General features: G+C 69.8%; 45 protein-coding genes and 1 pseudogene (1 of these 46 running past the window's edge). 25 read left to right on the forward strand and 21 right to left on the reverse strand.

All coding sequences use genetic code 11. The features are described 5' to 3' along the window. Nucleotides 1–115: 115 nt before the first annotated feature. From ABGB01_RS38500 to ABGB01_RS38530, 7 genes are all read right to left on the reverse strand, one after another. Nucleotides 116–3643, reverse strand: coding sequence for an AAA family ATPase (locus tag ABGB01_RS38500; protein ID WP_347778598.1), 3528 nt, complete (start codon nucleotides 3641–3643; stop codon nucleotides 116–118). A gap of 236 nt (nucleotides 3644–3879) precedes the next feature. Beyond that, nucleotides 3880–4629, reverse strand: coding sequence for a crotonase/enoyl-CoA hydratase family protein (locus tag ABGB01_RS38505; protein ID WP_347778600.1), 750 nt, complete (start codon nucleotides 4627–4629; stop codon nucleotides 3880–3882). A 228-nt stretch (nucleotides 4630–4857) separates the two neighbouring features. Continuing rightward, nucleotides 4858–5976, reverse strand: coding sequence for a hypothetical protein (locus ABGB01_RS38510; RefSeq protein WP_347778602.1), 1119 nt, complete (start codon nucleotides 5974–5976; stop codon nucleotides 4858–4860). 132 nt (nucleotides 5977–6108) lie between these two features. Next, entirely contained in the window at nucleotides 6109–6498 is a 390-nt protein-coding gene (locus ABGB01_RS38515) for a hypothetical protein (protein WP_347778603.1), read from the reverse strand. Between the two features lie 101 nt (nucleotides 6499–6599). Further along, nucleotides 6600–7046: a hypothetical protein gene (locus tag ABGB01_RS38520; RefSeq protein WP_347778605.1), complete on the reverse strand. Its 447-nt coding sequence runs from the start codon at nucleotides 7044–7046 to the stop codon at nucleotides 6600–6602. Nucleotides 7047–7153: 107 nt separating this feature from the next. Then, nucleotides 7154–9586 carry an FG-GAP-like repeat-containing protein gene (locus ABGB01_RS38525; RefSeq protein WP_347778606.1) on the reverse strand — a complete coding sequence of 811 codons (2433 nt, stop codon included), beginning with the start codon at nucleotides 9584–9586 and terminating at the stop codon, nucleotides 7154–7156. A gap of 367 nt (nucleotides 9587–9953) precedes the next feature. After that, complete coding sequence (locus ABGB01_RS38530; protein WP_347778607.1) at nucleotides 9954–13859, reverse strand: ALF repeat-containing protein; 3906 nt, start codon at nucleotides 13857–13859, stop codon at nucleotides 9954–9956. Between the two features lie 596 nt (nucleotides 13860–14455). Between ABGB01_RS38530 and ABGB01_RS38535 the strand changes: the two genes are divergently transcribed. Next, nucleotides 14456–15031: an LmbU family transcriptional regulator gene (locus ABGB01_RS38535; RefSeq protein WP_347778609.1), complete on the forward strand. Its 576-nt coding sequence runs from the start codon at nucleotides 14456–14458 to the stop codon at nucleotides 15029–15031. Between the two features lie 71 nt (nucleotides 15032–15102). On the opposite strand, the gene ABGB01_RS38540 is transcribed toward ABGB01_RS38535, so the two are convergent. Continuing rightward, entirely contained in the window at nucleotides 15103–15738 is a 636-nt protein-coding gene (locus tag ABGB01_RS38540; RefSeq protein ID WP_347778611.1) for a TetR/AcrR family transcriptional regulator C-terminal domain-containing protein, read from the reverse strand. A gap of 69 nt (nucleotides 15739–15807) precedes the next feature. On the opposite strand from ABGB01_RS38540, the gene ABGB01_RS38545 reads away from it, so the two are divergent. The 4 genes from ABGB01_RS38545 (at nucleotide 15808) to ABGB01_RS38560 (ending at nucleotide 20664) form a co-directional block, all read left to right on the forward strand. Continuing rightward, the gene (locus ABGB01_RS38545; RefSeq protein WP_347778613.1) at nucleotides 15808–16767 is read left to right on the forward strand and encodes a hypothetical protein; all 960 of its coding nucleotides are present in this window, start codon (nucleotides 15808–15810) and stop codon (nucleotides 16765–16767) included. 35 nt (nucleotides 16768–16802) lie between these two features. After that, entirely contained in the window at nucleotides 16803–17993 is a 1191-nt protein-coding gene (locus ABGB01_RS38550; protein ID WP_347778615.1) for an FAD-dependent monooxygenase, read from the forward strand. Nucleotides 17994–18449: 456 nt separating this feature from the next. Continuing rightward, nucleotides 18450–18899: a MerR family transcriptional regulator gene (locus ABGB01_RS38555; protein WP_347778617.1), complete on the forward strand. Its 450-nt coding sequence runs from the start codon at nucleotides 18450–18452 to the stop codon at nucleotides 18897–18899. Nucleotides 18900–19065: 166 nt separating this feature from the next. Next, nucleotides 19066–20664, forward strand: a complete 1599-nt coding sequence (locus ABGB01_RS38560) for an ATP-binding protein (RefSeq protein WP_347778618.1) — start codon at nucleotides 19066–19068, stop codon at nucleotides 20662–20664. A 27-nt stretch (nucleotides 20665–20691) separates the two neighbouring features. Here ABGB01_RS38560 and ABGB01_RS38565 read toward each other — a convergent pair whose 3' ends face one another. Beyond that, a complete protein-coding gene (locus ABGB01_RS38565; protein WP_347778619.1) occupies nucleotides 20692–21063 on the reverse strand; it encodes a DUF5997 family protein in 372 nt (123 codons plus the stop codon). A 55-nt stretch (nucleotides 21064–21118) separates the two neighbouring features. Between ABGB01_RS38565 and ABGB01_RS38570 the strand changes: the two genes are divergently transcribed. Continuing rightward, complete coding sequence (locus tag ABGB01_RS38570; protein WP_347778620.1) at nucleotides 21119–21883, forward strand: LysR family substrate-binding domain-containing protein; 765 nt, start codon at nucleotides 21119–21121, stop codon at nucleotides 21881–21883. A gap of 531 nt (nucleotides 21884–22414) precedes the next feature. Here the strand turns inward: ABGB01_RS38570 and ABGB01_RS38575 are convergent. Beyond that, nucleotides 22415–23155: a hypothetical protein gene (locus ABGB01_RS38575; protein WP_347778622.1), complete on the reverse strand. Its 741-nt coding sequence runs from the start codon at nucleotides 23153–23155 to the stop codon at nucleotides 22415–22417. A gap of 311 nt (nucleotides 23156–23466) precedes the next feature. On the opposite strand from ABGB01_RS38575, the gene ABGB01_RS38580 reads away from it, so the two are divergent. Next, on the forward strand, nucleotides 23467–25065 hold the full coding sequence (locus tag ABGB01_RS38580; RefSeq protein WP_347778623.1) for an ATP-binding protein: 1599 nt from the start codon (nucleotides 23467–23469) through the stop codon (nucleotides 25063–25065). Nucleotides 25066–25086: 21 nt separating this feature from the next. On the opposite strand, the gene ABGB01_RS38585 is transcribed toward ABGB01_RS38580, so the two are convergent. Next, on the reverse strand, nucleotides 25087–26754 hold the full coding sequence (locus ABGB01_RS38585; protein WP_347778624.1) for an acyl-CoA dehydrogenase family protein: 1668 nt from the start codon (nucleotides 26752–26754) through the stop codon (nucleotides 25087–25089). Between the two features lie 30 nt (nucleotides 26755–26784). On the opposite strand from ABGB01_RS38585, the gene ABGB01_RS38590 reads away from it, so the two are divergent. Further along, a complete protein-coding gene (locus ABGB01_RS38590; RefSeq protein WP_347778626.1) occupies nucleotides 26785–27504 on the forward strand; it encodes a PaaX family transcriptional regulator C-terminal domain-containing protein in 720 nt (239 codons plus the stop codon). Between the two features lie 82 nt (nucleotides 27505–27586). Here ABGB01_RS38590 and ABGB01_RS38595 read toward each other — a convergent pair whose 3' ends face one another. Then, the gene (locus ABGB01_RS38595; protein WP_347778628.1) at nucleotides 27587–28075 is read right to left on the reverse strand and encodes a protein-tyrosine phosphatase family protein; all 489 of its coding nucleotides are present in this window, start codon (nucleotides 28073–28075) and stop codon (nucleotides 27587–27589) included. A gap of 271 nt (nucleotides 28076–28346) precedes the next feature. Between ABGB01_RS38595 and ABGB01_RS38600 the strand changes: the two genes are divergently transcribed. Beyond that, nucleotides 28347–30713: a M20/M25/M40 family metallo-hydrolase gene (locus ABGB01_RS38600; protein WP_347778630.1), complete on the forward strand. Its 2367-nt coding sequence runs from the start codon at nucleotides 28347–28349 to the stop codon at nucleotides 30711–30713. Nucleotides 30714–30734: 21 nt separating this feature from the next. On the opposite strand, the gene ABGB01_RS38605 is transcribed toward ABGB01_RS38600, so the two are convergent. Beyond that, nucleotides 30735–31748 carry a hypothetical protein gene (locus ABGB01_RS38605; RefSeq protein ID WP_347778632.1) on the reverse strand — a complete coding sequence of 338 codons (1014 nt, stop codon included), beginning with the start codon at nucleotides 31746–31748 and terminating at the stop codon, nucleotides 30735–30737. A gap of 78 nt (nucleotides 31749–31826) precedes the next feature. Further along, the gene (locus ABGB01_RS38610; RefSeq protein WP_347778634.1) at nucleotides 31827–33224 is read right to left on the reverse strand and encodes a glutamate--cysteine ligase; all 1398 of its coding nucleotides are present in this window, start codon (nucleotides 33222–33224) and stop codon (nucleotides 31827–31829) included. A gap of 123 nt (nucleotides 33225–33347) precedes the next feature. Between ABGB01_RS38610 and ABGB01_RS38615 the strand changes: the two genes are divergently transcribed. The 5 genes from ABGB01_RS38615 (at nucleotide 33348) to ABGB01_RS38635 (ending at nucleotide 39162) form a co-directional block, all read left to right on the forward strand. After that, nucleotides 33348–34394 carry a zinc-dependent alcohol dehydrogenase family protein gene (locus ABGB01_RS38615; RefSeq protein WP_347778636.1) on the forward strand — a complete coding sequence of 349 codons (1047 nt, stop codon included), beginning with the start codon at nucleotides 33348–33350 and terminating at the stop codon, nucleotides 34392–34394. A 28-nt stretch (nucleotides 34395–34422) separates the two neighbouring features. Beyond that, nucleotides 34423–35391, forward strand: a complete 969-nt coding sequence (locus ABGB01_RS38620; protein WP_347778637.1) for an aldo/keto reductase — start codon at nucleotides 34423–34425, stop codon at nucleotides 35389–35391. Between the two features lie 38 nt (nucleotides 35392–35429). Continuing rightward, a complete protein-coding gene (gene polX, locus ABGB01_RS38625; protein WP_347778639.1) occupies nucleotides 35430–37109 on the forward strand; it encodes a DNA polymerase/3'-5' exonuclease PolX in 1680 nt (559 codons plus the stop codon). Between the two features lie 115 nt (nucleotides 37110–37224). Beyond that, complete coding sequence (locus tag ABGB01_RS38630) at nucleotides 37225–37944, forward strand: hypothetical protein (RefSeq protein ID WP_347778641.1); 720 nt, start codon at nucleotides 37225–37227, stop codon at nucleotides 37942–37944. Between the two features lie 171 nt (nucleotides 37945–38115). Further along, nucleotides 38116–39162, forward strand: coding sequence for a sulfite oxidase (locus tag ABGB01_RS38635; protein WP_347778642.1), 1047 nt, complete (start codon nucleotides 38116–38118; stop codon nucleotides 39160–39162). Between the two features lie 280 nt (nucleotides 39163–39442). Here ABGB01_RS38635 and ABGB01_RS38640 read toward each other — a convergent pair whose 3' ends face one another. After that, on the reverse strand, nucleotides 39443–39862 hold the full coding sequence (locus ABGB01_RS38640; protein WP_347778643.1) for an alpha/beta hydrolase: 420 nt from the start codon (nucleotides 39860–39862) through the stop codon (nucleotides 39443–39445). A gap of 166 nt (nucleotides 39863–40028) precedes the next feature. Between ABGB01_RS38640 and ABGB01_RS38645 the strand changes: the two genes are divergently transcribed. Genes ABGB01_RS38645 through ABGB01_RS38655 form a run of 3 tightly spaced genes read left to right on the forward strand, consistent with a single transcriptional unit; the run spans nucleotide 40029 to nucleotide 43362 of the window. Continuing rightward, a complete protein-coding gene (locus ABGB01_RS38645; RefSeq protein WP_347778645.1) occupies nucleotides 40029–40577 on the forward strand; it encodes a helix-turn-helix domain-containing protein in 549 nt (182 codons plus the stop codon). Continuing rightward, nucleotides 40574–42142 carry an MFS transporter gene (locus tag ABGB01_RS38650; RefSeq protein ID WP_347778647.1) on the forward strand — a complete coding sequence of 523 codons (1569 nt, stop codon included), beginning with the start codon at nucleotides 40574–40576 and terminating at the stop codon, nucleotides 42140–42142. The genes ABGB01_RS38645 and ABGB01_RS38650 overlap by 4 nt, the downstream gene beginning before the upstream one ends. A gap of 56 nt (nucleotides 42143–42198) precedes the next feature. Continuing rightward, entirely contained in the window at nucleotides 42199–43362 is a 1164-nt protein-coding gene (locus ABGB01_RS38655; protein ID WP_347778649.1) for an FAD-dependent oxidoreductase, read from the forward strand. A 45-nt stretch (nucleotides 43363–43407) separates the two neighbouring features. On the opposite strand, the gene ABGB01_RS38660 is transcribed toward ABGB01_RS38655, so the two are convergent. Next, entirely contained in the window at nucleotides 43408–43851 is a 444-nt protein-coding gene (locus ABGB01_RS38660) for a helix-turn-helix domain-containing protein (protein ID WP_347778650.1), read from the reverse strand. 142 nt (nucleotides 43852–43993) lie between these two features. On the opposite strand from ABGB01_RS38660, the pseudogene ABGB01_RS38665 reads away from it, so the two are divergent. Continuing rightward, nucleotides 43994–44332: pseudogene (locus ABGB01_RS38665) on the forward strand (STAS domain-containing protein); the annotation flags it as partial. Nucleotides 44333–44430: 98 nt separating this feature from the next. On the opposite strand, the gene ABGB01_RS38670 reads toward ABGB01_RS38665, so the two are convergent. Next, nucleotides 44431–45360: an aldo/keto reductase gene (locus ABGB01_RS38670; RefSeq protein ID WP_347778651.1), complete on the reverse strand. Its 930-nt coding sequence runs from the start codon at nucleotides 45358–45360 to the stop codon at nucleotides 44431–44433. Nucleotides 45361–45417: 57 nt separating this feature from the next. Then, on the reverse strand, nucleotides 45418–46344 hold the full coding sequence (locus ABGB01_RS38675) for a polyprenyl synthetase family protein (RefSeq protein WP_347778653.1): 927 nt from the start codon (nucleotides 46342–46344) through the stop codon (nucleotides 45418–45420). Nucleotides 46345–46558: 214 nt separating this feature from the next. On the opposite strand from ABGB01_RS38675, the gene ABGB01_RS38680 reads away from it, so the two are divergent. The 7 genes from ABGB01_RS38680 (at nucleotide 46559) to ABGB01_RS38710 (ending at nucleotide 54199) form a co-directional block, all read left to right on the forward strand. After that, nucleotides 46559–47890 (forward strand): cytochrome P450, encoded by a 1332-nt coding sequence (locus tag ABGB01_RS38680; protein ID WP_347778655.1) that lies wholly within the window; start codon nucleotides 46559–46561, stop codon nucleotides 47888–47890. After that, a complete protein-coding gene (locus ABGB01_RS38685) occupies nucleotides 47890–48735 on the forward strand; it encodes a hypothetical protein (RefSeq protein ID WP_347778657.1) in 846 nt (281 codons plus the stop codon). Before ABGB01_RS38680 ends, ABGB01_RS38685 begins: the two co-directional genes overlap by 1 nt. Then, entirely contained in the window at nucleotides 48732–50258 is a 1527-nt protein-coding gene (locus ABGB01_RS38690; RefSeq protein WP_347778659.1) for a prenyltransferase/squalene oxidase repeat-containing protein, read from the forward strand. The genes ABGB01_RS38685 and ABGB01_RS38690 overlap by 4 nt, the downstream gene beginning before the upstream one ends. Before the next feature lie 186 nt (nucleotides 50259–50444). Continuing rightward, a complete protein-coding gene (locus tag ABGB01_RS38695) occupies nucleotides 50445–52805 on the forward strand; it encodes a nitrate- and nitrite sensing domain-containing protein (protein WP_347778661.1) in 2361 nt (786 codons plus the stop codon). Further along, complete coding sequence (locus ABGB01_RS38700; protein WP_347778663.1) at nucleotides 52802–53221, forward strand: roadblock/LC7 domain-containing protein; 420 nt, start codon at nucleotides 52802–52804, stop codon at nucleotides 53219–53221. The genes ABGB01_RS38695 and ABGB01_RS38700 overlap by 4 nt, the downstream gene beginning before the upstream one ends. Before the next feature lie 68 nt (nucleotides 53222–53289). Beyond that, entirely contained in the window at nucleotides 53290–53631 is a 342-nt protein-coding gene (locus tag ABGB01_RS38705; RefSeq protein WP_132516231.1) for a DUF742 domain-containing protein, read from the forward strand. Continuing rightward, entirely contained in the window at nucleotides 53612–54199 is a 588-nt protein-coding gene (locus ABGB01_RS38710; RefSeq protein ID WP_347778664.1) for an ATP/GTP-binding protein, read from the forward strand. Before ABGB01_RS38705 ends, ABGB01_RS38710 begins: the two co-directional genes overlap by 20 nt. Nucleotides 54200–54239: 40 nt before the next feature. Here ABGB01_RS38710 and ABGB01_RS38715 read toward each other — a convergent pair whose 3' ends face one another. The 3 genes in view from ABGB01_RS38715 to ABGB01_RS38725 are tightly spaced (at most 10 nt apart) and all read right to left on the reverse strand, a layout consistent with a single transcriptional unit that may run on beyond the window. Continuing rightward, on the reverse strand, nucleotides 54240–54953 hold the full coding sequence (locus ABGB01_RS38715) for a DUF6882 domain-containing protein (protein ID WP_347778666.1): 714 nt from the start codon (nucleotides 54951–54953) through the stop codon (nucleotides 54240–54242). A gap of 10 nt (nucleotides 54954–54963) precedes the next feature. Next, the gene (locus ABGB01_RS38720; protein ID WP_347778668.1) at nucleotides 54964–56850 is read right to left on the reverse strand and encodes a hypothetical protein; all 1887 of its coding nucleotides are present in this window, start codon (nucleotides 56848–56850) and stop codon (nucleotides 54964–54966) included. After that, on the reverse strand, nucleotides 56847–57671 hold the 3' end of the coding sequence (locus tag ABGB01_RS38725; RefSeq protein ID WP_347778670.1) for a glycoside hydrolase family 38 C-terminal domain-containing protein. Its footprint extends 1773 nt past the window's final position; the window shows 825 of its 2598 coding nt (coding positions 1774–2598); the start codon falls outside the window, past its right edge — the gene reads right to left on this strand; its stop codon occupies nucleotides 56847–56849. Before ABGB01_RS38725 ends, ABGB01_RS38720 begins: the two co-directional genes overlap by 4 nt.

Consider the following 57671-nt stretch of genomic DNA (forward strand, 5'->3'; position numbering starts at 1 on the left):
AGCCTGCGGACCTTGACCGGATGCGTCACCGGGCCTCCCGACTTCCGATCGAACGTGATCAGCACCATCCAACCGGCCGGACCGCCTTACGCGCCAACCCGGTGATCGTTTCCGGTCAAAGCACTAGGTGCTCCCAGTAGATCGTCCTGCCGCCTGGTGTACGGATGGTGAAATCTGGCCGGAGAGTCTTGCCGTTGATCTCCAGCGGAAGCTCATAACGCCAGTGCCCACGGACCAGGTTGTCCAGGATGTTAGCGATGATCACCTCGTTCTTGCTGCGGACCAGCGTTCCGTTCCCGGTGATGTGGATCAGCCTGGCATCCAGCTTCCCCGCCGGAGTCCCGTCAGGGAAGAAGACCTCACGTGGCATGGGTAGGCCGAAGAGGTCGGTCAGCCGGCGCGCGGTTTCCGAGCCGGTCGAGATGGTCAGCTCAAGAAGCTCATCGATCGAGCCTTCATGTAGAAGGATCACCTGGTCCTGCTGACGGGTGAGCGCGGTGTAAAGCATCTCTCGCGACAGCTTCCGAGCCGAGCTGGGCAGCAGGACGAAGACCTTGCGGAATTCTGACCCCTGGGACTTGTGGATGGTGATCGCCCATGCGAGCTCCAGCGCCGGATCGTCCTCGGCCAGCGCCGCGTACTTGTAAGTTGTGCCGACCTGCGAGGAGAACTCGATGAGGGTGTCTCTCGGGTTGCTGCCCTTCTTGCCGAGCCGTCCGACCACGACGCCGATCTCGCCGTTGGCCACGTAGCCCAGGCCAGCTGACCAGGGGACCTTCGGCAGCCTTCCGTTCTGGGTGTTGAGTACTTTGTCACCGAGGACGATCTGCTCGGCGCCGAGAGGCGGCGGCGTGGTGCGCTGCCACTTGGGTGCCGTCGCCCGTCGCATCTCCCGCTGCCGGAAAGTGCGCTTCAAGTGGCGGTTGATTTCGACGGTTCCCCACCCGTGTCCGCGCGTCGGCGAAAGCACCTGCCACTTCTCGCACTGATCCGCAGCGCCGTCCTTTCCTTCAGGGAAGTTGATGTACGCCCCATCAACGTGGCCGCCGTAGGAGACTTCGAAGTGCCTAGCCGCGTCAGGACCGCACACGCCCAGTTCATCGGCCAAGGCCTGCTCGATGACCTCCAGCGGCCGGGACCCACGCCAGGGCAGCGCAGCCAGCGCATCCGAGCGCTCCCCGGAGCGAAGCTTCTCCCAGACCTCATCAAAACCCGGCGGCACCTCATCCCCAGAAAACCAGGCGGCCAGCATCAGATCATCACGAATATGCCCCTTCTGGCGACGTAGTTCGATGAGTTCGGCGTGTCCGCGCACGACCCGAGGGAAGTGCGGCTCGTTCGCCTCCGATTTGAGCCAGTGGATGAGATCGACGAAGGGCCGCCCCGCGCCAATCGGCGGGAGCTGACGCGGGTCTCCTACCAGGATGAGCCGGTCGGGTGGCGTAAGAGCGTCCAGGATCGCGCCCAGTTGCTCCTCGGTGAGCATTGACGCCTCGTCAATGATGACGGTCCCAGTAAAGGGCGCCTTGGGCGCCTGGGAAAGCGCGTAGGTCTGGGTGTCGGAATTATAGCGTCCATGTCCTATCAAGAATTGAGCAATGGTCTGCGCGGGATAATCCACTTTGTTCTGCAGCTGGACTCGCGCCTTCCCCGTGGGAGCGAGAAGCAGAACACCTCTGTTCGCAACCTCCTCCCGGCGGACCAGTGCCTTGATCAGAGTGGTCTTACCGGTTCCCGCGCGCCCGTTGAGAACGCTCAAGGGGGCAGCGTACAGTTCGGCCAGCGCCGCCTTCTTCTCGGCGCGTGCCCGCTTCTCGGTCTCGGCATCGTCATCGTCCGCAGGCACATCGCTAGGAAGCACCTCGTCCAGTCTGGTCCCGAGGTCTTCCGGTACAGCATGGTATGGCCGAGCATGCTGGCTTTTGATCACGCTTCGGATGAGGTAGGCCATCGTCTCCAGGCGCGCCAGCTTGTAAGAAGGGCTCCCATCCTCAAGCTTGGTACCTGTTACTGGCGGCCAGTAAGGCTGCTCGGGATCGTAGTCCAGTTGTGTCGGATGGAGGCGACACGCAAGGAGGAGTTCTTCAGAGATCGGGCACGCAACGGACAGCTTCCGCGCCTCGATCCTGGCGATGACGCTCTCCATCGTGACCACGGTGTCGCCGTCGGCTGCGGCCTCCTCAAGGACAGTGACCAGCAGTGCCAGGACACGCCTCGGGTCACCGCCATCCTCCATCGCGCTCGGCTCAGGCATCGGGAACGAGTGCCGGATCGCGGCGCTGGGGAAGCAGCCGCGGTCTATCACCTCGAAGCTCACTGCTACGAGCTGATCGGCTGTCCAGATGTGCGCCAAGTACGGATTATCCAGCAACTCGTCGTGCTCAAGGTCGGTGATCTTCTTTTGGAAGAGCATCTCGGCCTGCTCGGTGGTGAGCTGGAATCTCGACAGCAGGCGCAGAACCTGGAGCTGTTCCGCAGTGAACTGCTGCCAAATCTTGCGATGCGTCTCGGGGATGAGCCGGTCGAGCTCATCGGGGTAACGCCCACGGTGGGTGATGGCTTCGGTCAGCGTCTCCCACGGATCAGCGTCCGCCGCCGTCTGCCTGGCGACCGCCCGGGCCAGCACCTTACTGTGCGGAAACTTCAGCGCGCCCAGCACGGCGCCCAATCCAGGTGCCGGACCACGCATGGTCCACAGTTCGCCGATGCGATCGTCAAGCCATGCCAGCGACGCCTCTGGCACGTCGATCCCCAACTCATGGCAGTGGCGAGCAGCTGTGAAGAGCCTTTCCAAGGTGGCGATCGCGGTGTCATGGGCGACGTGCTCGGTGACGTAGGCGAATTCGCGTCCTTTGGTCTCCGGCGCCCAGGCCAGCGCCTCGCCCACATCTTCGCCACGAGCGTCGAGCTCGGCGAGCTCAGCCACCGGAAGGAGGATTCCTCCGGTGCCATCCGGCCGGAGCGAATGGGTGAGAGAGGTTTCCCACATGTGGGTCGGGAACGCGGTGTGACCCTCAGTCCGCCACAACCCGGGAAGCTGCTTGCCAGTGATCTGGGCGGCGCCGACCAGAAGCGGTCCTTCGACGCGGCTGCCATCGAACGGTGAGTGCTTGGCGTAGAAGAAGACCAGGGACTCGTGTGGAGTGACGTCCTCGAAGAAGCGCGTTATCAGCGCTCGCTGGTTCTGGGCGTGCATCACCCACTCGCCCTTGAAGAGGAGCTTGTCGACTTGGTCTTCGAGTTGCTCGTCAAAGTCAACGTCGAACTCGCTGAGGACGTCGTTGACTCCGTCTCGGTTCAACCAGAAGTAAGGGATCGTATGAACACCGTAAGCCGGGACTGTGAGGGGCGTGGCCTCTATGCCCTTCAGCGCCTTATGCCATGCGTACGGGTGCTTCATGTTGAACGTGTAGGGGTGCGCACTGAGGAACGTTCCACGCTCCTGCACACAGGCGATGCGGTGGGCCTCTACCTCATCTAGTGACCTTCCGGCATGTTTCGCTTCGTATCTGTCGTCGCGATGGCGGCCGACGTTCTTGAGCAGGATACAGGACGCGTTTCCCAGCGGATCATGACAGACCCTCCCCGACCAGCCCGAATCATGCCAGGGGACGCGGACTGACAAGTGCACGCTGCCGTTCACCACGAGACTCCTTTGTGCTGGAACATCTACGCATCCCGATCGAGCCACTGCCAAGCGATGGCCAGACCCAGTATGGCTTTGTACGCCGACATATCGGACCGGTATGCAAATGTTCCGGCTCATTTCCCTGAGGCAGGTGCTGCCGGACAGCACGTCGCCGAGCACGCTTTCGGGACAGGCACAGCTCAGCCGACTGCAGATTGACAGAAACGTACAAGTCGACGGCGCGCCGGCGTTCAGGCTTCGTCGAAGGCTCCGTGCCGTCCCGCGCCGGCGGCGAAACGTGCGGCCCCCGCCACCGCGTCCGGCAACGAGACCAGCCCGTGCCGCACCTCGTTCCGCATCGCCTCCTCCTCCCCCAGCCCCTCCTGCTCCAGAGCCGACAACCGGTCACCGCGCAAGCACGCCTGCGGGAACCCGGCGATCTCACGCGCCAGCTCCTCCGCGTGCCGCCGCGCGGTGCCCTCCGGCACGAGCCGGTTGGCCAGCCCCCACGCGTACGCCTCCCGCGCACCCACCGGCCTCCCGGTGAGGATCATGTCCATCGCCCGCGACGCCCCGATGAGCCGCGGCAACCGCACCGTGCCACCGTCGACCAACGGCACACCCCACCGGCGGCAGAACACCCCGAACACCGCCCCCTCCTCCACCACCCGCAGGTCGCACCAGAGAGCCAGCTCAAGCCCGCCCGCCACCGCATGCCCGGCGACGGCCGCGATGACCGGCTTGCTCAGCCGCATCCGCGTCGGCCCCATCGGGCCGTCACCGTCCTCGCCGACCCGGTTGTCCAGCGCCTTGAGATCCGCCCCGGCACAGAACGTGCCACCCTCCCCCCACAACACCGCCACCGCCGCGTCCGAACGCTCGAAGTCACGGAACGCGCCGGCCAGCGCGCCGGCCGTCTTCCGATCGACCGCGTTACGGGCTTCCGGCCTGCTGAGCACCACGGTGGTGACCGGTCCCGCACGCTCCACGCGCACCGTCATACCAGCCTCCTTCGCCGAACCCGCCGAGCGTACGCCCACCCCCTGCCCCGGACCAGCCCCGCCCGGTCGCCGCGGCCAAGCACCGCCCTGCCAGTTGAGGCGAACGGGCTCCAGCAAGGTGGTCCTGGCTCCTTCGAACGTCATGTTCAAACGTCCTGACCGCTGTCCCGACCGCCCCGGCCTTCGGGCACCATCGTCGCCTTGCCGGCCGCTGAGCACGGCACCACCTCAGGGTATGGAAGCGAGGTTGACGATCACGTAGTTGTCGCCGCGGTTGAATAGCACCACATTGCTACCTGCGGACATCCTGTAGCGAACGCGAGTATCGACGTCGCTGATTTCAGCGGAGAGCCCGGTCCGGACATCGTGCACCAGGGCGCGATCGGGGAGGTGGGCAAAGAGGAACCGATCACGTTGCAGCGGCTGTGGGTGGACCCCCGTCATGTCCATGTCACGTTGCGCCTTTCCGTCTCGCCCCAGAACGCGCATCGCAGCCGAGCCGCCGGGGTGAGTGACGCACAGGGAGATGCCACACGCGATGGCCGTACCGGCATCCGATGCGAGTCGGTCGCGTCGCTCCCCGGTTTCGACGTTCATGACAGATTGGAAAGGCACGCGGCGAGGATCGTGACTTCCCGGCGACCCTATCCAGGGCCAGCTCAGGATGTGCTGCCTCTGAGTGCCCTTCACTTGCTGCGGCGCTTTTCCGGCTCCTTCCACCGTGAAGACTCCGTCGTTTCCGACTGACCAGAAGAGGCCTTTCGAGGTGACCGCGATTCCAGTCACCCGTCCAGCCGGCGAGGCGGGAGGCAGGACAACCGAAGTGATCAACTGGGCTTTGCCGCCATCCCTCGATACGGTCCAGAAGTCGGCCGTCTTCGTCTGTTCTCCACGTGCCGTCCACCAGGCGATCTGACCGTCGCCGACGGCGAAGCCGTCCGGAAACAGGGTTGTGCCGTCGGGGATAGGAATGTCGGCGAGTTTCGTCGTCTTTGCACTGTTCAAGTTATAGGAGTATAAGGCGTCAGCTTTTTCATGGCTTGCTTCTGATGTCAGCAGGAGATGAGTTGAGTCGAGCGCTAATCGCGGCCGGACTTTGCTGCCATCGGCTAACCGGCGAGGCACTTCATACACTGCCTCCGGCCAGATCTTCTCGATGGGTTCCGGGGCGAATTGCCCTGCTGAGGCAACAGACGCCGTTCCCTGATCGGCAGTCCGGCTGTCGGCTGCGGACAGCATGTAGGCAGGGACAACGGCGATCGCCGCGACGACTACGCCAGAGGCAAGCATGACGAGCGGTGTGAGGCGTGTCCGCTTGGCGCGACGAGACTCGTATGTGTCAGCCATCTGGTCCTTCCAGGGAGCGGTGATACGGGTGGCTTGGTCGAACCGCTGGTTGATCTGCGTAGGAGAGGCGAAAGGAATGGAGGCCCGACCGGCCTGGCGTCTGCCGCAGATGCGGCGATGCCCGATGGCTGCTTATCGCCCTGTCGATCTCCAACTGTCGCAGTTGAACACTCTAACGGTTCCGTTCGACAGCTTGTCGCGATTACAGGCCTGGATCTGTTCGATGATGGTGCCAGGCCAGAAAATCTGTTCTGTGAAGGCAGCACTGGTGTTGTCCCAGTAGTCGCTGTAGACGTCGGCTCGCCCGCGCCCCCGAACGCCGTAGCCATCTGGCGCCGCATCGTACACGGAGATATACCAGCCTGGGGAGCTGGTGTCCGGGTAGGTATCCCAGTAGTAAGTGGCTCCACTTCCGTCAGCTGTCCACGATAGGGCGACCACAGCGGCAGATGCCGGTGACGGGAATGCGGCCAGCATCAGTGAAATCACCAAGAAGAGGGCCAACCAGCGACGTTTTCTCATTGCGGTTCCTTGTCGAGAGCATGCGACGCAGCTGAGAACAGGCGAGAACTGATCAGCTGAGCAAGCTTACTCAAGGATGATGATCTTTGTAGTGCGAGAGATCAAGGGCAAAATTGGTAATCGTCAATCTCACTCTGCGGCAATGAGACGAAATGCAGGTCCACCTTCGTGGAGCCAGAGCTTGAGGAGTTCTCGCATGGTGAGACGGTGATGGGAGCGGCGCGGCTGCGTAACTCCGGCCGTTTCGCGCCGATCCAGTTGCCCAGCTCCCGCAGCGCGTTCAGCCGCGAGGTGTCCAGATCGAGATCCTGCAACGTACGCCGGATCCTCGGCTCGTGCCTGCCGAGCGTGGTCTCCGCCTGGCCGAGGTCACGCTCGAAGTCGTGCAGCAACTCCGGATCGATCCCCGCATACCCCCAGTCGCGCGGCTGGGCGACCGCGGGCGGGGTCAGGGAAGGAGGTGCCGGGGTCTCGTCCGCCCTCGCCGGAGGCTTAACCTGTGGCTGCTCAGGCGACGGCTGCGGGATCGGCGACGGCGGGGTCGTCATCACGGGTCTCCGGCACGGTCGCCCATCGAGTCCGGCCACGTGCTCGGGCAGGTCGAAGGCGAGATCAGTGCCTTCGACCTGCTGGCGGGTGGCGGGCCGATCATGCGTCAGCCGATGGCGATGATCGTCCAGCCGACCCCGATCTGGTAGCGGCCGTCGTAGCGACCTCTGGGATAGACCCAGAGGTTGCCCTTGGTGTCGATGGCGACCAGGTCGGCCTCGCCGTCACCGCTCAGGTCCATGGCTGTGACCTTGTACTTGCTCCAGCCGGTGCCGGATCGGGTGCGGTTGGCAAGAGTGACACCGCTCTGGCTGGTGTTGGCATAGAGCCAGAGCTCGCCTGATCTGTCGATGGCCATGATGTCGGCGCGGTCGTCGCTGTTGAAGTCGGCGGGGAAGATGCGGTAGCTGGTCCAGCCGCTGGAGCCGATCCGCTTCCTGGTTCCCCCGTCGGGGTAGTACCACAGCTCACCGGTGCTGTTCTTGATGCTGAACAGGTCGGCGTGCGGGGTGCTGTCGGCGTTGCCGGCGGCGAGGACGTACTTGTCCCAGCCGGTGCCGATCTTCTTCCTGCCGCTACTGGACGGACGCCCGTTCTGGTTGGGGTACATCCACAGGACGCCGTCGGAGCCGTACATGACGACGTCGGCCAGGCCGTCGGCATCCCAGTCGGTGACGACCCAGGTCAGGGAACCCCACCCGGTGCCGATCTTGACCCGGTTGCTGACGCTGACCGTGTTCAGTCCCGAGCCGCCCTGGTTCGGATACATCCACAGGTCGCCGTTTCTGTCGGTGATGACGACGTCGTTACGGCCGTCGCCGTCGATGTCGTGATCGTTCGGCTCGGGCGTCAGCGAGAGGCCATTCCACGTCTGGACGGTGGAGAGCATGCCGTCGAAGTAACCGTTGAACCTTGTGGAGCCGATCTTGTGCGCGCCTACACGCAGCGCGCCGGTGGCTTTCCACTTCTTGGTGTGGCGGACGCTGGCGACATTCCGTCCGTTGACCCAGAGGATCACAGTGCCGGTGGAGGCCTTGTATGTCACGGTGACCTGTGACCAGACACCTGCCGGAGCGCTGCCCGTGGGTGCGGAGACGGTGTCCCAGACGGGAGCGGCCACGTCGGATCGGCTCATGGCGAAGTGCCAGGATCCGGCTTCGACCCAGAGCTTGAAGCCGGCGGTGTTGACGCCGTCTTGGGACAGCACCGTGCCAGTGTCGGGGACGACTGAGGCGACCGAGGCGTCGGGGGCGGGTTTGGCCCTGACGCTGAGGCTGAAGTCGGCGTCCGTGGCGACGGCGGGGCCGTCGGCCGCGAGGGATCCGGTGCCGCCGTCGAGTTCGACGGCCGGGCTGAAGGAGTCGCCGGTCTTCCACTTCACGCCGGCGGTGGCGGTCAGCGGGAGGCCGGTTCCGGTGAAGGCGCTGTCGGCGCCGACGGTGACGGCGCTGCCCGACGTGGCGGTGGCGGGCAGGTCGGCCAGGGTCCAGGTGTGGTCCGCCGTGCTGGTGGTGATGGCGTTGACCCAGGTCGCGAGATCGTCGGTGCGGACGGCGGTGAGGGCGCTGCCGCTCCCGTCGGTGCCGGGGCATCCGGCCTGGCCCGCCTGACTGAGCACGGCGGCGAGCTTGCCGCCGTCGAGGACGGGCGCGCCGGCCATCCCGCTGCACACGAGCGGGCCGGCTTCGGCGGTCAGCGCCGTGGCGGTGGCGGCGGTGAAGGTGACCTGCGCGCTGTCCTGCTGGTCGGTGGTCCAGTCGGTGGCCGTCATGCCGGCGCGGCTGTAGCCGACGGCGGACAGCTCGACACCTGTGGGAGCGGCGGTGGCCAGCGGGATCGGGGTGGTCCCTTCGGCCTGGGCGGCCAGCCGGGCGAGGACCACGTCGCGGCCTGGACGGGGGCTCAGCCAGTCGACCTTGGTGGCGGCCTTTCCGGGGAACACGACATGGGTCTCGCCGGCCGGCGGGCCTTCGGCCAGCTGGGGCTGGTTCGGGTCGGTGGCCAGGCAGCTTGCGGCGCTGAGCGCCCAGCCTGGCGCGACCAGCGTCGCGGTGCACTCGCGGCCGGCGGCGGCGAGCTTGCCGACCGCCGCCTCCGCACCGCTGACCGGCGCGGGTCCGGTGCCGGCACGCAGTTGCAGCAGCATGGTCGGCGACGCCTCCGGGTCCGCGCCCAGGCCCACCTGCGTGCTGCCGTCCGGATCCACGTCGACGGTGAGCTCTTCGCCGTCGTCGGTGCGCAATTCCGCGGTCACCTCGTGACCGGTGCCTTCACGCTGGCCGTCGCCGCGGATCTCGTACACGCCGGGGACTTCGAGGTTCAGCACGCCGGAGGAGGCGGTCACCTTGAAGCAGACCCGGCCGATCCCGTCCGCGCCGATGGCTTCGTCAGTGGTCCAGATCTTCAGCAGGCCGATGTCGCCCTCTGCCTGCGTGGCGCAGTCGGCCAGCACGATGTGCCCATCTCCGGAGATCAGCCTGACGTTCTGAGCCTCCAGGATCTCCGCCGCCCCGGGGTAAGGGTGGACGCCGTTGCCCACCAGCGATGGGAGCGGGATCGCGGATGCGCCGGCCGGCGCGGGTCCCCCAGCTACTGACAAAAGCGCTGCCATCGCTGTGGCGAGGCCGAGCGTCGCCCAGCGTGGTGGCGAGTTCATCATCACAAACCTCCGGTGTTTCCTGTCGCGGATCGTGGAGCGAGGTCCGACGCACGGACCGCGTTCACCGTCCGCGAAGCACGTAAAGAACTGTGGCGAGCGCCACTTTCAGGCGGACGACTGTAGATCACGTGAGCAGCAGCTGACGCGGGTGATCAATACGGCTGGGGCAGGAGAACCCCAAGATGTCGACACCCTTTTCCCGTATCGATCGCCGGCACCAAATCCCGCGGCTGCCAGAGCGCCTGGTTCATCCGACCAGGACACCGGCGCGCTCTCTTGCCGGACTGGCGATCGGAGCGCACTCGGACTTCTTGGTGATCACCCGCTCCTCCACCATCTTGATCACGTCGATTACGATGATCTTGGTGACGTTGGAGTTCTTCAGGAGCGTTTCGCATTCGTGTCTCAGCCAGACGCTCAGCTCGCGCACGTCTCTACCGAGAACCACTCTGACCTCGCCGGAGGCACGCCGGGCATAGGCAAGGGAGACTTGGTCCCACGCGTCTTCGATCGCTTCGGCGATCACGCCTTCCTTCCTCTTCCAATCCGGCTCCCGAATTCCTTGGCGCGCCATGAGGCCTTCAAGCGTGGTGCCACCCATTCTCGGCGCAAGGCCCTGGGCCACCTCCCCGGCACTCACGTACTCGCCAGAATCATTCTTGGTGCGGCCAGACCAGAAGAAGGCCGTGCTCCTGGCAGTGGAGTAGTCGCCGGCAAGCATCGTCCGAATGTCCGCGAGGACGACACGTTGCTGCTGAAGACGCAGGGCCTTTTGAATGTCCGAGGCCGCGTGTGCACCTGTTCTGGCAGTTGTGTAGGCGTTCTTGATGAGCCGGAAGCCGGCGCTGAGCAGCTTGCCGATCCCGGCGATCACCAGCGATTCGAGCGCAATCGTGCCGATGTTGAGCAGCGTCTTGGCCAGCGATTGGTCACCGTTGATGAGGCGATAGACTTCGAGGCTCACCTCGCCGATGGTGAGTGCGCCGCCGCAGATCCCCGTCACGGCGCAGCCGGCATAGACGGTCGTCCCGTACCAGGCGAAACTGGGGGCCAGCGCTCCGGTGACCATCTCGTAGACGAAGATGAGGCTCTGCATCCCTTCGAACGAAGGGTCCAAGGTGGAGTTGATGCAGTTCTGGTAGAGCTGGCTGTCCTGCGGATAAAGGTCACAGAAGCCGGAGTTGATGTATGCCAGCGTGGGCAGCTCCTCCGGGTTCACGTACATTTCCGCGCAGTTTTGAGCCCACTCGGGATTGTCGAGTACCAGGTCCCACTCGGGGGCGTCCTCGTCGGTGTAGTCGTTGAGGCATTTCGTCATTTCCACGCCAAAGGCGAACTTATAGTCCTCGTAAGCCTCGTTCGCTGCTTCGGCGGCAGCCTCCGCATCCTCGCCGGCGTTGACGGCTGCCTGGTAGGCGGCACGTGCGGCACGGTTGGCCCTATTGGCCGCGGCGACGGCGTTCTGATGGGAGGCGATTGCCCAACTGGCCGATCGGATGGCGCTGCGCGCCGAGGCTGTGGCGCGGGTGGCCGCCTCGCGGGCGGTCTTGACCGAGGCCGCGGCCTTTTCCGCCGAGGCCACAGCTTGGCCGGCGTAGTTGTCGGCCTGCTGGGCGTACCCGGCGGCCCGCTTCGCCGATTCCAGCGCCTGCTTCGCGTAGGACGCGGCCTGCGTGGCGTCGTTGCGGGCGCGTGCGGCCACGCTCTGCGCTTCCAGCGCATACTCCACGGCCGTCTCGGCGACCTCGCTGACTCTCTTGAGCAGGCCCCCGACCACGGCGAGGTGGATCGCGCTCTCGTGGTCCCGCTCGGCCGCGGTGTAGTGGCCGGTGGTGAGAAATTTCCGCAGACCCGGAGGGGGTCCCTCCAGGGCGATCTGCGCCGCCGCCTTCACCTCCGGCCCGCTGTCCGGGCTGGCCAGGATCTGGTTGACCCGCACCCGGTCGCCGATGGCCGCCGCGGTGTACTGGCCGGTGTCGAGGAAGTCCCGCAGTGCCTGCGGCGTGTCGGTGTCGAGGGCCTGCTGTGCCCGCTCCGCCAGTACGACGTCACCGTCCGCTTCGGCCGCGGACAGGATCTGGTTGACCTTCAGCCGGTCTGCGGCGTAGCGGCCAGGGTAGTCCTGCGTGCGCAGGAAGGTCGCGACCGTCTGGTCGTCGCCGTCCAGCGCCTTTTCGGCCGCCGCCGCGAGCGCGGGGGTCTCGCTCACCGCCAGCTTCGTGACCGCGACGCGGTTGTCCTGAGCCGCGGCGTCGGCGATGCCGGTGCGTACGAACTCCAGCGCGAAATCGTCAGAGCCGCCCAGCGCGGTCAGCGCCGCCTGCTTGGTCCAGGCGCCCTGGCCGCCGGCCAGGTTGAGCGCGGCCTTGCGGGCCGCCGTCACCGCGGCGGCACGCTCGGTGCCCGGGTCCAGCGCCACGACGATGAGCCTGTTGGTCTCGGCATCGCGTTTGGCGGCCTGGTCGACGTCCCAGTCCACGACGCGTTGCTGCGCCTCGTACTCGGCGTTCGCGGCGCGGGCGGTCTCCAGCCCTTCATCCCGGGCCACCGCCAGGCGCTCTTCGTCGGCGGTGCGCGCCGCCTCGTACACCTCGGCCGCCTGGTTCGCGGTGGCCACCGCCTCCTGCGCGGCCACGATGGCGGCGTTGGCATGCTCGGTGGCCCGATTCGCCGCGTCCGCCGCCTCACCGGCGTGCTCCGCGGCGTCCAAGGCCGCGGCTGCCGCGGCCTCGGCGTTGGCTGCTGCCCGGTTGGCGGCGTCTCGCGCCTTGTACGCGGCCTGGATGGCCACCGCGAGATATTTCTCGGCCGTCCGTGCCGCCCGGACGGCCCGCTCGGCATTGGCCCGCGCCTTCGCCGCCGCGGCGACCGCCTCCTCGGCCGCGGCGCCGGCCGCGTTGGCATACCGGACCGCCTCGTCATTGGCGATCGCGGCCTCAAGAGCGTGCTCGGCCGCGGCCGTGGCGGAGTCGATGGCCTTCTGGCCGTTCTCTATCGCCCTGCCTGCCGCTTCCGCCCGGGAGGCGAAGTCTCTCGTCTCCTTGGCGATCGCGCTGGCTTGCTGCGCCGCCTGTCGTGCGACATCCGCCCTGTCGGCGTCCACGGACGCCTCGGCAGCCGCCCGATACGCCGCGGCGGCCTTCTGATTGGCCCTCGACGCCATCTGCGCAGCCAGCGCCGCCGCCTTGGCGGCGGCTCGCGCGGCCCGGTTCGCCGCCGCCGCAGCCTGAACGGCCACCTGCGCCGCCGCGGCGGCCTTCTGCGCCGCGGCGGCCGCCCGCTTGGCCTGCGTCTTCGCTTCAGCCATGTTGTCGCGCGCAGCCGCGGTCGCCGCGGCGGCCTCCGCCGCGGACCGGCGCGCCGCGGCTGCGGCGTCCCTGGCACGGTCGGCCTGGCTGGTGGCGTTGGCGGTCTCCTGCGCCGCCACCTCGCCGGCCGCCTCCACCTGGCCGAGTAGGTCTTGCAGCGTCGCGGTCTCCTCGTCACGCGCCGACGCCACCGCCCAGCCGTAGACGAGGAACGCCTCCAGCGCTTCTGGCGTATCCGCGTCCAGCGCCTTCTGGGCAGCGGCGCGGACGTGCGGGCCACCGGTCTTGACGGTCTGGTTGACCCGTAACCGCTGGTCGGTGTTCCACTGCGTCTGCCAGCCGTTGTCCAGGAACTCCCGCATCGCCTCCGCGTCACCGGAGTCCAGTACGGTTTGCGCCGCCTTCTCGACCTCGGGCCCGCCCGCGCTCATCAGCTGGTTCACCGACACCCGCGCGTCGATGTCCGCCGGGCCCTGCCATCCGCTCGCCAGGAACGTGCTGATGGCGCTCTCATCACCTGCCGCGTCGGCGTCCAGGGCGGCCTGAGCCTTCGCCCGCAGAGCGGGACCGCCGTTGCTGATGATGCTCGCGAGGCTGTCCCGCTCGTCGAGACGCTGGGCCTTGCCCCATCCTTCGGCCAGGAACTCGCTGACCTGCTCGTCCGAGCCCAGCAGCGCCGCCTCAGCCGCCGCCCGGACCTGCGGCCCGCCCTCTTGCCAGGCCGCCACCACGTGGGAGCGGTCAAAGGTGACCGCCCCCTCGGCATACGCCGGCATCGCCCGCAGCAGGTTGCCCAGCAGAGCCAGGACCACCAATACCGCGATCATCGCCTGGCGACGAACCACACCAGGACGCCCTGGTCCATTCAAGACCGGCGTCCACGCACGCGCATTATGCCGCACCGCGGCCTCCGTCACCGCTCGGAATTTCGCTCAACGAAATCGCTGAAGAGACGAAACCGACCACCGTCTATTCAGCACCGCGGAGTATCACACGATGCCCGAATGCCAGGCAAGCTCAAACATTCACATAGTGAGTGGCGCCAAGGCGGGAATGGCCATGAAGGTGAAGCCGGCGAGTTCGTCGATAACCCCGCGCATCGAGCGGGCCAGTTCTCCGCAATCCGAACGCGGTCCACGGGCTCATCACCATGCGTGAACGCCGGTTATCGGTGAGTTGCGGAAGGCGGCGCCGGAGGATCGCGAAGTCGCCCATGGCGCGGTACCGAGGCGCGTTAACGGTATCGGCGGCCACAACGTCTGGACAAGGTAAACGCGGGCCGACATACCGCCAACATACCGGGCTTCTCTAGGCTCGTTTCGCGCCTGTCTCGACTGACCAGGGCGTTTCCGTTCTCGCTTCATCATCTTGCGGCTGGAGAACAATGCTCAACACGGATTCACTTCCCTCGCGCGATCACGGTCGATCGAGAAGGGAATCGTTGGCGAACAGGCTTGGGCTTGAGCCTTCCATCCGGGCCGGAAGAATCGGCCTGTCACTCCCCGCGGGCCTGCCGTTCGACGCGTGGGAAAGAATCGGTGACCAGTTGAGGGTGATCGGCGACTCCTCCGCGTGGTGGCTGGGAGATTGGCTGGTCTACGGGGAGGAGAGCTTTCCTGACCGGTACCGGCTGGCCATCTCCCAGACCAATCTGGCCTACAAGACGCTGCGCAACTACGCATGGGTTGCTCGGAATGTTCCGATGTCCCGTCGACGGGACACGCTGAGCCTGCAACACCATGCTCAGGTCGCCGCCCTTTCCGGGGACGAACAGGAGCGGTGGCTGGCGCGGGCGGAGGAGGAAGGCTGGCCGCAGAGCAGACTACGCAAGGAGATCCAGGCGAGCCGGGTCCGCACTCCCGATCCCCAACCCATCAAAGTCGCCGTCACCGTCCACATTTCCTTCGAGCGGGAACAGAGGTGGAAGGCGGCCGCCGAGGTCGCGTCCGTGCCCTTACCCGAGTGGATCGCGCACACTCTGGACCAGGCGGCAGGCCATGTCGACGACGAATGGTGATCCCGCGTCCTCGGCGGTGAGGACCTCTCGCATCACGACATCGCCGAAATTCGGCGAACCTGGCCGGGCCGTCAGCGCAACCGGGCCGCGAGCCCGTCGAGAACGACGCCGAGCTGCCGTTCGAACCTCCGGTCACCGTCGTCGCGGAGGTGCCCGGCGGCCTTGACCAGATCGGCGCCTTCGCCCAGCCACGCGTCGCGCTCGGCGAGTGAGTAGCGGTCCGGATCGTCGCCGGCGGGCCGGTTGCGCTCCTGCTCCTCGATCACGAAGCCGACCACGAACGCGGTGATCAGGTCGACGGCGTCGTCCGCCTCGGCCAGCGAGAACCCGGCCGCGGCCAAGCGCCCGAGCCAGGGCTCCTTCTCCTTCACCACCTCGGGCTCGGAGAAGCGGGTGCCGCTGAAGATGCGCGCTCCGTCCCGGTGCTTCAGGTATTCCGAGCGCAGGACGCGCGCGTAGGCGGCCATGGCGTCACGCCAGCCGGCGCCCGGATCGATCTCCGAAAGGGCATGGATCACGCGGCGCATGACGAACGTGCTCATCTCGTCGAGCAGTTCCTGCTTGTTGCGGACGTGCCAGTACAGCGCGGGGGCTCCCACGCCGAGCCGGGACGCGAGCGCACGGACGGTGAGAGCGTCCATGCCCTTGTCGTTGAGCAACTCGAGTGCCGCCGCCACGATCCGCTCTCGCGTGATGCCCTTCGCCACGGTTGACAGCTTAACAAAGTTCAGGCACGGTGGGTGACGCCAGAATTGAACTTAGTTCAGGAGCGTGTCATGCGTGCCGCAGTCGTGAACACCCCAGAATCGACACCCGTCTGCGCGGACTTCCCCGACCCCGAACCACAGCCGGGCCGGGCGCCACTGAGACTCGTGGGCGCGGGTCTGCACCACGTCGTCCGCGGGATGGCCTCCGGCCGCCACTACCGCAGCGGCAAGGCGTTCCCCCTGGTTCCGGGCGTGGACGCCGTGGCCAGGACCGAGGACGGGCAGCTGGTCTACACGGGCCTCGCCCGGGCGCCGTGGGGAACGATGGCCGAATCGATGGTCACCCCGTTCGAGGTGGACGTGCCCGCCGGGGCCGATCCGCTCGCGGTCGCCGCCGGCATGAACCCCGCCTCGGCGGGCTGGATGCCGCTGGTCGCCCACCGCAAGGAGGCGGGCGAGCTCGGCACCGTGCTGGTGCTCGGGGCGACCGGCATGTCGGGCGGCCTGGCCGCGCGGGCGGCGCTGGCTCTCGGCGCGAAGCAGGTCATCGCAACCGGACGCGATCGCGGGGCGCTGGAACGGCTGCGCGACTTCGGTGCCGTCACCGTCCCGCTCGCGGACCCGGCACCCGAGGCCGGAACGAGCGCCCTCGCCACCGCCGTCGCCGAGGAGCAGCCCGGACTCATCCTCGACTTCGTGTGGGGCCCCGTGGCCGAGGCCGCCTTCGCCGCACTGGGAAGCACCCGCCCTGACGACGGCATCGAGGCGACCTCCTACGTGCAGATCGGCTCGCTCGCGGGAACCGAGGCGGCGCTGCCCGCGGCACTCCTGCGCAGCCGGCGGATCCGGATCACCGGCAGCGGACTGGGCTCGGTCTCCAAGGCCGAAATGATCACCGAGTTCCCCGAGATGATCGCCCGGTTCGCCGACGGAACCTTCGACGCGCCGTACACCACCTACCCGCTCAGCCGCGTCGGCGAGGCCTGGGCGCACCAAGGGCGCACCCGCGCCGTCGTCGTCCCCGGCTGACCACGCCGCACCCACCGGAGAAAGGACACGACATCATGCCGAAACGCGCATTGGTCGTCGGGCTCGGGATCGCGGGCATGTCCGCGGCGATCGGGCTACGGCAGGCCGGATGGCAGCCGGTCATCGTCGAACGGGCCCCGGAACGCCGCAGAGGCGGCTACTTCGTCGGCCTCATGCCGGAGGGCAGGCAGGCCGCCGCCGACCTCGGCATCCGCGACCACCTGCACACCCGCAACCCGCCCGGCGGCGGGAAGGCGTGGTCGCTGACCCGGCGGGGGAACCTTGAGCCGGGCCTGGGATTCCTGCACCAGCCGGGCAATCCCGCGGCGGTGGTCCGCGGGGACATCGAAGCCGCGCTCTGGGAGGGCATCCACGGGGACGGGACGAGCGAGCCCATCGCCGTGCGGTTCGCCACGAAACCCGTCGAGATCGACGACACCGGTACCGGCGCGCGCGTGCTGCTCGAAGACACCGGTACCGGCGCGTGGCACCGCGAAAGCTTCGACCTGGTCGTCGGCGCCGACGGCATGCGATCGAGCGTGCGCCGCATGGTCTTCGGCCCGCACGAGGACCACATGACCGGGTGGAACGCGATCATCTGCGCGTTCCAGCTCAAGGAACAGGTGCCGTCGTTCAAGGAGGCGGACAGCATCATCAGCGCCCGCGCGGGCCGTGGGGCGTGGGTGTTCGGGTTCGCCGACCGGCCCCCGACCGCCCTGCTGACCTACCGGACCGAGGACGTCGAAGGAGAATTCGCCGGATCCACGATCGAGCGGCTGCGCGCCGCGTTCTCCGACATGGACGACCCTGTGGTGCGGCACGCCCTGAACTCCCTGGAAGAGACGCCGGATTTCCTGTTCGACTCGGTGCACCAGGTGAAGATGCCGCGGTGGAGCAGAGGAAAGGTGGTGCTCGTGGGCGATGCGGCGTGGTGCCTGAACCTCTACTCGGGGATGGGCGCCACGTTCGCCCTTCGAGGTGGCGCCGAGCTCGGCCGGGAGTTGCGGGAGAGGCCCGGCGACCTCGACGCCGCGCTGACCGCCTGGGAGTCGCGGCTGCGCCCGTCCGTCGTCAGGCATCAGCACCTCGCCCGGGTGAAGAAGCAGTTGTTCGTGCCGTCGAACCGTCCCGCCGAAGCCGTCCGCTCGGTGGTCGTGCGCCTGGCGTGCGCCTTGCGGGAGCGCCAACTGGCGAAGCCCCGGGCTGCGGAGGAAAGGGCAGCGTGACGGTGACCGGGATCGGTTATACGGGCGGCCGGGTCGGGACGCCGGACAGCGGAGGCGGGGCATCGCCGTGCGGTCCGCTTCCGTCCTTCACGACGTGATGGCTTCAAGAACTTCGCGTAGCGAAGTGACACCGTCAGAGGCAAGGAAGTGGCCGGCTCCGGGAGCGCCGGTAGCTGGTCGACGAACCCGGCGACCAGCACCAGGGTGCCAAGGTGCCAGCCATCTGGAAGTGAACAAAGATGGCGGAGCACGGTCAGACAACCAAGGCTGTGCGCGACGATTGCCGAGTTCGCGTGGGGGATTCCCACGTCGGCGCGTACGGCTTCCGCCCACTGCGCGGGGTCTGGGCTTTGTGAGTTCGCAAGCGCCGGGATCGTGGTCGGGATGCCGTTCGCTTGGAGTTGCTCAGCGAGCCAGCCGAACCAGTGATCCTCGGGGGATGCGCCGTAACCGTGGATGATCGAGGCACGCCGCTGTGTTGTTCCAGGTGTCATGCCACAGGACGGTACGGGTTCACGTCAGCGTGAAGGTCAAGCCGGTGCGGAGGAGTCGACAGCGCTGATCAGCGAACTGGCCGAGCTGACCGGCGCGAGCGCGCGAGCGCTACGCCACTACGAGGACCGGGGGCTCCTGGTCCCGGCACGCAACGGCAGCGGGTACCGGGACTACTCCGAAGCCGATGTCCGGCGCGTGGCCCAGATCAGGATGATGATCTCCGCTGGTTTGAGCACCTCGGCCATCCAGCGGTACCTCGATTGCGCTCGCACCGGCGATCACGGCACATACCTTGAGATGTGCCCAGAGCTGCGGGCCGAGCTGGATGCCCTGGCCAGACGCCTCGATGCCAGACAAGCCGAACTTCGCGAGACGCGGCGACGATTGAGTGCACTCGCATCAGCCGGCTGAGACTCGTCAGCAACGCCATGGCCGGCAACAGCGAGCAGGACACGCGTGGCGTGTTCTCACGCCACCTCGGCCGAGGTCAGGGTAGGCGGCGCCCGCCCGGTCAGCGACCTCGGCGGCTTCGACGCGAAATCGCTGCCGACACAGCAAGTAGTGACAGTATGTATCTATGCGCGCACCCCGAGCGAGATACTTCAACACCACCGGCCCCTGCGACCGGCAGCGCCACTACATGGTGCCTCCCGCGGAACGGCTCCCGCAGGCGCGAGTGCTCATCGAGATGGACCGCTACTTCGTGCTGCACGCGCCCCGGCAGACCGGCAAGACCACCACGCTGGACACCCTGGCGTCCGAGCTGACCGCCGAGGGCGACACCGCGGCCCTGCTGCTCTCCTGCGAGCGCGCCAAGGCGGCCGGCGACGACGTCGCCTGGGCGGAGTCGCTGCTGCTGGATTCCCTCCGTCAAGCCGCTGAGCGGACGGGATGGCCGGAGCAACTGCTGCCGCCGGAGCCTTGGCCGCAGGTCACGCCGGGCAGCCGGTTCGGTTCGGCGCTGAGCGAGTGGTGCCGCCGCTGCCCGCGCCGGGTGGTGCTGTTCCTCGATGAGATCGACGCCCTGCAGGGCAACAGCCTGGTCAGCATCCTCAGCCAACTCCGCCACGGCCACAACACGCGGCCGAAGGGCCATCCGTTCCCCGCCTCCGTGGCGCTGTGCGGGCTGCGTGACCTGCGCGACTACAAGATCGCCTCGGGCGGCGAGGCCGGCCGCTCCAACCCGGCCAGCCCGTTCAACATCGTCGCCAAATCGCTGCGCCTGAGCGACTTCACCACCGACCAGATCACCGAGCTCTACGACCAGCACACCCAGGCCACCGGCCAGGAGTTCACCAAGGACGCGATCGACCGGGTCTTCGAACTCACCCAGGGACAACCATGGCTGGTCAACGCCCTAGCCGATGAAATGATCTCTGAGATGGGGGTGACCGGCGCCATCACCACAGGCCAGGTGGAAAACGCCAAGGAGCGGCTGATCAGAGCACGAGCCACCCACCTGGACGCCCTGGTCGCCCGGCTGCACGAGCCCCGGGTCAAGCGGGTGATCGAACCGATCGTGGCGGGAACGTGGCCGGGCACGGACACGTCCTTCGACGATGACGTCTCCTACGTTCACGATCTCGGCCTCATCCGGGGCACCAGAGACCTCGAGATCGCCAACCCGATCTACCGGGAGGTCCTGCTACGGGTCCTGGGCGATCGCACGGAACGGTTCGTCAAGGCCGACCCGCGCAGCTTCGTCCTGCCGGACGGCCGGTTCGACCTGCCGCGCCTGCTGCGGGAGTTCGTCGTGTTCTGGCGCGAGCACGGCGAGGTCCTCATCCGGCAGGAGGGCTACCACGAAGCCGCCTGCCAGATCATCCTCATGGCCTTCCTCCACCGCCTGGTCAACGGCGGCGGCCACCTCGACCGCGAATACGCGGCCGGCACCAAACGCCTCGACGTCCTGATCCGCTGGCCCTACCCGGGTCCGGACGGCGAACGACGGATGCAACGGGAGGCCATGGAGCTGAAGGTCTGGCGCGCCGGCAAGGACGACCCGCTGCCCGACGGCCTCGCCCAGCTCGACGGGTATCTCGACCGGCTCAGCCTCACCACCGGCGTACTGGTGATCTTCGACCGGCGCCCCGAGGCTTCTCCGTGGCAGGAACGAGGCACGTTCGAGCAGGCCATCACACCATCCGGCCGCCACGTCACCGTTCTACGCGCGTGACCGGTTCGCCAGGATCCGAGAGGCTGACTAGCTCTGTTTGAGGCGCTGCGCTTCCTTGCGGACCTCGGCCTGGATGGAGCGCTCGTGCTCCAGCCACGCCGGGTTCTCCCTCTTGATCGCGTCGATCTCGGCGGTGGTGAGCGGCTCGGTGATCCCGGCTCTGGCCAGGCCGGAGATGGAGACCCCGAGCTTCGCGGCGACGACCTGCTTGGGGTGCGGGCCGTTGCGGCGCAGATCGGCGAGCCAGGCGGGCGGGGCCGCTTGCATCGCGTTCAGCTCGCTCCTGGAGACGACGCCTTCCTGGAACTCGGCGGGTGTGGCCGAGAGGAGGATGCCCAGCTTCTTGGCCGCGGTCGCGGGCTTCATCGTCTGGGTCGTCTTGGGTTTGGGCGACGTCATGGACTCCAGGGTAGTCAGTAAACGGTGGTCTTCCTGACGTCGCTACTCTGACGGAGTGACTGACGAGGAGACCGGCGACGTTTTCCGGCTGGCGTACGCGCCCGGGGTGACGCCCGCGAAATGGGCCGGCGTCTGGGCCGAGAGGATGCCCGGCGTGCCGCTCAGCCTGGTCTCGGTTCCCGCCGCGGACGTGGTGGAGCTGCTGCGCGGCGGAGGCGCCGACGCCGGGTTCGTCCGGCTGCCGATCGAGCGGGACGGGCTCAGCGTGATCCCCCTCTACGTGGAGACCACGGTGGTCGTGGTGCCGAAGGACCACGCGGTGACCGCGGCCGACGAGGTGACCGTCGCCGATCTGGCGGACGATGAGGTGTTCCACCCGCTGGACGACGTTCTCGAGTGGACGGCCCGTCCGGGACTGCCCGCGTTCGAACGCCCGCCTACGACGGCCGACGCGATCCGGCTCGTCGCCGCCGGGACGGGGCTGGTCCTGGTCCCCCAGTCGCTGGCGCGGCTGCACCACCGTAAGGACCTCACCTACCGGCCGGTGACGGACGCGCCGCAGTCGCAGGTGGCGCTGGCCTGGCCCACGGACCGGACGACCGATCTGGTGGAGGACTTCATCGGCATCGTACGCGGCCGCACGGCGAACAGCTCGCGCGGCCGTGCCCCCGCGACACCATCGGAGAAGTCAGCCCAGAAGTCGTCGCAGCGACAGGCTCGCAAACCCCAGGACGGATCCGGCCGCAGGTCGGCACCGTCCGGTCACGGAAGGAGCAGCAAAGGCAGCAAGGGCGGCAATAAGGGCCGCCGGGGCCGCTGACCTGGGGCGCCGAACCGCTGCGACAGACGGATCGACGTCACCGAACGCGCGGGGCCGTCCTGCGGTCGACCGCGTCCACCCGTCGGGCGTCGCAGACCGCACCCCGCCGCCTCCCAGGCGCGGGCCGCGATGAACGCGTGCCGCCACGCCAGGCCCAAGCGCGGTTGCGGTCTACATCCACACGGTTTCGTGGATGTTCTGCGTTTCTCGATCAGTGCGGCGAACGAAGCCCAGGTCGACGGCGGCGCATAACTCGTACGTCGTGTCGCGGCACTCACAGGTGTGCGAGATCACCCGGATACATCCCGACCGAGCAGCGGTTGATGCACGAGCACGAGCCGGGACGCGACACCGTCAGAAAAGCCATCGCCATCCTGCGGGAGGAACCTTGTCATCGCGATCCGGGGTCGCGGAGCCAACGACGGGCACAGGGCGCTGCTGGTGCGCCGACACCGCGACGCCGGACAGCACCGAGTACAGCACCATCCGGCGTCCTACCCTTCATTGTGGTTGCGGGTCCACGCACTTGGGTCAGTCAGTCACCTTCGCCATGCGGTTGGCGAGTTCGTCCATGGAGCGGATGTCCCGCCATCCCCTCGGCATAGAATCAAGGCTGATCAGCCCGCCTTCCATGGTCCGGCTGACTTCAGGGTCTGCGGAGATGGCCTCGAAGATGAGTCCCTGGGGATGGGGTGTCAAAGTGGAGACTTCCTTGGGCTTCCCGCTGGAATTCGTGGCGGGCTCGGTGAAGTTGAGGGCTATGGGCGTGGTCTTGTATGTGAAGACAGCCACCCGGGTTCCTTGGGAAATGTTCTTGTCGAAGTCCTCGATCGATTTGATGGGAGTGATGCCATCCGCAGCGTTCACCGGTCCGCGGCTCAGTTCGACGTAGATACGACCGTTTGAGACGAGGTCCTTTCTGCCGGCACCCTTGAATGCCTTGTCGACCTTCACCACCATGTTGACGCGGGGGTAGGGGGTGGCACCGTTCCCGATTTCGACTTGATAGGTCTTGCCTTCCTCGAAGCCTTCCACCACGCCGGTGGCGGTCACGGCGATGCGGTCGGCAGAGGCTAAGGCTTCCGGAGTGTCGAACGGTTTGAATTTGAACGAGGTGGAGCGCAGAATCGACGTATTCAGTTGGGCGGGACTAGAAGCTGATACAGCTGCGTTTACTGTCGAGGTCGCTGCGGTTCCACAGCCGGTGAGCGCGAGTAAGCCCGCTGTCGCCATTGCCGTGAGCCCGGGTTTGATCTGCGATGTCAGTCGCACGACATGCTCCTAGGCGTAGTAGGCGTTGAAGTCAGCGATGTGGTGGGGGCTGTAAGTGGTTATAGCCTCGCATTCACCTACGTTTCCCTGACCCTCGACGGTCTACGCTCGACCGCGGCCCACGAGTTGCCCGTTCCCCCGATGTCGATCTCCCAGGCGCGGGCCGCGATGAACGAGTGCCGCAGGCCCACACCTCCAGCAGAGTAGGGACGCCCGTTCCTTGAGCTTGAGCGGGCGTGATCCGGACAGGCGCCAACGGTCTCGACGCGAGACCTCGCCATCGGAACTGCGCGAGATGACAGAATGTGACCATGCGGCCACCCCGAGCGAGATACTTCAACACCACCGGCCCGTGCGGCCCTCAGCACCACTACATGCTGTCCCCCACGCAGCGGCTCCCGCAGGCGCGGGAGCTGATCGAGATGGACCGCTACTTCGTGCTGCACGCGCCCCGGCAGACCGGCAAGACGACCACACTGGGCGCCCTGGCGTCCGAGTTGACCGCCGAGGGCGACACCGCGGCCCTGCTGTTCTCCTGCGAGCGCGCCAAGTCGGCCGGCGACGACGTCGCCTGGGCGGAGTCGCTGCTGCTGGATTCCCTCCGCGAGGCCGCCAAGCGGACGGGATGGCCGGAGAACCTGCTGCCGCCGGATCCCCGGCCGCAGGTCACACCGGGCGCCCGGTTCGGCTCGGCGCTGAGCGAGTGGTGCCGCCGCTGCCCGCGCCGGGTGGTGCTGTTCCTCGACGAGATCGACGCCCTGCAGGGCAACAGCCTGGTCAGCATCCTCAGCCAGCTCCGCCACGGCCACAACGCCCGGCATGAGGGCCACCCGTTCCCCGCCTCCGTGGCGCTGTGCGGGCTGCGTGACCTGCGCGACTACAAGGTCGCCTCAGGTGGCGACCCCGAAAGGAGCAATCCGGCCAGCCCGTTCAACATCGTCGCCGAGTCTCTGCGCCTGAGCGACTTCACCACCGACCAGATCGCCGAGCTGTACGGCCAGCACACCCGGGCCACCGGCCAGGAGTTCACCAAGGACGCGGTGGACCGGGTCTTCGAGCTCACCCAGGGACAACCATGGCTGGTCAACGCCCTCGCCTTCGACATCATTCTCCAGAGAGGGACGACCGGTGCCGTCACCGCCGAGGAGGTGGAAGAGGCCAAGGAGCGGCTGATCCGCAAGCGGGCCACGCACCTGGACGCCCTGGTGGCCCGGCTGCACGAGCCACGGATCAAGCGGGTGATGGAGCCCATGGTGGCCGGGGTCCTGCCCGACATCGACTTCACCTTCTCCGACGATTTGTCCTACGTCCGCGATCTGGGCCTGATCAAGCAGAATCCTCCGCTGGAGATGGCGAACCCGATCTACCGGGAGGTCGTCCTGCGGGTGCTGGGAGCCCCGTCGGAGCAGTACGTGATGGCCGATCCACGTAGCTTCGTGCAGCCGGACGGCCGTTTCGACCTGCCGCGCCTGCTCCAGGAGTTCGTCGTGTTCTGGCGCGAGCACGGCGAAGTCCTCATCCGGCAGGAGGGCTACCACGAAGCCGCCTGCCAGATCATCCTCATGGCCTTCCTCCACCGCCTGGTCAACGGCGGAGGTCATCTCGACCGCGAGTACGCCGCCGGCACCAAACGCCTGGACGTGCTGGTCCGCTGGCCCTACACCGGTCCGGAAGGCGAGCGGCTGATGCAGCGGGAGGCGATGGAGCTGAAGGTCTGGCGGGCGGGCAAGGACGACCCCCTGCCCGACGGCCTCGCACAACTCGACCGGTATCTGGACCGCCTCAGCCTCACCACCGGCGTACTGGTCATCTTCGACCGCCGCCCCGAAGCCCCGCCCTGGAAGGAACGAGGCGGCTTCGAACAGGCGACCACACCCTCCGGCCGCCACATCACCGTACTGCGCGCGTGACGAAGGCCGGTGGCGGGATGGTCAGCCGGTGAAGGCCCCCGACAGGAGGTCGTCGAACCGCTGCGGGTCCCCGGCGGGGCGGTCGAGTCCGCGCAGGGGGCCGTGATCCACGAGGTGCGCCTCGGCGTACGAGCGGGCCACGAGCGCCTTGCGGCCGTCGTCGAGCCCCCAGCGAGCCTGGTCCTCCAGCAGCGCGGCGGCGTAGACGTCGGCCATGAACTGCGCCAGCGGGTAGAGCCGTTCCTCCGCCACCTCGCGGTCCAGCGCGTGCCACGTCTCGATGGCCTTGGCCAGGTCGTCGATGCGGGCGCCGACCAGGCCGGAGGTCGCCAGGGAGCGCAGCCGGTCGAGGAAGGGCAGGTGCGCCTGCTCCTTGAGCATGGCCCGCCGCACGTCGAGGCAGAGGATGTTGTCTCCGCCCTCCCAGATCGGGTTGACCTGCGCGTCGCGCAGCAACCTGGCGACCGGCCACTGCTCGATGTAGCCGTTGCCGCCGTGCACCTCGATCGCGTCGCCGGCGGCGGTGACGCCGAGCCGGGCCGCGCGCAGCTTGGTCAGGGCGGGCGCGAGGCGCAGCCGGGGGCTGACGTGCGCGTCGAACACCAACGCCTGCGCCGCCTCGACCTCGACGACCAGCTCGGCCAGCTTGCGGCGCATCAGCGGCTGCTCGATGAGCGGCCGCCCGAACGCCTCGCGCGCCCTGGCGTAGCAGATCGACTCGACCAGCGCCCGCCTGGCCACGCCGAGGCCCATCATGGCCACGCCGAGCCTGGAGGCGTTGGTGAGCTTCATCATGGTGCCGAGCCCGGAGCCCGCGCCCGGACCCGTTCCGGCCAGCAGGAACGCCTCCGCCGCGGCGAACTCGACCTCGGCCGAGGCGACGGATCTGGTGCCGAGCTTGTCCTTGAGCCGCCGGATCCGCACACCGTTACGCGTGCCGTCGCGCCGCTCCCACACCACCAGGAAGGGCGCCACGTCACCCTCGGGGAGCCGGGCGAGCACGACGAACGCGGAGCCGTTGGCGTTGGAGGCGAACCACTTGAGCCCGGACAGGCTCCACGCGTCACCAGTGGGGACGGCGGCGGTTTCCAGGGCGGCCAGGTCGGAGCCGCCGGTCCGTTCGGTGAACATCTGAGCGGCCTCACCGGAGTAGAAGCCGTTGGCGAAGATCTCCCGCACCTTCTCGCGTACGTCCTCGGGCGCGTGCTTCTCGGCCAGGGAGACCACCATGTCGCCGCCCGTACCGAGTGCGCAGCCCATCCCGATGTCGGCCTGGTCGAGCAGGTACGTCCACGCGGCGGCCAGCGCGGACGGGTCGGCCCCGTGCGCCCGCGCCTCCTCGGCGAACGACGGCGCGGTGAAGTTGTTCTCCATGAGCGCCTGCCTGGCGGTCAGGAACGACGGCGGCATGACGACCTCGCTGACGTCCCTGCCCCACTTGTCGTACTTCTCCAGCCGGGGTGGGTTGCGGTCGGTCTCCTCGGCGCATTCGGCGACGAGCCCGCCCATCAGCGCCCCGAGCCGGTCGAGGTGCGGCTCCGCCCAGGCGTATCCGTCGCCCAGGTGCCGCCGCATGAGCAGGCGGAGGGTGGGGTCGCAGGCCCACCAGTTGCGCCCGGCGGCGCCCTGGTAGCGCTCGGTGGCGTAGCGGTCGCTGCCGTCGAGCGGCTCGCTGAGATAGCGCCTCATGTCCGGAGTGTTACATATACTCGACACGCGATGGAAGAGCGTAACATCCTGAGTGCCAGGTCGGCCGTGCTGAGCGCGCTGCTGGGCAGCCACCCGCCCCGCCTGCCGGCCCGTCACCTGGTGCGCATCGGCGGGCTGTTCGGCATCGCCGAGGGCACCGTGCGGGTGGCCCTGTCGCGTATGGTCGCGGCCGGTGACCTGGTTCAGGAGGACGGCTCCTACACGTTGTCGGAGCGGCTGGTCGAGCGCCAGGCCAGACAGGATGAGAGCCGCGATCCGCACACCAGGCCGTGGGACGGCACGTGGGAGGTGGCCGTCGTCACCGCCGAGCGGCGCGCGCCCGCCGACCGGGCCGCCCTGCGGCACACGATGACCGCGCTGCGCCTGGCCGAGCTGCGCGAGGGCGCCTGGCTACGGCCGGCCAACCTGGTGCGCGGCGCGTGGCCGGAGATCGTCACCGCGCAGTGCACGCTGATCGACGGCCGCCCGCGCGACGACCCCACTCCCCTGCTGTGGGACCTGGACGGCTGGGCGGCCGAGGCCCGCCGGCTGCAGCGCGCGCTGGACCACGCGGATGGCCTGGCCGAAGGGTTCGTCGTGTCGGCCGCGGTGCTGCGCCACCTGCTGGCAGATCCGCTGCTGCCGGACGAGTTGCTGCCGCCCGGCTGGCCGGGCGCGGAGCTGCGGGTCCGCTACGACGCCTTCGACCGCCGCTACCGCGAGGTGCTCAACCGGCATCTCAGCGACTGACCCGCTCGAGGGGCACCGACGCGGTCGGATCGCTCCACCCTCCTCTCACCGTCGGCGGTGATCCGCGGTGCGCCCAAAGAGGTCATCGGCTGTCGCGGACCGGCGGGAAGCGCAGTACCCAGCGGCGCTGCCACGGGGTTTCGACGGCCCGGTGGTGGTGGTGCTCGCGCGTCCAGGCGACGGCGTCGGAGGGGTCCAGCCCGGCCAGGACTGCGAGGCAGGCGATGACCGTACCGGTGCGCCCGATGCCGCCCCCGCAGGCGACCTCCACCGCGGCGCCCGTCCGCGCTCGTTCGTGCAGCGCGCGGATCTGCCGTACGGCCAGATCGCGGTCGCGCGGCAGCAGAAAGTCGGGCCACAGGACCCACGCGTGCGGCCACCGCAGCCCGTCCTCATGGCGCCGGCGGAGCCGATCGGAACCGAGGTAGAGGCCGAAATCGGGCACCGGCCCCTCCGGCAGCGGATTGCGCAGGCCGCGGCCGCGGATCCAGGAGCCGTCCGGAAGGCGGAGGGCGCCTACCAGCGACGGCCCGCCCGGCCTGCCGGGCGGGCCGTCTGTCGGGCTGTTCATAGGATCTTCCACCTGGGTTCTCCTCATATCTCTCGCTGGGGCGGCGACCTCCGGCCACCGCCGTGCACGACGGTTCGACGACCACCGCGCCGACCGCTCCGTGCGCGGCGCGCTCTCAGCCGGCCGACGTGCCATGCATCAGAGGCTACGGATGATGCGGGAAGGCCCAGAATGAGGAACATCGCCGTTATACAGCTGTGGAAAACCCCAGGTGCGCAGGGGCAGGCGCCTCATTCCGCGAGGCGAGTGACCCGGCCTAGCCTTCCTGGCCATGATCAGTAAGTTGTTCGACGTCCCGCGGCGGCTGCCGGCCGGGATGGCGGCCCTGCTCACCCTGATGGTGGTGATCATGGTGTCCGCCATGGCCGACAGCACCATGCAGCCCCTGCCGGCCACCGCCCCGGGCGAGCGGTTCAGTGCCGAGCGAGCGCTGGTTCACCTCAGGAACTTCGCCGCTGAACCTCGCCCCATCGGCAGCCCGGCGAGCGGCCGCGCCCGGGACTACCTGGCCGGGCAACTGCGCGCGGCAGGGCTGCAGGTCGAGATCCAGCGTTCGGTCGGCGCCCGGACCGCCGCGGGGCTGGCGACGTTCGGCCAGGCCGACAACATCGTGGGCCGGCTCCCGGGAACGGGCTCGACCGGCACCGTGCTCATCACCGCGCACTACGACTCCGCGGCCATGGGACCGGGCGCTTCCGACGACGGCGCCGCGGTGGCCGCGATGGTCGAGACCGTCCGGGCGCTGCGCGACGGTCCCCGGCTGCGCAACGACATCGTGCTGCTCATGTCGGACGGCGAGGAGGACGGCGTGCTCGGCGCCGACGCCTTCGTCCGCGGCCACCCCCTGGGCAAGGCCGGCGGCGTGCTGCTGAACTGGGAGGCCCGCGGTGTCAGCGGCCCCTCGCTGATGTTCGAGACCTCGGCGAACAACGCCCGCCTGGTGGAGACCTTCGTCGACGCGGTCCCCGCGCCGCGCGGTCACTCCGCCATGGTGGAGCTGTATCGGCTGCTGCCCAACAACACCGACTTCACCCCGCTGACCAAGGCCGGTTTCACCGGTATGAACTTCGCCTACATCCAGCGTTCCTCGCTCTATCACACCGCGGGCGACTCCATCGCCAACCTCAACCGGGGCAGCCTGCAACATCACGGCACCAACATGCTGGCGCTGGCGCGCGCCCTCGGCGACGCGGACCTGCGGACGCTGGACTCCGACCACGACGTCACCTACTTCCGCGTGCTCGGCACCATGATCACGTATCCGGGTCAGCTCGTCTGGCCGCTGGCGGCGCTGGCCTTCGCCGCGGTGGCGGGCCTGGCGCTGCTGGCCCGCGTCAGGCGGCTGCTGAGCGTGCCCCGGCTGATCGCGGCCGCGGTCTCGGCCGTGGTGCCGCTGGTGCTGTCGGCCGCCTTGGCGCAGGGACTGTGGGAACTGCTGGTGGCCTGGCGGCCCGCGTACGACCTGATGGGCGGGCTGTTGCACCGTCCGGGGCCGTACCAGGCGGCGATCGCGGTCCTGTGCGCGCTGGCGGTCCTCGGCTGGTACCTGGTGCTGCGGCGCAGGCTCGGTCCGGCGGCGCTGGCGGTCGGGGCGCTGTTCTGGCTCGCCGGGCTGGGTGTGCTGTGCGCGCAGGCCGCTCCCGGGGCGTCTTTCCTGTTCGCCCTGCCGGCGCTGGCGGGCGCGCTCGGCTGGCTGGGCGCAGTACTGCTCCGCACGCCCGCCTGGGCGCGGACCGTCGCGGCGATGCCGGGCCCGATCATGGCGGCGATGGTGCTGCCGTCCCTGGCCGGGAACGTCTTCGACGGGATGGGGCTGGCACTCGGCGGGGCGAGCGCGCTGGTACTGGCGGTGTTCGGGCTGATCCTGGTGCCGATCGCGGAACTGTTCCTGCCCGATCCCGCCGCCCGGCCGAAACGGGCCGCCGTGCTCCTCGTGCCCCTGACGGCCCTGCTCCTCACAGCCGGGCTGGTCGCCGCCGGGCTCGTGGTGGACGATTTCGACGCCGACCGGCCCCGGCGCACGCATCTGGCGTACGTCATGGACGCCGGCACCCGCACCGCCCACTGGGTCAGCGCCGACGCGGATCCGGCGCAGTGGACCAGGCGGTACGTGTCCGGCCACGACACCTCGAAACTGCCCCCCGGATACGCGCGAGGCACGCTGCGGACCGGGCGCGCACCGGCGATCGCCGCCGCAGGCCCGCGAGCCGCCGTCCTGGCCCACAGCGAGGACACGGTCAAACTGCACGTGACAGCGGGGAAGGGCGCGCGCTCGGTGACGCTGAGGCTCGATCGGCCGATCACCCACGCCACCGCGTCAGCCGGCCGGTACGGGTCGGCGAGCGTGCCCGTCACCGGTACGCGAGCCGGAACCTGGCCCTCGGAGATCCGCTTCCGCGGCATCCCCGCCCGGGGAGTCCAGATCACCGTGCGCACCCCGGAAGCGGACGGGATCCGCCTCACCGTCATCGGTGAGACCGACGGGCTGGCCGCGGTGCCGGGCTTCGTCCCCAGGCCTCCTCATCTGGTCGCGGCCACCAGGGAGGACGGCGATCTCACCGCGGTCACCCGCGGCTACACCCTGACCAGAGACCCCGGCTCCGGAACGGCCCGGCGCCGCCCGGCGGATGAGCTCTGACAAGGGAGCTCGAGCCGCATGTCAGAGGCCGACCCCGAAGATCACCCGTTTGCCCGGATACTCGGTGACGCTCCACAGCTTGCCGTCCTGCACGGTCAGGTCCTCGGGCCCGATCGGGAACGGCCTGGTCCGCGTCGTGTCGCCGGCGTGGACGTGCAGCTTGCCGTTCGCGGTCGAGCCGGCCGACTGGCTCAGGTACCACGTGCCGCCGGACGACAGCGCCCCCTGGATCTTGGGGTGGCCCATCACGAAGGCGTCCTGTGGCTCGCCGCCTGCCAGGTCCAGGGTCCAGCGCGCGACCCAGCCGCCCGGGTCGTCCCCCCGGAATTCGCCCGTGATCAGCAGCGGGGTGGCGCCGCTGCGGTCGACCGACACGAACGAGAACCGCGGCCCCGCCGTGGCGACCTGCCACAGGTCGGTCTGGGGGATCACGTAGCGGTAGCCGAAGGCGTGGAACTTGCCGTCGTGCCGTCCCGCCCGCTCGGGGTCGCCCAGGTCGTTCTGGGCGGTGCGCAGGTCGAGGAGGTTGCGCAGGTCGAAGACCCGCAGGCCCCTGACGGTGTCGGCCACGTAGAGCAGGTCACCGTGGCAGGCGATGCCGCCCGCGTGGATGTCGATCGGCGCGTACGAGCCGTCGGGGTCGGCCGTGACCAGCAGCGCGTGCCGGTACTTCAACGTCTGCGGGCTCAGGAAGCTCACCCTGATGCCCCGCTCGCCGGCCTCCGGCCGGAAGTACCAGCTCACGATGAACACCGGCACGCCGACGGTGCCGGAGTCCGCCCCACCGGTCAGGCCCTGCGGGTACCAGTCGGCGGTGCCCTGGTCGCCGTCGTCGAAGGCGTACCACTCGGCGGGTTTCGGCTGCATCGACCCCAGCGCGCCCGCCGCGCCCTTGGCCGCGGCGGTCCTGTTGGCCTCGGCCAGCACTGCCTCCACAGCGGTGCTGCCGATCTCTCCCGCCAGCTTGGCCGCCCCTTCGGGCAGGTCGCCGGTCGCCCGCGACAAGGCATAAGGGGCCTTATCGGTGGAAACCATCCCCTTTGCCGCCATATCTCCCTCACTTTCCCGTCCCTTGACTGGGTTTGACGGAGCAGGCAGGGCATAAGGTTGCGCTCAATCCCACAAATGCACGGGCAATCCCGAAAGTGCCAGCTCGCGGTAGCTGCGCACGAGCCGCTCCCGGTCGCCGCCGAAGCGCGCGAGCGCCTCGCGCTGCCACACCGAGCCCGTACGCCGCAGCCGGGTCCGCTGCGCGATGACGCCCAGCGCCCGGTCGGCGTCGTGCGCCGCCACCCCGGCCGCGAGCAGCCCCTCCCGCGCCTCGGGCAGCAGCGAGAGCACCAGGTCTCCCGCCTCGAACTCGGCGTCGCTGCCCGGCCACGACAGCTTGGCGTCCAGCCCGTGCATGGCCGCGCGGTAGAAGTTCTGGTACGCCTGCGCGAAGCGGTAGCCGGTCAGGTCGCGCTCCGCCTGCGACAACGTCAAGCCCAGGAGGAAGGCCGTGTTCGCGGCCATGTCCGCGCAGGACGGCCCCGCGGGCAGCGCGCGCATCTCGATCCGCAGGTGGCCGCTGTCGGCCGGGTCGTAGACGGGCCGGTTCCACTGCCAGATCGTGCCCTGGTGCAGCCGCAGCTCGGGCACCTCGTGCGGGCGCGGATCCTCGGTAAGATCGGGCACGATCGGCTCGTAGTCGCGTACGTACCGCTCGAACAGCTCGTGCGCGCCTTCGTGCACCCAGTCCGAGCCGAACGTGACCCGCCCGTCCCTGCGCCCGAGCCGCGCCACGTCCCGGTCGTCGGCGGCCTCCTCCATCAGCGCGATGCGGGTCTCCTCCCACAGCTCACGCCCCAGGAAGAACGGCGAGTTGCCGCAGACGGCCAGCACCGGGCCGATGGCGAGCTGGGCGGCGTTGAACAGCCGGGCGAACCGCTCGGGCGGCGTACGGATGTGCACCTGCCACGAGGTGTTGGCGGCCTCGAGGATCACGTCCTCCACCGACAGCTCCAGGTCTTCGATCTTGACCAGGAACGGTTCGAGCCGCAGCCGGCGAAAGCCCCTGCTCATGGCGCGATAGCGGTTCTGGTCGCTCATCGCGCCCACCGTGAAGTCGTCGGCGCTGAGGGTGGGCAGGATGCCGATGGGCAGGGCGCCGCCGCCCTCGACGGCGGCGTCCACCTTGCTGATCGTCTCCTGGACCTCGGCGCTCAGCGTCTCGAACGGCGTGCCCGCCAGCGGCGTGGGGGTGAGGTTCACCTCGAGGTTGAAGCGGCCGAGCTCCAGCACGACACGCTCGTCGCCGAGCGCCTCCCGCACCTGGCTGTTGCGCGGCAGCGGCCTGCCCCGCTCGTCGATGAGGAACAATTCGAGCTCCGCCCCGATCGTGGCGGGGCCCTGACCGAAGCCGGGGGTGGCCAGCAGGTCACGGAGCACGCCCACCTGCTCCTGGAGGCGTTCACCGAAACGGACGTACTCCGCTTCGGTGAAGCGCTCCTTATCCAAGTCTCGTCCCATCACCCCTAACTGTCCCCGTCGCCATGGTTGACACCTCACCATGGGAGGAAGCCGTCGTCCCGCTGGCGGAGCCGGCGCACCGGGCCTTGCGCGAGCTGCGGGAGTTGACCCTAAGCTCGTGAGATGAGAGCGGTTGCCTTTGACCTCTTCGGTGGCGAGCTCGACGTTCGCGAGCTGCCCGATCCGTCGCCCGCCCCGCACGGGGCGGTGATCAGGGTCGAGGCGACGGGGTTGTGCCGCTCCGACTGGCACGGCTGGCAGGGCCACGACCCTGACATCACCTCCCTTCCCCACGTGCCGGGCCACGAGCTGGCGGGCGTGGTGGAGGCGGTCGGCTCCGACGTGCGCGGCTGGCTGCCCGGAGCGCGGGTGACCCTGCCGTTCGTCTGCGCCTGCGGCTCGTGCCCGTCCTGTGTCACCGGCGACCAGCAGGTGTGCGAGCGGCAGACGCAGCCGGGCTTCACCCACTGGGGTTCGTACGCCGAGTTCGTGGCCGTCGACCACGCCGACGTCAACCTCGTCGCGGTGCCCGAGGACATGGCCTACGTCACCGCCGCGGGGCTGGGCTGCCGCTTCGCCACCGCCTTCCGCGCCGTGTCGCAGGTCGGGGAGGTGCGTCCTGGCGAGTGGGTGGCGGTGCACGGCTGCGGCGGCGTGGGGTTGTCGGCCGTCATGATCGCGACGGCGGCCGGGGCGCGCGTGGTGGCCGTGGACATCAGCACCGACGCGCTGCACCTGGCCGAGCAGGCGGGTGCGACGCACTTCGTCAACGGCTCGGCCGGCGACGCGGCGGCCCAGGTCAGGGAGCTGACGAGAGGCGGCGCCCACCTGTCCGTCGACGCGCTGGGCAGCCCTCAGACATGCCTCGCATCCGTCGAGAGCCTGCGCAGGCGGGGCAGGCACGTCCAGGTGGGGCTGCTGCCCGGAGGGCCGACGCCGGTGCCGATGGACCGCGTGATCGGCCACGAGCTGCGGCTGCTGGGCAGCCACGGCATGGCCGCGCACGCCTACCCGCCGATGCTGGAGATGATCAGGGCCGGCATCCTCCATCCCGACCAGCTGATCACCCGCACGATCGGGCTGGCCGACGCCGGCAAGGCACTGGCCTCCATCGGCTCGGTGCCGGGCGTCACGATGATCGTCCCCAGGGCTCCGCACGGAGCGTCCTGAGCGCCGGCCGGAGTCATAGGGTTGGGCCATGGACTACAGACGACTTGGCACCACGGGCCTGAAGGTGTCGCGGATCTGCCTCGGCATGATGAGCTACGGCGATCCGGCCCGGCAGAAGTGGGCGCTGCCGCAGTCCGAGGCCGAGCCGATGATTCGCAGGGCCGCCGACGCCGGGGTCAACTTCTTCGACACCGCCGACGTCTACAGCCGGGGTGAGAGCGAGGTCGTGACCGGCAACGCGCTGCGCGCGATCTTCCCTCGGCGCGAGGACTACGTGCTGGCCACCAAGGTCTATTCCCCCATGGGCAAGGGGGCCAACGACCGCGGCCTGTCGCGCAAGCACATCCACGCCGCCATTGACGCCTCGCTCTCCCGGCTCGGCACCGACCACGTCGACCTCTACCAGATCCACCGGTGGGACGACGAGACACCGATCGAGGAGACCATGGAGGCGCTGCACGACGTGGTCAAGGCGGGCAAGGCCCGCTACATCGGCGCCTCGTCCATGTGGGCCTGGCAGTTCGCCAAGGCGCAGCACGTGGCCGGCACCCACGGCTGGACGAGGTTCGTCTCGATGCAGCCGCACTACAACCTCCTCTACCGCGAGGAGGAGCGCGAGATGGTGCCGCTCTGCGCCGACCAGGGCGTGGGCGTGATCCCGTGGAGCCCGCTGGCGCGCGGCGTGCTCGCCAGGGCGGGCTCCGACGCCACGACGGCCAGGACGGGCTCCGACGCGCGCATCGACTACCTGTACGACCCGGAGAACGACAAGCTCGTGATCGACCGGGTGGTGCAGGTGGCGGGCGACCGCGGCCTGCCGCCCGCCCAGGTGGCCCTGGCCTGGCTGCTGCACCAGCCTGCCGTGACCGCCCCGATCGTGGGCGCCACGAAGGACCGGCACGTCGACGACGCGGTGGCCGCCGTGTCGGTGACGTTGTCGGCCGACGAGCTCGACTTCCTCGCGGCCCCGTACCGGCCGCGTGAGGTGCGCTTCTGAGAGGCGAGATTGTCGGCCCCGGACCCTAGGGTGGTTCCATGCGGGCGAATGAGGATGCGGCGGCGGCGCTGCAGGAATACGCGGAGCTGTTCGCGCTCTGCGGCGGCGACGCCTTCCGGGTGCGGAGCTACCAGAAGGCGGCCAAGGCGATCGCGGGGTTCCCCGAGGACATCTCGGTCGCCGACGTGCGCGCCGTTCCCGGGGTGGGCGAGGCGATCGCGAAGAAGATGGAGGAGTTCCTGCGGCGCGGGAGCTTCCGGCAGCTCGACGACCTGCGCGGCCGGGTGCCCGAGGGCGTGCGCAGGCTGACCCGGGTGCCGACGCTGGGGCCGAAGACGGCCATCATGCTGTTCGAGGACTTCGGCATCGACTCGCCCGCGGCGCTGAGCGAGGCGATCACCGCCGGGCGGCTCGACGGGGTCAAGGGGCTGGGTCCCAAGACGCTGGCCAATCTGCGCAAGGGCGTCGAGCAGCTCGAGCAGTCGGGCCGCCGGGTGCACATCGGGGTCGCCATGTCGCTGGCCGAGCAGGTGATGGCCTCGCTGGAGGCCGAGCGCATCGCCTACGCGGGCTCGCTGCGGCGGATGAAGGACACGATCGGCGACATCGACATCCTCGCCGTCGCGCCCGAGTCCGTGATGGCCGCCTTCCGCGCCCAGCCCTACGTCGCCGAGGTGATCGCGGCGGGCGACAAGAAGACCTCGGTCCGCACCACGTCCGGGGTCCAGGTCGACCTGCGGGTGGTGCCGGCCGGATCGTGGGGCGCGGCGATGCAATACTTCACCGGCTCCAAGGAGCACAACGTCGCCATCAGGGAGATGGCGGTGAAGAAGGGCTGGAAGCTGTCCGAATACGGGCTGTTCGAGGGCGACCGGGTGATCGCCGCCGCGTCCGAGGAGGACATCTACGACGCGCTCGGCATGCAGTTCGTGCCACCGCCGCTGCGGGAGGACGGCGGCGAGGTCAAGGCGGCGCTCCGCGGGGAGCTGCCCACCCTGATCCAGCTCACCGACCTCAAGGGCGACCTGCACACCCACACCGACCTGACCGACGGCATCGCCTCGCTGGACGACATGGTGGCGGCCGGCCGCGCCCGCGGCTACTCCTACTACGCGGTCACCGACCACGCTCCCGACCTGGCAATGCAGCGGATGACCCTGGACAAGGCGCTGGAGCAGCGGGGCCAGGTGGCCGAGTTGCAGCGCCGGCGTCCCGGCATGCGGCTGCTGCACGGCACCGAGCTCAACATCGCGCCCGACGGGTCGGTCGACTGGCCGGCGGAGATCCTGCGCGAGTTCGACGTGTGCGTCGCCTCGGTGCACTCCCACTTCGGGATGCCGCGCGACGAGATGACACGCCGCTTCATCACCGCCTGCGAGAATCCGTACGTCGACATCATCGGCCACCCGACGACCAGGAAGATCGGCAAGCGCCCGCCCGTCGACGCCGACTGGGACGCCGTCTTCCGCGCGGCCGCCCGCACCGGCACCGCCATGGAGATCGACTCCTACCCCGACCGGTCCGACCTGCCGGCCGACCTGGTGCGGCTGGCCAGGCACCATGGGGTCAAGTTCTCGATCGACAGCGACTCGCACGCGATCCCGCACCTCGCCAACCAGCGGTTCGGGGTGGGGATCGCGCAGCGGGCGTGGCTGACCACCGACGACGTCATCAACACCTGGCCCCTCGACCGTCTCCTGTCCTTCCTGGGGCGCTGACCTCCTCCGCGGCCGGTCTCCTACCAGGGGTTGACCGACTCCAGGGCGATGTGCGGCGGCCGGTCATACGGAAGAGTGTCCTCGCCGGCCCGGCCACCCCGAGGAGGAGGACACGATGGGTTCCCCGGAAAAGAAGGCGCGCAAGCTGGGGGCGCGCGTTCTCGCCGCTGTCGCCGCGCTGCTGGTCGCGGCCGTCGCCGGTGTCGCGCTCGCCTATCCCTCCATGGCCGCGACGACGTGCCCGGGTTGTTACGGCCTGACCGAGGTGGAGGAGGGCATCTACACGGAGCCCGATCTTGAGGACGCCGAGCGCTCCCGGGTGAGGCAGGTGGCCGAGCAGGCACGCCGGCGGGTCGCCGCCTTCTACGGCGCTCCGGTGAGCGCCCCCGACCTGCTCGTCTGCCTGACCGAAGACTGCTACGCGCGCATCGGCGGGGGCAAGGAGCGCGGTGTGGCGGTGCTCAACCGGTCGGTGATGCTCTCGCCCCGCGGGGTGAACACGGTGATCGCCTCCCATGAGATGGCCCACGTCGAGTTGCACGCCCGGCTCTCCTCCGGGGCCGAGATGCCGCAGTGGTTCGACGAGGGCCTGGCCGTGGTGGTCTCCGGGGACGCCCGCTACCTGGCTCCCGCGTCCGCTGGGGATCGCTGCCTGATCGAGCCCACCGGCCCTCTGCCCGTCACGCTGGAGGAGTGGCTGGCCGCCGCGAGCCGCGACGCCGGCACGTACGCGAAGTCCGCCTGCCAGGTGAGCCGCTGGTTGCGCGACCACGGGGGCCGGGCCGCGTTAGCGACCCTGATCGAGCGCAACGCCGGGGAGCCGTTCCCGGGCTAACGCGACCAAGCATGTGCTCCCGCAGGTGGGGGCAGGGGTAACGGGTGATACACGAGTTGAGAACGTTCCCTGACCGGTCGGACACGGATTGCCGCGACAAGCCCCGTCGGGGCATGAGAGGAGATTAAATGGTTTCCAGGTAGGAAATACCTAGTGCTGGAGGTGACGTCCATGAAGCAGGCCACGGCGACGATCGTCAAGCCGCTGCCCGACCATCTGTTCAGAGTGCACGGTGAGAGCGCCGAGATGCGATGGGGGGCCATGTCCGGGGTGGGCTACCACACCCCCAACGACCGGTTCTTCGTGCGCAACCACACCTCCACGCCGCTCATCGACGCGGCGACCTGGCGCCTGCGCGTCCATGGCGCGGGGGTTCGATGTCCGCGCGAGTTCGGCTACGACGAGCTGCGGGGCATGCGGTCGCGGACGTTCGACGTGGCGATCGAGTGCGCGGGCAACGGCCGGCGGTTCTACGGCACGCAGCAGCACGACGCCGCTCCGGGCACCCAGTGGGGGCTGGGCGCGATCGGGGTCGCGCGCTGGCGGGGCGTGCTGCTGAAAGACCTGCTCAAGGAGGTGGGCGTGCGTCCCGGGGCGGTGGACGTGCTGCCCACCGGCCTCGACGCCCCCTTCGAGCACTACGGCCACGTGCGCCGCCCGCTGCCGGTCGGCAAAGCCATGGACGACGTCCTCGTCGCCTACGAGATGAACGGCGTGCCGCTGCCCGCCGACCATGGATTCCCGGTGCGGCTGGTGGTGCCGGGATGGGTGGGCGTGGCGTCCATCAAATGGCTCGGCGATATAGAGGTTTCGACGAGCGAGCTTCAGACGCCATGGAACACGGTCTTCTATGCCGATGTCACGACAAATCCGGCTAAAAGCGCTTTTGAGCTCGCCTGGAATGCCCGCCTGCCCGTCGGCGGGCCGCACATCCTGCACGGACGGTCATGGTCGGGCCAAGGCCGCATCGTCCAGGTGGAGGTCAGCTTCGACGGCGGAGCGAGCTGGCACGAGGCCCAGCACCACGGCCGGCACCTGGTCAGCTCCTGGCTGCCGTGGCACATCGCGTGGGCTCCCCGGCGCACGGGAGCTCACGTGCTCATGGCGCGCGCCACCGACGCGAGCGGCGCCACCCAGCCCCTCGTCACGCCCCACCATCCTTCCGGCTATCACTTCGACGCCGTCGTGCGCCATCCCCTTGACGTGGTCACCGGATAGAGGGGCTGCATTCACAGCGCTGAATCACCCTGAACGGCCAGCTATGCCCGATATACAGGATTACTGGCTCACGCGATCGCATGGAATATCGTCGTTTCCCAGAAATCGGGAAACAGCCGCAAGCCACGCCTCCGGCTGGTCTATGTGCGCCATGTGGCCCGCCTCGTCCAGGACAATCGCATCCGTACACGGCGTACGTGTCACCAAAAAGGCGGGAAACGTCATGTCATATCGTCCATGCAACAAGAACAGCGGGATTCCGGAAAGACGGTCGACCGCGTCAGGATGACGAGCGGAAGGAAGGCGGCCCTCCCGCCAGGCCCGCAGGTATGTGGCGGTGAACATCACCTGCTCCAGCCGTCTGCGGTAGTCGGGTAACGACTGCTCCCGCCAGACGTTGAGCGGTGCGGTCCGGACCGGCCAGGCGCTGGGCGATGAGGCCGCCGTAGGAGAAACCGAGCACGTCCACAGCCGACGACCCGATCAGCTCGATGAGATCGGCCACCATCGCATCAGGGGTGAGCGGATCAGCGGCAGGAGAACGACCGCACCCGCGGAGATCGGGAAAGAGCAGGCGCCGCCCGCCCGCCAGCTCGCGCAGCGGCTCGACCAGGTAGCTGTGGTCCCAGTCAGGCCCGCCATGAATGGCCAGGAGCGTGCGATCGGCAGGGCCGTCACATTCTCGAACATGCAGGCGCATACGGGCATGCTAGTCCCCGCTTGGACAGCCGAGCGGTCCGATCAAGGAGGCTCTTCCACCGCTCGCGGGCGACACGAGCGACCCAATTGAGGCGGTGATGTATCTTTTGAGACATGAACGTCTCATACGATGGCGGTGCGCGATGGCGATGAGCCGGGAGCAGATCATGAGTGCGGCGATCCAGCACCTCAACGAGAACCCGCTCGCCTCCATGGCGCAGCTCGCCGAGGCGGCCGGGATCAGCAGGGCCACGCTGCACCGGCAGTTCAGCAGCCGGGAGGAGCTGATGCTCGCCCTCGGCCATCGCGCGCACGAGCAGTGGGAACAGGTTCAGGAGCGCAGCGGCCTGGTCGACGCGACCGCCTCCGGGGATCGCGAGGTGATCGGCAAGGCGCTGGACGCCATGCTGGGCGGGCTGATCGAGGTGGCCGACGCCTACGGGTTCGGCCTGACCGACTACGCCATGCTGGTCGATCCCGCGCTGAAGCGCCGCTCCGACGAGCTGGAGGAGCGCGAGATCGCCTTCTACGCCGCGGCGCAGCGCGCGGGGCTGCTCCGCGCCGACCTGCCCGCCCGGTGGATCAGCAGCACGGTGTACGGCCTGCTGGTGGCCGTGCGCGAGAGCCTGCGCCGCGGCGACGTCGCACGCCGGGACGTGCCCCGGCTGCTGCTCACCACGTTCCAGGACGGCGCGGCCCGGCGGGAGGGGTCATGACGGCGACCGCGCCGCCGGTCTCCGCCAGGAGGCGCTGGCTGGGCCTGGCCGTGCTCTCGGCCAGCGTGCTGCTCGTGGTCATGGACATGACCGTGCTCAACGTCGCGCTCCCGGCCATGTCCGCGGACCTGCGGCCGGGCTCGATCGAGCTGCTGTGGATGGTGGACGCGTACGCGCTGGTGCTGTCGGGGCTGCTGGTCACGGTGAGCGCGCTCGGCGACCGGTGGGGGCGTAAGCGCATGTTGCTGGCCGGGTTCGCGGTGTTCGGGCTGGCCTCGCTCGCGGTGCTGGCCGCCGGCAGCCCGCTGCAGGTGATCGCCGTACGGGCGCTGCTCGGGGTGGGCGGTGCGATGATCATGCCGTCGACGCTGTCGATGATCCGCAACATGTTCACCGACCCCGCGGAACGCGCCAGGGCGCTCGGCGTCTGGGCGGCGATGGCCGCGGTCGGGGCGGCGCTGGGGCCGATCCTGGCCGGGTTGTTGCTGGAGCACTTCAGCTGGCATTCGGCGTTCCTGGTGAACGTGCCCATCATGGCGGCCGCGATCGCGGCCGGGCTGTTCCTGCTGCCGGAGTCCAGGAACCCGGCGCCCGGCCGGTGGGACGCCCTCGCCACGGTGTTGTCGATGGCGGGCATGGTGGCTCTGGTGTTCGCCGTGAAGGACTTCGGCAAGTACGGTGCGGGCTCCCCCGCCGCCCTGGCGGCGACCGTGGTGGCGGCGGTGACGCTGAGCTGGTTCGTGGCGCGGTGCCTGCGCAGGCCGGATCCGCTGCTGGAGATCAGGTTGTTCCGCAGCGGCCCGTTCTCGGCCGGAGTGGTGACGGCGCTGACCACGTCGATCGCGATGGCGGCGGTGTTGCTGCTGCTGGCGCAGTGGATGCAGCTCGTCCAGGGCTATTCCCCGCTGGAGACGGGCGTGCGCCTGCTGCCCGCCGCGCTGGCCGCGATCGTCGCCTCGCCGCTGGCTCCCGGGGTGGCGGCCCTGGTCGGCGCGCGGGCGGTGCTGGCGGGCGGTCTGGGCCTCACCGGGCTGGGGTTCCTGCTGCTGTTCGCCGCCCCCGGGCCGCTGACCTACTGGCCGGTCGCGGGGGCCCTGGTGCTCATCGGCGTCGGCAACGGCGCCCTCGCGACCGCGTCCTCGGTCATCATGTCGGGCACGCCGGCGGCCAAGGCGGGCAGCGCGGCGGCCATCGAGGAGACCAGCTACGAGGTCGGCGGGGCGCTCGGCGTGGCCGTCCTGGGCAGCGTCGCGGCCGCGGCCTACCGGAGCGAGCTGGCGTACGAGGGGCCCGGCGGGGAGGGCGTACGCGAGTCGCTGGGTGCGGCACTCGACGTGGCCGAGGGCCTCGGGGCGGCGGGCGGGCCGCTGGCGGAGCGGGCGCGGGCGTCGTTCACCGAGTCGCTCGTGCTGGCCGGCGGGGCGGGAGCGGTTCTGCTGCTGGCCGGCACGGTCGCGGTGTGGCTGCTCACGCCGAGCCGCCTGCGCCCTGTGGACTCCTCCGACGCTCACGATCTCGCGCTCCGCGCGGAAGAGGGGCGGCGCGACAGCACGCCGAGCGGGTGATGTCACGTCGGCGGCGCCTCGTCCCTTCTTAAGGGGTGAGAAGGAAGGAGAACGTGGTGACGAAGAAGATCGTGGTGGTCGGCGGCGGGCTGGCCGGTCTGGTGGCGGCCATCGTCTGCGCGGAGGCGGGTGCGGAGGTGACGCTGCACGAGGCGCACCAGCGGCTCGGCGGGCGGGGGCGGGCGACCGGCGGGCCCCATCTGGCGCACGAGGGTCCTCATGTCTTCTACGCCGACGGCCCGCACTGGACGTGGTTGCGGGAGAGGGGCCTGGTCGGAGGGCTGGGCCGGCCGGCGGTGCGTGATGCCAGGTTGGGCTTCGTACGCGACGGCCGGCTGCGGCGGCTGCCGCCGGCCGGTTTCGTGCGGATGATGGCGACAGGTCCCCGCACGGCGCCGGTGGACGTGGACTTCCACACGTGGGCCTCCGCCCGGTACGGCGAGGACACGGCCAGGGCGGCCGCCAACGCGATCAGCGTGGTGACGTACGACGCCGACACGGGACGTTTGTCGGCCGCGTTCGTGTGGGATCTGCTGCGCCGGGTGTTCGCCCTCCGCGCACCGACGGTCCGCTGGGTGGTCGGCGGCTGGCAGGCGGTGATCGACCGGCTCGCCGCCCGCGCCCGCGAACTCGGCGTACACGTCGAGCTCGGCTCCCGCGTGCACGACCTGCCGGGCGAGCCCACCATCGTGGCGACCGAACTGTCCTCGGCCCGGAGACTGCTCGGCGACGACGGCCTGCACTGGCAGAGCGGCGACGTCGTGCTGCTCGACCTCGCCGTACGCTCGGCGCGCGGCGACCGCTTCATCTGCTTCGACCTGGACGGCGGCGGCTTCCACGAGAGCTATTCCCTGCAGGATCCCACGGCCGCTCCCATAGGGGAGACCCTGTTCCAGATGGACATGCCGGTCCGGCACGACGAGACCAGGGCCGAGGCGGCCCTGCGGGTGCGGGCGCTGGCCGACCTGGCGGTGCCCGGCTGGCGCGAGCGCGTCACCTGGCAGCGCTCCGGCGCGGCCAGGCACCGTACGGGCGCGCTCGACCTGCCGGGTCAGACCTGGCGCGACCGTCCGGCGATCGACCGGGGCCACGGCGTGTTCCTGGCGGGCGACATGGTGGCCGCGCCCGGCATGCGCGGCGAGATCTCCATCAACAGCGCGATCATGGCCGCCGAGGGCGCCCTGCGCGCGCTGCACGCCACCGGCCGCGCCGCCCGATGAGCCACGACCCCTTCGGGTGGGCTGCCGGGGCCGGCGGGCTGAGGGTCAGGGCCGGTGCGGCTCTGGGCCGGCGACCTGGTCGGCCACCTCGCCGATGCGCGCCAGGCGGACGAGGGCGGGACGGGAGAGCACCTCCCCGATGTCGTGCAGCGCGATGATCAGCTCCTCGACCCCGTCCAGGGGCGTGTTCCGCTCCCTGTTCAGCAGGATGCCGCGGTATTCCTCGGGCGAGACCGCCCCGCCCGGCAGCTCGATCCGGTCGTCTTCGGCGCGGAACAGCGCCGGGACCGAGGTGTCGAGAGCCAGCGCGAGGGCGGTCAGCTCGGCGGCCGTGAACGCTCGCTGCCCGCGCTCGGCCTGGTGGACGGCCTGCCGGCTCCACGGCCTGTCCAAATAGCGGCCCAGCGCCTCACCCAGCTCGGTCAGCGACATCCGTCGCTCCGCCCGCAGGTGTGCGATCTGCAACCCGATGGCCTCCTCGACGCGCATCCCATCCCCCACTCCTGTCATCGTGCACGATGACGCCGAAAGCTCTTTATTGACGCGAATGCCGCTCACCGCATAGTGTCAACGTACAGTTTCCCCCGTCATCACCACGAATGACGCGACTGAGTGAGCTGAGGGGTTCCAGATGCGAGAGATCGAGTTAGAGGTCTTCGGGCCGACCGGCGACTGCGCCGCCGTCAGGGTCGCCGGAGAGATCGACGTCTTCACCGCGCCACGGCTGCGCGAGCAGGTGCTCGACCTCGTGGCCAAGGGGGTCGTCCACCTCGTGGTCGATCTCAGCGGCGTGGAGTTCCTCGACTCGACCGGTCTGGGGGTGCTCGTGGGCGCGCTCAAGCGGCTGCGCTCCCATGAGGGGTCACTCGCCCTCGTGATGGGCACGGACCGGATCGAACGCGTCTTCACGATCACCGGCCTCACCGCCGTGTTCCCGATCCACGACGCCGTCCTTGACGCGGTAGCGGCCGACGCCCACTGGGCGCGCGCGGTGGAGCGCGGGGGCGAGAGCGTCGAGGAGTGGTGCCGCCGGCACGGCCTGGCCTGAACGCGGATCGGGGTGCGGGGTCAGGGGCGGGAGGCCTCGTCGAGGAGGGCCAGTTCGCCGGCGCTGAGCGTGAGCGACGCGCTCTCCATCAGCGTCTCCAACTGCTCGACGTTGCGCGCGCTCGCGATCGTCGCCGTGATCGTCGGCTGGGCGGCGACCCAGGCCAGGGCCACCGTGGCCGGTGCGACGTCCCGGTCGGCCGCCACCTTGCCCAGCGCCTCCAGCGTCCTCGGCCCGTGTGCCGTCGCCAGGTACGCGGAGGCCTTCCCCGCCCGGGGGCTGTCGACCTGGGCTCCGGGCGCGTACTTGCCGGTCAGGAAGCCGCGCGCCAGCCCGAAGTACGGTGTGGTGGCCAGCCCTTCCCTGGTCACCACGTCCCTCAGCTCGCCCTCGTAGGCGCGCTCGACCAGGTTGTACGGCTGCTGCAGGGCCGCGTACTTGACCAGGCCTCCGGCGTCGGAGATCGCTAGGGCCTCGGCGAGCCGGGCCGCCCCGTAGTTGGACGCCCCGACGTGGCGCACCTTGCCCTCGCGGACCAGGGCGTCGAACGCCGCCAGCGACTCCTCCAGCGGCGTGTCCTGGTCGTCCACGTGTGCCCAGTAGAGGTCGATGTAGTCGGTACGGAGCCGCCGCAGCGAGCCCTCGACCGCCGTGCGGATGGTGGCGGGGGCGAGCCCGCGCAGGCCTTCCAGCATGCCGACCTTGGTGGCGAGCACGATGGACTCGCGGTTGCCGCGGGCGGCCAGCCACTCACCGATGATCGTCTCCGAGGTGGACTCGCCGGTCTCCCAGGACGGGTAGACGTCGGCGGTGTCGATGAAGTTGCCGCCGCCGGCGACGTAGGCGTCCAGGATCGCGAACGAGGTCTCCTTGTCGGCCGTCCAGCCGAACACGTTGGCGCCGAGCGACAGGGGGAAAACGGACAATCCGGTAGTGCCGAGCGATCTCATCCCGTCATTATCCGCATACGCCCGAGACGGGCTCGCCGCGCCCCCGGTCCCGGCCGTTCAGTGGACACGGTTGACCAGGGAGTCGCACACCGCGCGCAGTTCCTCGGCGCCCGGCAGGTGCCGGTCGACCACCTCCAGCGCGGACGACATGTGGCGGTCCGCCAGGGAGCGGGCGGCGTCGCGGCCGCCGGCTTCCTCCACGAGGTCGGCGGCGTGCCGCAGGGAGTCCTCGTCCATGCCTCCCGCCGACAGGAGCACGGACAACTCGCGGGCGGCCGGGACGTCGGCGGCCAGGGCGGCCAGCACCGGGAACGTTTTCTTCGCACGCCGCAGGTCGCTGTGCACGGGTTTGCCCGTCACGTCAGGGTCACCCCAGATGCCGAGCATGTCGTCCACGATCTGGAACGCCACCCCGAGGTCGCGCCCCATGTCCCACAGGCGGTCCGCGAGCTCGGGCGCGCCGCCCAGCGCCACGCCCGTGGCCGCGGCGGCGCCCAGCAGACCGCCGGTCTTGCCCGCGGCCATGTCGGTGTATTCGGCGACCGTGACCTCGTCCGGCCCGCGCCACGGGCGGTTCTCGAAGGCCATGTCGGCCGTCTGCCCCTGGACGAGCTCGACCAGCGCCGCCGACAGGTAGGGGATCGCCTCGGACCGCCCGGCGAGCTGGCCGACGGCCAGCGCCAGGAGCGCGTCGCCGGCGAGCAGGGCGGGACCCACGCCGTACGCCTTCCAGAGCGCCTCGCGGTGCCTGCGCCGCTCGTCGTGGTCGATGATGTCGTCGTGCACCAGCGAGAACGCGTGCACGAGCTCCACCGCCACGGCGCCCGGCAGCGCCGACTCCGCCGTGCCTCCCACGGCCTCGGCGCTGAGCATGGCGACGGCGGGCCGCACGGCCTTGCCACGCTCACCGTTGCCGGGCCTGCCGTCCGCGTCCGACCAGCCCAGAGCGAATCCGGCCATGCCGGCGCCCCACGGATGCAGCACCGAAACGGCCTCCCTGAGAGCCGGCTCGAGTAAGTCCCGGCAGCGGTCCACGGCGCCGCCGCCCAACGGATGGCTGAGATTCAACAGGTACTCCTACCCCGGTACGATCTTGAACCTACATGCATAAGCATGTGATACTCCACTCATCGGTTGACATTTGTCAGGGAATGTCCATGCCGTGCGATGGACACCGTAGGCGATGGAGGAATAACCCGTGGCGATCGACGCCGCCCCCACCAGGACGCTCCCATTCCTCCGCAAACTCACCAGGCATGCTCGCATCCCGGTGAACGCGTTCGAAGAGGCGGGTACCCAGGCCAACGGGGATCTCGTCCGGTTGCGCATGGGACCGTTCCGCCCGTACCTGGTGACCCATCCCGACCACGTCCAGCACGTGCTCGCCAGGAACCAGCCGAACTACGTACGCGAGGGCATGTTCTGGGACCCGCTGGCGCCGCTGCTGGGCGAGGGCATCCTGTCCGACGGCGAGAGCTGGGCGGAGAGCCGGCGCATCCTCCAGCCGCTGTTCACGGCCAAGTACGTCAACTCGCTGGCCGAGCGCATGGCCGAGATCATCACCGAGCTGATCGACGAGACCGTGGTCCCCGGCCGGCCCTTCGACGTGTCCAAGGGTGTGTCCGCCATCGTGCACCCGACGATCGTGCGGCTGTTCTTCGGCGCCAAGATCTCCGTGGCCGACATCAACCGGCTGGTGCCCGCGTACGACGTCGCCGTCACCGCCAAGGCCATCCGGCTGGTGATGCCGTTCGTGCCGGACCAGTTCCCCATGCCGGGCGACCAGCCGTTCAAGAAGGCGATCAAGGCCATCGACGAGGTCGTCTACCCGCGCATCAGGCAGGCGAGACTTGAGGACCAGGAGGGCGACGACGTCGTCTCGCGCCTGGTCAAGGCCAGGAAGGACATCGCGGGAGCCGAGGGCGAGCGGCGCATCAGGGACGACCTGGTCGCCATGCACGGCGCTTCGACGGAGACCTCCGCGACCGCGCTGACCTGGGCCTGGCCGGTGCTGCAGGCCTATCCGCGGGTCGCGGCCAAGCTCTACGAGGAGGTCGAGCGGGTGGTCGGCGACGACCCCGTGACCACCTCCCACCTGCCCGACCTGGTCTACCTCAAGATGTTCGTCCAGGAGCTGCTGCGCCTCTACCCGCCGGGCTGGATCCTGCCGCGCAAGGCACTCCAGGAGGACGTCGTCGGCGGGGTGACGATCGAGGCCGGCTCCACCGTCATGCTGAGCCCGTATCTGACGCACCGGCTGCCCCGCTTCTGGGACCGCCCGCTGGAGTTCGACCCCGAGCGGTTCGCGCCCGGTGAGGAGCGCTCGCACCGCTACGCGTACTGGCCGTTCGGCGCCGGCCCTCACGTGTGCCTGGGCCAGCACCTGTTCATGATGGAGGCGCCCCTGCTGATCGCGGGGATCCTGCGCAGGTACCGGCCCGTGGTGCACCACGACGGCCCGGTGACCCCGCGCCTGGCGTCCTCCCTGCGGCCCGTCGCCGGCCTGTCGATGACGCTGGTGCCGCGGTGATGGGCTCTTTCGACATCGGGCGTACGTGCGCCCTCGCGGTCGCGGGCGGCCGGGACCTGGCCCGCACCGCGGCGCGGTACGACGGGCTCTTCCCCGAGACGTCCTTCGACGCCGGGCTCTACAGCTCGCTGGCGCTGGCGGGCGCGTTCGGCTCCCCCTGGGCCACGGTCGGCCAGCTGCGCGCGATCAACCGCGCCTCGCTGCTGGTGTTCGCCGTCGACCGGCTGATCGACGAGGAGGCGACGTCCCAGGAGGAGGTCGCCGCCCTCGTCGGCGAGTGCCTGGCCGCGGCGGGCGGCGCCGCACCCGCCTCGGCTGCCGCGGCGTTCGTCGCCGACCTGCGCGCGGAGCTGGCCGCGCCCTTCGAGCTGGAGGCGGCCTGGCTGGACCAGCTCGCGCGCATGCTCGGCGCGATGGCCCGCGAGTGGGACTGGAACCGGCCGGACCACGCGCCCGGCATGGAGGAGTACCTCGCCAACGCCGACAGCACCGGAGCGTTCTTCGTCGGCCTGACGCACTGGATCCACACCGGCGTGGCCCGCTCTCCCGGCGACCTGGACCGGCTGCGGCCGGCCGGCGACGTGGTGCAGCGCTACCTGCGCCTGCTCAACGACCTGGCCACGCGGCACAGGGAGGCGAGCACCGGCGACCTCAACGCGTTCACGCTGGGCATGAGCCCCGGCGAGGCCGACGAGCGCATGGCAGCCATGGCCGGCGAGGCCGCCGAGCTGATCGAACCGCTGCGCGCCGCGCACCCGCGCGCAGCCGAATACCTGACCTGGCAACTCCACTACAGCGCCGGCTTCTACGGGCTGTCCGACTTCTGGGCCCCGGAGGCCGCGTGATCGACGTACATCGGCAGGCCGGCGAGCTGGTCGCCGAACTCATGGCCAAGCCCTGGGGCCAGGTGTCCCCCTCGGTCTACGAGACGGGCAGGATGGTCACGCTCGCGCCCTGGCTGGTCGGCCAGGAGGAGCGGGTGGCGTACCTGCTGGGCGAGCAGCGCGGCGACGGCTCCTGGGGCGCGCCCGACGGCTACGGCCTGGTGCCCACCCTGAGCGCCGTGGAGGCGCTGCTGTCGGCCGCCGCGCGCGGCGACGGCGATCCCGGCGTCCTCGTGCCGGCCGCGCGCGCCGGGCTGGAGGCCGTGCGCCAGGTGCTCGAGAGTCCGCCCGAGCTGCCCGACACGCCGGCGATCGAGCTGATCGTGCCGCACCTCGTGTCGCTCATCAACGACCACGGCCGCGCCGACCCGCTGCCGCTTCCGAGCGGCATGGACGGCAACCGCCTCGGCATGGTCAGGCACCTGCTGGAGTCGGGCGGTGAGCCGCCGCAGAAGCTCCTGCATGTCCTGGAGGTGGCGGGTACGGCCGCCTCGCGGGCCGGCACCGTGCGCCCCACGGCCATCGGCACGATCGGCGCGTCCCCCGCGGCGACCGCCGCCTGGCTGGACGCCCTCGCCCCGCCCGACTCGGCCGACTCCGCCAGGCGGCATCTGGAGGCCGTGGCCCGGCGATACGGCGGGCCCGTCCCCGTCGGCCTGCCGATCACCGTCTTCGAACGCGGCTGGGTGCTGAGCTGGCTGGTACGGGCGGGCGTGCCGGTGGAGGTGCCGCCGGAGATGACCGCGGACCTCAGGGCGTCCATCGGCCCGGAAGGCACTCCGGCCGGGGCCGGATTACCGGCCGACGCCGACACCACGAGCGTCGCGCTCTATGCGCTGTCCCTGCTCGGGATGCCGGTCGAGCCGCTGCCGCTGGCGGCCTTCGACACCGGCGAGCACTTCTGCACCTGGCGGAACGAGGACGGCTTCTCGGTCAGCGTGAACGCCCACGTGCTGGACGCGTACGGCCAGTACGTGCGCGCCAGGCCCGCGACGGCCGGCGTGTACGCCCCGGTGATGACGCGCGTGGCGCGCTGGCTGGCCGGGCGGCAGCAGGCCGACGGAAGCTGGCACGATCGGTGGCACGCCTCGCCGTATTACGCGACACTGAGTTGCGTGCTGGCATTGGGCGAGTTCGGCGGGCCCGCGTACACCGGAGCGATCCGCGCGGCCCGGGAATGGGTGGTGTCCACGCAGCGTGACGACGGGTCCTGGGGTCGCTGGGCGGGGATGCCGGAGGAGACCGCGTACGCCGTGCAGACGCTCCTGCTCTCCGGGCCGGAGCCGGACGAGCGGTGCGTGGCGGCTGCCGCTCGTGGCGACGCCTTCCTCAGCCGAATGGGCGATTTCTCGGATTATCCACCATTGTGGCATGACAAGGACCTTTACACGCCGACGGCAATTGTCCGGGCGGCGGTCCTGGCGGCCCAACATGTGGCACAGAGGCACGCCGAAGACGAAAATAAAGGTAGAAACAGGACATAGCGACCTTAGAGTGCTCTTTCGTGTTGAGGGAGCATTGGCGCGTTGCTAGGGTGACCCGAGTGTCAGATTCCTGGGATGCCCATTTCTTTTCCTTGACATGGCACGCTGACCGCGCTGCTTTCTGTATGGGTGGGCTCGATGCGCTTCCGTAACGCCAGTGTCCGGACAAAGGTCACGGCCCTCATCGTGTCGCTCACGTGTCTGTGGGCGTTCGCCGCTTGGGTCACCCTGCGAGAGGGTGTCAACCTGCTCTGGGCCGCCACGGTCAACAGCGGTGTGATCGACCCGAGCGAGCCGCTCCTGATCGAGCTGCAGCGTGAGCGCCGGCAGACCATCGCCCACCTGGGCTCGCGAGACCGCTCCCCCGGCAAGTCGCTACGCGACCAGCGGGCCAAGACCGACGCCCTGCGCGTCGACTTCGAGAGCGCCGCCGAGGGCACCGCGGTCAATTTCGCCATGGACGACACGCTCCGCGCGCGCCTCTCCGAGGTCAGGGACCAGCTCGGCAAGCTGGCTTCCACCAGGAAGTCGATCGACTCGGGCAAGGCCGACCTGGCGCAGACCGCGTTGCAGTACAACACCGTCATCGACTCCTTCTACCGCATGTACGACTCGGTGGCGGAGTTCGACGACAAGATGATCGCCAAGGACGGCCGGACGCTGAACGAGATGCACCGCTCGCGGGAGATGTTCGCCCGCGAGGACGCGCTCCTGGCCGGCGTCTTCGCCAAGGGTGGCTTCACCAGGGCCGAGCACGCCGAGTTCGTCAAGACCGCGGGTGTCTTCCGCTACACGCTCAACGAGGCGCTGCAGAAACTTCCGGCCGAGGAGCGCGACGCCTTCGAGGCGTGGCTCAAGAGCGCGCCCGTCGCCCGGGTGCAGACGATGGAGCAGCAGCTCGTCCGGCACGAGGCCACCCTGGAGCCGCTGCCCGTGAGCGGCGAGGACTGGCAGAGGTCCGCCGAGGCGACGCTGTCCAGCATGCAGACCGTGACGCTCGGCGGCGGTGACCGGCTCCTGGAGCGCATCACGCCCGTCGCGGTCGGCGTCATCGTCCGCCTCGTGCTCGCCGGCGGTCTGGGCCTGCTCGCCGTCATCGCGTCCATCGTGCTGTCGATCACCACGACCAGGCAGCTGCTCGCCCAGCTCAAGAAGCTGCGCGACGCCGCCCACGAGCTGTCGGACGACCGGCTGCCCGGCGTCGTCGAGCGCATCGGCCGCGGCGAGGAGGTCGACCTCGCCAAGGAGGTCCCGGCGCTCGACTTCGGTGACGACGAGATCGGCCAGGTGGGCCAGGCGTTCAACACCGTCCAGCGCACCGCCGTCAGCGTCGCCGCCGAGCAGGCGGAGCTGCGCCGCAGCATCCGTGACATCCTGCTCAGCCTGGCCCGCAGGACCCAGGGCCTGGTGCACCGGCAGCTCACCGTGCTCGACGTGATGGAGCGGCGCGAGACCGACCCCGAGGAGCTGAAGGAGCTCTTCCGGCTCGACCACCTCGCCATCCGCATGCGGCGCAACGCGGAAAACCTGATCGTGCTCTCCGGCTCGTCGCCCGCCCGAACGTGGCGGCGCTCCGTCCCGATGGTCGACGTGGTCCGCGGCGCGCTGGCGGAGGTCGAGGACTACACCCGCGTCACGCTGATGCCGATGGGCGACGTCGTGCTCATCGGCCGCGCCGTCGGTGACGTCATCCACCTGCTGGCCGAGCTGATCGAGAACGCCGTGTCGTTCTCGCCCCCCTACACCAGCGTGCAGGTCAGCGGCCAGCTCGTGGCCAACGGCTACGTGATCGAGATCGAGGATCGCGGGCTCGGCATGAAGCCGGAGGACCTGGAGTCCGCCAACGAGCGCATCGCCGACCCGCCCGAGTTCCGCATCACCGGCACCGCCCGGCTGGGCCTCTACGTGGTCAGCCAGCTCGCCAAGCGGCACGACATCCAGGTGGTGCTCAAGGCATCACCGTACGGCGGGACGACGGTCGTGGTGCTCCTGCCACAGGAGCTCGTGCAGCTCGACCCCACACCCGACCCCCAGCAGAACGGCGGCCGGGAGCGGCTGCCGCGCAGGGCGAGCGCCGTGGCCACCGCGACCAGGCCCGCCGTCGGCGAGAACGTGCGCGCGCTCAAGTCGGCGCGGCGCGCCGTCGATCCGGCGCCTCCCCCCGTCTCCGCCCCAGCGCCGATCCCGACCCGGGTCCCCAAACCGAATCCGACCCCCGACCCGGCTCCGGCCCCCACACCCGTCCCGACACCGGTCCCCGGACCGGCGAAGGACCCGGAGCCACGATCCGAAGAAACGCCAGCCGAACCGGAGCAGCAATCTGTGGCCGAGTTCACGCCGTCAGGGCTGCCGTTGCGCGTACCACAGGCCAACCTGGCGCCAGCGCTGCGGGACGAGACGCCCACGCAGCCCGACCTCGAGGAGGACGATGACGAGCGCTCTCCGGAGGAGATCCGCGCGATGATGGGATCCTTCCAGTCCGGCACCCGTCTCGGCCGCACCGAAGCGGCCAAGATGATGGACGAACAGTCGGGAGGTGAGTCATGACCCCCACTTCGGGCACCGACCTCAACTGGTTGCTCGACGACCTCGTCGGCCGCATCCCTGAGGCCGACCACGCGATCGTCCTGTCCTCCGACGGCCTGCTGATGGCGTCTTCCGCCGGGTTGCAGCGGACCGACGGGGAGCACCTGTCCGCCGTCGCCTCCGGGTTGCAGAGCCTGGCCAAGGGCGTCTCCGACCACATTTCCGGTGGCGCGGTCCGGCAGACGGTCGTGGAGTGGAAGTCCCAGTTCCTCATCGTGACCACCGCCGGGGAGCGCGCCTGCCTGGCCGTGCTGTGCGCGCAGAACGCCGACATCGGTCTCATCGCGTACGAGATGGCGATGCTGGTGGCCCGGGTGGGCCAATACCTCACCTCCGGCGCCCGCAATGCCGAGGCCATCGCCAGGAGCGACCGGTGAGTGGCCCCGTAGGTGGCCCTGTGGGTGGCCCTGGGGGTGGCGCTGACGGGCCCACGGACGAGCACTGGGTGGATCCTGAGATCATCCGCCCCTACGTCGTGACCCGCGGCCGCACGCAGCCCGCGCACGGGAGGTTCGACCTGATCTCCATGGCGCTGGCCGTGGGGCCGGCCCCGGGTCCCGACGCCGGGCTCGACCCGGAGCACCTGCGCATCCTGCAGCTCTGCCGTGAGCCCAAGTCCGTCGCCGAGATCGCCGCTTACCTCGATCTGCCGGCCGGCACGATCCGGGTGCTGCTCGGCGACCTGTTCGACCGCGAACTCGTTTCTGCCCAGGAACCACAATCCGAGGTGGACATGCACGACATGAAGATGTACAGGGCGGTGCTCGATGGCCTTCGCTCGCTCTGAGCGTCCGCGCCTGCCGACGGCGATCAAGATCCTGGTCGCCGGCGGCTTCGGCGCGGGCAAGACGACGATGGTCGGCGCGGTCTCCGAGACCCGGCCGCTGCGCACCGAGGAGGTGCTGACGGACCGCGGGATCGGCGTCGACGACCTCACCTCCGTCGAGGCCAAGCGCACCACCACCGTGGCGATGGACTTCGGCCGGATCACCCTCGGCAACGACTATGTCCTCTACCTGTTCGGGACGCCCGGGCAGGAACGCTTCTGGTTCGTGTGGGACGAACTGGCGGAGGGCTCACTGGGCGCCGTCATCCTGGCGGACACCCGGCGCCTGGCCGACTGCTTCCCCTCGATCGACTATTTCGAGCGGCGCGGCACGCCGTTCGTGGTGGCGGTCAACTGCTTCGAGGGGGCGCAGAAGTTCGACCTGGACGAAGTGCGGCTGGCCCTCCAGCTCAACCCGTCGGTCCCCATCATCATGTGCGACGCCAGGAAACGCGAGTCCAGCCGCGAAGTGCTCATCGCCCTGGTCAAGCACTCGGCCCGGCTTCGCGCGGAACCGGTCGGCAGTTAGGAAGCCGCGGGCGGCTGAGCCGCCCGCGGCGCAGCACGGCTCAGCCGGGCCGGGACATCGTGGCCTTGAGTTCGGCGAGGCGGCCGTGCTCGTCGAAGGCGACCGTCGCCTCGAACCCCGGCCCCGTCAGCCGCGCCTGGCCGCCGGTCCAGTCGACGCCCAGCCCTCGCCGCACCGCGTAGCCGTGCAGGGCGCGTCGCCGGTCGGTCAGGGGCAGGCCGGTGATCCCCTCCTGGAGGACCCGCATGACCCGGGCCGGCTCGGGCGGCGGCAGCCGGAAGTCCGGGTGCTCGACGAGGAACGCCGCCCGGGTGCCGCCGCCGGCGTCGCCGTTGTAGGAGGTCCAGTGGCCGCTCACGGCCTTGGCGGCCTCCGTGAGGAGCGCGGCGGCGAAGGCCGGCTCCCCCGCCGGACCGGGCAGCGCGTCGAACGGCACCTCCGCGGAGGCGAGCTCCGGGATGCCGTGTCGCTGGCCGAAGTCGCGCAGCGCCGCCGAGGCCGCCGTCACCTCAGGCGGGTAACCCGACGGGTTGGCCCACGCCCACAACCACGAGCGCGGGCCGGGGGCTGCGCTGCCGAGCAGGTGGAAGCGGGTGCAGGTGAGGGTGCGGCCACCGGTGAACGCGAAACGCGGCTGCTGCAGGTCGACGTTCCAGCTGTGCTCTCCGAGGACCTCCTCCAGATGCAGCTGGTGTTCGAACGAGAACAGCGCGGCGTCGTCGAGGAGATTCGTGAAGGCAGGCGATTCAGACACGACGGGCACCTTAGGGCCTTCGCGGGGCGGCGTCCATCCAGGCGAGCCGGTCACGGGCGAGCACCTGCTCGCAGGCCAGCAGCAGCACCCCGGCGCTCCAGGCGTGCGACAACGTCAGGTACATGCCCTTCGGCTGGAAGCAGTCGGTCTGGTAGTAGCGCTCGGTGATCATGCCGCGGTAGGCGTTCAGGTCGCCGTCGGCGGCGGGCAGCAGCTGGCGGAAGCAGGCCAGCGTCTCGTGCGCCCGCTCGGCGTAGTAGGGGTCGCCGAGCGCCTCCGACAGGGCGATCAGCTCGTCGGTGCACACCAGGCCGTAGGCGTGCAGGTGCTGGTTGGACGGTGAGGCCTGGTCGGCGCCGCGGGTGGCGAAGCCGTACACGCCCAGGGGGGTGCGGGGGCCGAAGCGCACGTTGTAGGAGTAGCGGAAGGTGAGCGTCCAGTCGGCGGCGCGGCGGGCCAGGTCGAGCCAGCGGGCGTCGTCCGTGGCGCGGTGCAGCGCCATGTACGCGATGACGGCCGCGTAGCCGTCCTCCGACGTCGGCGCCAGGTCGACGTCCTCGGGGGCGCCGTAGATGAACTCGTCCTCGACGAAGGCCGCGTAGTGGCCCCCCGCCCGTTCCGCGGCCCGCAGGTACCTCTCGCCGCCCGCCTCGCACAGGGCCGCGATCCAGGTCAGCCCGGACGCGCCCGACCAGGACAGCACCTCCCCGGTGGCCGCGTGGTGCAGGGTGCCGAGGTTGCCGTCGGGCCGCTGGCGGGCCACCATCACGTCGAGGTTGGAGCGGGCCGCCGCCTGCCAGGCCGGGTCGGGCCGGTGGCGCAGCGCCCGCAGCAGGAACAGCGTCGCCTCCCCCAGCGTGCGGGCGTGCAGGGCGTCCTTGGTGTGGCTCCAGCTCTGCGACCAGCCCGAACGGCGGTACCACGTACCCCAGAACGTGCCGGACGGCGACAGGTTGGCGCAGATGAAGTCGATCACCCGCGAGGCGGCGGCCACGTGCTCGGGCCGGTCGGTCCGCAGGCCGTGCTCCAGCAGCGCGGCCGCCCACGGGATGCCGCTCACCCAGCCGACGTGCATGGCCTGCCGGTCGACCCGCTCGCCGTCGGCGCCGCTGACCTCCCGGTCGAACCCGACCGTCTCCAGCAGCACGCCGGGGTCGGGGTCGTAGTGCCAGCGGTAGAGGCCCTCGGCGGCGATGCCGGCCGCCTCCTCGACGTCCTGCCACGGCTCGACGGGCGCGGCGGGCAGGCGCAGCTCGCGGTCCTCGCGCAGCAGCGGCGCGTACGCGTGCCGGTCGTCCGGCAGCGGGCACGTCGCCACGGTCAGCTCGTGCGACTCGCCGGGCTGCCACACGTGCGTGGCGGCCCCGGCGGGCAGCGGCAGCGCCGAGCCGTAGTAGGTGATCGGGAACTCCTGGTACGGGAAGAGCAGCGCGATCGTCGCCTCCCCCGCCGTGTGCTCGACGGCCAGGCCGGTGGCGCCGAGCGCCGACTCCTCGTCCGCGATCAGGCAGGCGCCCGCCTCGTCGCCCCACACCATGACGGCGGGGGTGGCCGCCCGGTCCGCGCGGAACCCCCACCGGGCCGAGACCATCTCGTCGGGCCGGTCGGCGCCCGCCTCGAAGCGGGGGAACACCCGCCGGCACGCCGCCGGCCGGTTCTCGCCGTAGAACAGGCCGGGAATGAGCCACCACGGCTCGGCGGCGGGCACCCGCCTGCTGACGCGCACGGTGCCGGCGGAGGGCTCGGCGCCGTCGTACCGGATGGTCAGGCGCAGCTCGCGGCGGCCCGTCGCGCGCCGCTCGCCCCACCGCCCGCTCATGATGTACGGCCCCGCGCCCAGCACCTCGACGGCCACCTCGCCGCCACCGGGGTCGGCGATCAGCAGCGGACCGGTCACCACGACTCCACGGTGAACGCGCCCTTGCGGCTGCCGAGCTCCAGCAGGTCGGTCTCCACGGCGGAGTGCGGATCGTCGAGCGGGATCCGGAACGTACGGATCTGGCTCGGCCCGAAGTCGGCCGTGATCCTGACGCCGGCCAGCGGGATGTCGAGCGTGGCCGCGGCCGCCCGGCCGGTGCTCTCCACGGCGCGCACCACCAGGTCGCGCGGCGCGTCCTCGTGCAGCTTCACCGCGGTCACCATGACCTGGCCGCCGCCGTCGTCGAGGTAGCCGCGCGCCGGGGGAAGCGGGCCGTCGTGGAAGCTCTCCAGCATCGCCCGCACCGGGGAGCCGAGCACCGCCGCCCGGCGGGTCAGCCCGGCGGCGCGCCAGTCGCCCGCGTGCGGCACCAGCAGGTACGCGAACCGCTGCGTGCCCTGGTCCTGGTAGGAGTAGTGGCCGTCGGGGTCGAGCAGCCGGGGGTCGTGCCAGGCGTAGACGGGGCTGCGCACGGCCGTGATGCCGATGCTGTGGTCGCGGCCGGCGCTCGGCGGGGCGACGTCGTAGCCGTGCTTGGCGTTGTTCACCACGGCCAGCCCGGCGCGCGCGCCGTCGACGACGCCCGACAGGTCCACCCAGGACTGGGCGGGTTCCTCGGCCCCGTCGATCGGCCTGCCGAGATGCGCGAACGGGATCTCGTACGTTGCCGCGGGGTTCTCCAGCGCGACCGGGAAACGCAGCTTCATCAGGTGCGCCCGCTCGCGCCAGTCGAGCGTGACCCGCACCTCGACCGCGTCGTCGTCGCCCGCGCCCAGGATGAACTCCTCGGTCATCGTCGA

Origin of the sequence: Nonomuraea sp. B5E05 (assembly GCF_039880665.1) — a bacterium.
Lineage (GTDB): Bacteria > Actinomycetota > Actinomycetes > Streptosporangiales > Streptosporangiaceae > Nonomuraea.

Coding starts and splice junctions, on each gene's coding strand:
- ABGB01_RS38520 (WP_347778605.1), bottom strand. CDS start 7,046: ATGACGACCCCGCCGTCGCCGATCCCGCAGCCGTCGCCTGAGCAGCCA.
- ABGB01_RS38555 (WP_347778617.1), top strand. CDS start 18,450: ATGATCGAGGCACGCCGCTGTGTTGTTCCAGGTGTCATGCCACAGGAC.
- ABGB01_RS38640 (WP_347778643.1), bottom strand. CDS start 39,862: ATGCGCCTGCATGTTCGAGAATGTGACGGCCCTGCCGATCGCACGCTC.
- ABGB01_RS38505 (WP_347778600.1), bottom strand. CDS start 4,629: ATGACGGTGCGCGTGGAGCGTGCGGGACCGGTCACCACCGTGGTGCTC.
- ABGB01_RS38560 (WP_347778618.1), top strand. CDS start 19,066: ATGCGCGCACCCCGAGCGAGATACTTCAACACCACCGGCCCCTGCGAC.
- ABGB01_RS38510 (WP_347778602.1), bottom strand. CDS start 5,976: ATGGCTGACACATACGAGTCTCGTCGCGCCAAGCGGACACGCCTCACA.
- ABGB01_RS38580 (WP_347778623.1), top strand. CDS start 23,467: ATGCGGCCACCCCGAGCGAGATACTTCAACACCACCGGCCCGTGCGGC.
- ABGB01_RS38620 (WP_347778637.1), top strand. CDS start 34,423: ATGGACTACAGACGACTTGGCACCACGGGCCTGAAGGTGTCGCGGATC.
- ABGB01_RS38595 (WP_347778628.1), bottom strand. CDS start 28,075: ATGAACAGCCCGACAGACGGCCCGCCCGGCAGGCCGGGCGGGCCGTCG.
- ABGB01_RS38645 (WP_347778645.1), top strand. CDS start 40,029: ATGAGTGCGGCGATCCAGCACCTCAACGAGAACCCGCTCGCCTCCATG.
- ABGB01_RS38670 (WP_347778651.1), bottom strand. CDS start 45,360: ATGAGATCGCTCGGCACTACCGGATTGTCCGTTTTCCCCCTGTCGCTC.
- ABGB01_RS38590 (WP_347778626.1), top strand. CDS start 26,785: ATGGAAGAGCGTAACATCCTGAGTGCCAGGTCGGCCGTGCTGAGCGCG.
- ABGB01_RS38545 (WP_347778613.1), top strand. CDS start 15,808: ATGCGTGCCGCAGTCGTGAACACCCCAGAATCGACACCCGTCTGCGCG.
- ABGB01_RS38585 (WP_347778624.1), bottom strand. CDS start 26,754: ATGAGGCGCTATCTCAGCGAGCCGCTCGACGGCAGCGACCGCTACGCC.
- ABGB01_RS38550 (WP_347778615.1), top strand. CDS start 16,803: ATGCCGAAACGCGCATTGGTCGTCGGGCTCGGGATCGCGGGCATGTCC.
- polX (WP_347778639.1), top strand. CDS start 35,430: ATGCGGGCGAATGAGGATGCGGCGGCGGCGCTGCAGGAATACGCGGAG.
- ABGB01_RS38630 (WP_347778641.1), top strand. CDS start 37,225: ATGGGTTCCCCGGAAAAGAAGGCGCGCAAGCTGGGGGCGCGCGTTCTC.
- ABGB01_RS38660 (WP_347778650.1), bottom strand. CDS start 43,851: ATGCGCGTCGAGGAGGCCATCGGGTTGCAGATCGCACACCTGCGGGCG.
- ABGB01_RS38635 (WP_347778642.1), top strand. CDS start 38,116: ATGAAGCAGGCCACGGCGACGATCGTCAAGCCGCTGCCCGACCATCTG.
- ABGB01_RS38685 (WP_347778657.1), top strand. CDS start 47,890: ATGGGCTCTTTCGACATCGGGCGTACGTGCGCCCTCGCGGTCGCGGGC.
- ABGB01_RS38615 (WP_347778636.1), top strand. CDS start 33,348: ATGAGAGCGGTTGCCTTTGACCTCTTCGGTGGCGAGCTCGACGTTCGC.
- ABGB01_RS38700 (WP_347778663.1), top strand. CDS start 52,802: ATGACCCCCACTTCGGGCACCGACCTCAACTGGTTGCTCGACGACCTC.
- ABGB01_RS38565 (WP_347778619.1), bottom strand. CDS start 21,063: ATGACGTCGCCCAAACCCAAGACGACCCAGACGATGAAGCCCGCGACC.
- ABGB01_RS38710 (WP_347778664.1), top strand. CDS start 53,612: ATGGCCTTCGCTCGCTCTGAGCGTCCGCGCCTGCCGACGGCGATCAAG.
- ABGB01_RS38515 (WP_347778603.1), bottom strand. CDS start 6,498: ATGAGAAAACGTCGCTGGTTGGCCCTCTTCTTGGTGATTTCACTGATG.
- ABGB01_RS38605 (WP_347778632.1), bottom strand. CDS start 31,748: ATGGTTTCCACCGATAAGGCCCCTTATGCCTTGTCGCGGGCGACCGGC.
- ABGB01_RS38600 (WP_347778630.1), top strand. CDS start 28,347: ATGATCAGTAAGTTGTTCGACGTCCCGCGGCGGCTGCCGGCCGGGATG.
- ABGB01_RS38610 (WP_347778634.1), bottom strand. CDS start 33,224: ATGGGACGAGACTTGGATAAGGAGCGCTTCACCGAAGCGGAGTACGTC.
- ABGB01_RS38650 (WP_347778647.1), top strand. CDS start 40,574: ATGACGGCGACCGCGCCGCCGGTCTCCGCCAGGAGGCGCTGGCTGGGC.